The 55,706-nt window shown below is 66.9% G+C and carries 52 protein-coding genes (2 of these 52 running past the window's edge); 34 read left to right on the top strand and 18 right to left on the bottom strand.

Going from position 1 to position 55,706, the window contains the following annotated elements:
• Both ACZ5CM_RS04920 and ACZ5CM_RS04915 read right to left on the bottom strand, forming a co-directional pair.
• Nucleotides 1–317, bottom strand: partial view of a response regulator transcription factor gene (locus ACZ5CM_RS04920; protein WP_464641600.1) — the 5' portion only. Its footprint begins 64 nt before the window's first position; 317 of the gene's 381 nt are visible here — the first part of the coding sequence; its start codon is at nt 315–317; the stop codon falls past the left edge of the window.
• A gap of 83 nt (nt 318–400) precedes the next feature.
• Entirely contained in the window at nt 401–1,732 is a 1,332-nt protein-coding gene (locus tag ACZ5CM_RS04915; protein ID WP_464641599.1) for a short-chain fatty acyl-CoA regulator family protein, read from the bottom strand.
• A 231-nt stretch (nt 1,733–1,963) separates the two neighbouring features.
• On the opposite strand from ACZ5CM_RS04915, the gene ACZ5CM_RS04910 reads away from it, so the two are divergent.
• The 12 genes from ACZ5CM_RS04910 (at nt 1,964) to selD (ending at nt 15,679) form a co-directional block, all read left to right on the top strand.
• On the top strand, nt 1,964–3,313 hold the full coding sequence (locus tag ACZ5CM_RS04910) for a substrate-binding protein (protein WP_464641598.1): 1,350 nt from the start codon (nt 1,964–1,966) through the stop codon (nt 3,311–3,313).
• Between the two features lie 119 nt (nt 3,314–3,432).
• Entirely contained in the window at nt 3,433–4,464 is a 1,032-nt protein-coding gene (locus ACZ5CM_RS04905; RefSeq protein WP_464641597.1) for a branched-chain amino acid ABC transporter permease, read from the top strand.
• 4 nt (nt 4,465–4,468) lie between these two features.
• Nucleotides 4,469–5,674, top strand: a complete 1,206-nt coding sequence (locus ACZ5CM_RS04900; protein ID WP_464641596.1) for a branched-chain amino acid ABC transporter permease — start codon at nt 4,469–4,471, stop codon at nt 5,672–5,674.
• A gap of 15 nt (nt 5,675–5,689) precedes the next feature.
• Complete coding sequence (locus ACZ5CM_RS04895) at nt 5,690–6,445, top strand: ABC transporter ATP-binding protein (RefSeq protein ID WP_464641595.1); 756 nt, start codon at nt 5,690–5,692, stop codon at nt 6,443–6,445.
• Between the two features lie 12 nt (nt 6,446–6,457).
• Entirely contained in the window at nt 6,458–7,213 is a 756-nt protein-coding gene (locus ACZ5CM_RS04890) for an ABC transporter ATP-binding protein (RefSeq protein WP_464641594.1), read from the top strand.
• A gap of 237 nt (nt 7,214–7,450) precedes the next feature.
• Nucleotides 7,451–10,330: a monovalent cation/H+ antiporter subunit A gene (locus tag ACZ5CM_RS04885; protein WP_464641593.1), complete on the top strand. Its 2,880-nt coding sequence runs from the start codon at nt 7,451–7,453 to the stop codon at nt 10,328–10,330.
• A 1-nt stretch (nt 10,331) separates the two neighbouring features.
• Entirely contained in the window at nt 10,332–10,679 is a 348-nt protein-coding gene (locus tag ACZ5CM_RS04880) for a Na+/H+ antiporter subunit C (protein WP_464641592.1), read from the top strand.
• Complete coding sequence (locus tag ACZ5CM_RS04875) at nt 10,676–12,214, top strand: monovalent cation/H+ antiporter subunit D (RefSeq protein ID WP_464641591.1); 1,539 nt, start codon at nt 10,676–10,678, stop codon at nt 12,212–12,214. The genes ACZ5CM_RS04880 and ACZ5CM_RS04875 overlap by 4 nt, the downstream gene beginning before the upstream one ends.
• Before the next feature lie 3 nt (nt 12,215–12,217).
• The gene (locus ACZ5CM_RS04870) at nt 12,218–12,715 is read left to right on the top strand and encodes a Na+/H+ antiporter subunit E (protein WP_464641590.1); all 498 of its coding nucleotides are present in this window, start codon (nt 12,218–12,220) and stop codon (nt 12,713–12,715) included.
• Nucleotides 12,712–12,981: a K+/H+ antiporter subunit F gene (locus ACZ5CM_RS04865; protein ID WP_464641589.1), complete on the top strand. Its 270-nt coding sequence runs from the start codon at nt 12,712–12,714 to the stop codon at nt 12,979–12,981. The genes ACZ5CM_RS04870 and ACZ5CM_RS04865 overlap by 4 nt, the downstream gene beginning before the upstream one ends.
• A 4-nt stretch (nt 12,982–12,985) precedes the next feature.
• Nucleotides 12,986–13,414, top strand: a complete 429-nt coding sequence (locus ACZ5CM_RS04860; protein WP_464641588.1) for a Na+/H+ antiporter subunit G — start codon at nt 12,986–12,988, stop codon at nt 13,412–13,414.
• A gap of 102 nt (nt 13,415–13,516) precedes the next feature.
• Nucleotides 13,517–15,679 carry a selenide, water dikinase SelD gene (gene selD, locus ACZ5CM_RS04855; protein ID WP_464641587.1) on the top strand — a complete coding sequence of 721 codons (2,163 nt, stop codon included), beginning with the start codon at nt 13,517–13,519 and terminating at the stop codon, nt 15,677–15,679.
• A gap of 60 nt (nt 15,680–15,739) precedes the next feature.
• On the opposite strand, the gene ACZ5CM_RS04850 is transcribed toward selD, so the two are convergent.
• The 5 genes from ACZ5CM_RS04850 to ACZ5CM_RS04830 form a co-directional block, all read right to left on the bottom strand.
• Nucleotides 15,740–17,017, bottom strand: coding sequence for a DUF3422 family protein (locus ACZ5CM_RS04850; protein ID WP_464641586.1), 1,278 nt, complete (start codon nt 17,015–17,017; stop codon nt 15,740–15,742).
• A gap of 72 nt (nt 17,018–17,089) precedes the next feature.
• Nucleotides 17,090–18,283 carry an MFS transporter gene (locus tag ACZ5CM_RS04845; protein ID WP_464641585.1) on the bottom strand — a complete coding sequence of 398 codons (1,194 nt, stop codon included), beginning with the start codon at nt 18,281–18,283 and terminating at the stop codon, nt 17,090–17,092.
• A 108-nt stretch (nt 18,284–18,391) separates the two neighbouring features.
• Nucleotides 18,392–19,825 (bottom strand): NAD(P)(+) transhydrogenase (Re/Si-specific) subunit beta, encoded by a 1,434-nt coding sequence (locus ACZ5CM_RS04840; RefSeq protein ID WP_464641584.1) that lies wholly within the window; start codon nt 19,823–19,825, stop codon nt 18,392–18,394.
• Nucleotides 19,826–19,838: 13 nt separating this feature from the next.
• Complete coding sequence (locus ACZ5CM_RS04835) at nt 19,839–21,413, bottom strand: Re/Si-specific NAD(P)(+) transhydrogenase subunit alpha (RefSeq protein WP_464641583.1); 1,575 nt, start codon at nt 21,411–21,413, stop codon at nt 19,839–19,841.
• 177 nt (nt 21,414–21,590) lie between these two features.
• Nucleotides 21,591–22,043 carry a methyltransferase family protein gene (locus ACZ5CM_RS04830; protein WP_464641582.1) on the bottom strand — a complete coding sequence of 151 codons (453 nt, stop codon included), beginning with the start codon at nt 22,041–22,043 and terminating at the stop codon, nt 21,591–21,593.
• A 142-nt stretch (nt 22,044–22,185) separates the two neighbouring features.
• Here ACZ5CM_RS04830 and ACZ5CM_RS04825 point away from each other — a divergent pair, with 142 nt between their 5' ends.
• The 3 genes from ACZ5CM_RS04825 to ACZ5CM_RS04815 all read left to right on the top strand — a co-directional run bounded on the left by ACZ5CM_RS04825 (nt 22,186) and on the right by ACZ5CM_RS04815 (nt 26,610).
• The gene (locus ACZ5CM_RS04825) at nt 22,186–22,941 is read left to right on the top strand and encodes an SDR family NAD(P)-dependent oxidoreductase (RefSeq protein WP_464641581.1); all 756 of its coding nucleotides are present in this window, start codon (nt 22,186–22,188) and stop codon (nt 22,939–22,941) included.
• A gap of 90 nt (nt 22,942–23,031) precedes the next feature.
• A complete protein-coding gene (gene kynU / locus ACZ5CM_RS04820) occupies nt 23,032–24,237 on the top strand; it encodes a kynureninase (RefSeq protein ID WP_464641580.1) in 1,206 nt (401 codons plus the stop codon).
• Between the two features lie 222 nt (nt 24,238–24,459).
• On the top strand, nt 24,460–26,610 hold the full coding sequence (locus ACZ5CM_RS04815) for a malate synthase G (RefSeq protein WP_464641579.1): 2,151 nt from the start codon (nt 24,460–24,462) through the stop codon (nt 26,608–26,610).
• A gap of 36 nt (nt 26,611–26,646) precedes the next feature.
• Here ACZ5CM_RS04815 and ACZ5CM_RS04810 read toward each other — a convergent pair whose 3' ends face one another.
• From ACZ5CM_RS04810 to ACZ5CM_RS04800, 3 genes are read right to left on the bottom strand one after another with little or no spacing between them, the layout of a single operon-like run.
• Nucleotides 26,647–28,017: an MATE family efflux transporter gene (locus ACZ5CM_RS04810; RefSeq protein ID WP_464641578.1), complete on the bottom strand. Its 1,371-nt coding sequence runs from the start codon at nt 28,015–28,017 to the stop codon at nt 26,647–26,649.
• A complete protein-coding gene (locus ACZ5CM_RS04805) occupies nt 28,010–28,531 on the bottom strand; it encodes a PaaI family thioesterase (protein ID WP_464641577.1) in 522 nt (173 codons plus the stop codon). Before ACZ5CM_RS04805 ends, ACZ5CM_RS04810 begins: the two co-directional genes overlap by 8 nt.
• Nucleotides 28,528–28,950 (bottom strand): PaaI family thioesterase, encoded by a 423-nt coding sequence (locus tag ACZ5CM_RS04800; RefSeq protein ID WP_464641576.1) that lies wholly within the window; start codon nt 28,948–28,950, stop codon nt 28,528–28,530. The genes ACZ5CM_RS04805 and ACZ5CM_RS04800 overlap by 4 nt, the downstream gene beginning before the upstream one ends.
• 130 nt (nt 28,951–29,080) lie before the next feature.
• Between ACZ5CM_RS04800 and ACZ5CM_RS04795 the strand changes: the two genes are divergently transcribed.
• The 9 genes from ACZ5CM_RS04795 (at nt 29,081) to ACZ5CM_RS04755 (ending at nt 38,076) form a co-directional block, all read left to right on the top strand.
• Nucleotides 29,081–29,449 carry a MerR family transcriptional regulator gene (locus ACZ5CM_RS04795; RefSeq protein ID WP_464641575.1) on the top strand — a complete coding sequence of 123 codons (369 nt, stop codon included), beginning with the start codon at nt 29,081–29,083 and terminating at the stop codon, nt 29,447–29,449.
• A gap of 239 nt (nt 29,450–29,688) precedes the next feature.
• Nucleotides 29,689–30,090 carry a MerR family transcriptional regulator gene (locus ACZ5CM_RS04790; RefSeq protein ID WP_464642499.1) on the top strand — a complete coding sequence of 134 codons (402 nt, stop codon included), beginning with the start codon at nt 29,689–29,691 and terminating at the stop codon, nt 30,088–30,090.
• Nucleotides 30,091–30,141: 51 nt separating this feature from the next.
• The gene (locus tag ACZ5CM_RS04785) at nt 30,142–31,923 is read left to right on the top strand and encodes an acyl-CoA dehydrogenase C-terminal domain-containing protein (protein WP_464641574.1); all 1,782 of its coding nucleotides are present in this window, start codon (nt 30,142–30,144) and stop codon (nt 31,921–31,923) included.
• A gap of 48 nt (nt 31,924–31,971) precedes the next feature.
• Complete coding sequence (locus tag ACZ5CM_RS04780) at nt 31,972–32,184, top strand: hypothetical protein (RefSeq protein WP_464641573.1); 213 nt, start codon at nt 31,972–31,974, stop codon at nt 32,182–32,184.
• A gap of 20 nt (nt 32,185–32,204) precedes the next feature.
• The gene (locus tag ACZ5CM_RS04775) at nt 32,205–33,362 is read left to right on the top strand and encodes an acyl-CoA dehydrogenase family protein (protein WP_464641572.1); all 1,158 of its coding nucleotides are present in this window, start codon (nt 32,205–32,207) and stop codon (nt 33,360–33,362) included.
• A 168-nt stretch (nt 33,363–33,530) separates the two neighbouring features.
• Nucleotides 33,531–34,169 carry a glutathione S-transferase family protein gene (locus ACZ5CM_RS04770; RefSeq protein WP_464641571.1) on the top strand — a complete coding sequence of 213 codons (639 nt, stop codon included), beginning with the start codon at nt 33,531–33,533 and terminating at the stop codon, nt 34,167–34,169.
• Between the two features lie 10 nt (nt 34,170–34,179).
• Complete coding sequence (locus ACZ5CM_RS04765) at nt 34,180–35,391, top strand: acetyl-CoA C-acetyltransferase (RefSeq protein WP_464641570.1); 1,212 nt, start codon at nt 34,180–34,182, stop codon at nt 35,389–35,391.
• The gene (locus ACZ5CM_RS04760; RefSeq protein ID WP_464641569.1) at nt 35,391–35,882 is read left to right on the top strand and encodes a cupin domain-containing protein; all 492 of its coding nucleotides are present in this window, start codon (nt 35,391–35,393) and stop codon (nt 35,880–35,882) included. Before ACZ5CM_RS04765 ends, ACZ5CM_RS04760 begins: the two co-directional genes overlap by 1 nt.
• The gene (locus tag ACZ5CM_RS04755; protein ID WP_464641568.1) at nt 35,875–38,076 is read left to right on the top strand and encodes a 3-hydroxyacyl-CoA dehydrogenase NAD-binding domain-containing protein; all 2,202 of its coding nucleotides are present in this window, start codon (nt 35,875–35,877) and stop codon (nt 38,074–38,076) included. The genes ACZ5CM_RS04760 and ACZ5CM_RS04755 overlap by 8 nt, the downstream gene beginning before the upstream one ends.
• A gap of 105 nt (nt 38,077–38,181) precedes the next feature.
• Here ACZ5CM_RS04755 and ACZ5CM_RS04750 read toward each other — a convergent pair whose 3' ends face one another.
• Together ACZ5CM_RS04750 and ACZ5CM_RS04745 are read right to left on the bottom strand one after the other, a co-directional pair.
• Nucleotides 38,182–38,832: a sulfotransferase family protein gene (locus ACZ5CM_RS04750; RefSeq protein WP_464641567.1), complete on the bottom strand. Its 651-nt coding sequence runs from the start codon at nt 38,830–38,832 to the stop codon at nt 38,182–38,184.
• A 15-nt stretch (nt 38,833–38,847) separates the two neighbouring features.
• Entirely contained in the window at nt 38,848–39,756 is a 909-nt protein-coding gene (locus tag ACZ5CM_RS04745; RefSeq protein WP_464641566.1) for a DMT family transporter, read from the bottom strand.
• Between the two features lie 77 nt (nt 39,757–39,833).
• Here ACZ5CM_RS04745 and ACZ5CM_RS04740 point away from each other — a divergent pair, with 77 nt between their 5' ends.
• The 3 genes from ACZ5CM_RS04740 to ACZ5CM_RS04730 all read left to right on the top strand — a co-directional run bounded on the left by ACZ5CM_RS04740 (nt 39,834) and on the right by ACZ5CM_RS04730 (nt 42,886).
• A complete protein-coding gene (locus ACZ5CM_RS04740) occupies nt 39,834–41,459 on the top strand; it encodes a long-chain-fatty-acid--CoA ligase (RefSeq protein WP_464641565.1) in 1,626 nt (541 codons plus the stop codon).
• 114 nt (nt 41,460–41,573) lie between these two features.
• The gene (locus tag ACZ5CM_RS04735; protein ID WP_464641564.1) at nt 41,574–41,765 is read left to right on the top strand and encodes a YgaP family membrane protein; all 192 of its coding nucleotides are present in this window, start codon (nt 41,574–41,576) and stop codon (nt 41,763–41,765) included.
• 107 nt (nt 41,766–41,872) lie between these two features.
• Nucleotides 41,873–42,886 carry a hypothetical protein gene (locus ACZ5CM_RS04730; RefSeq protein ID WP_464641563.1) on the top strand — a complete coding sequence of 338 codons (1,014 nt, stop codon included), beginning with the start codon at nt 41,873–41,875 and terminating at the stop codon, nt 42,884–42,886.
• A gap of 51 nt (nt 42,887–42,937) precedes the next feature.
• On the opposite strand, the gene ACZ5CM_RS04725 is transcribed toward ACZ5CM_RS04730, so the two are convergent.
• Together ACZ5CM_RS04725 and upp are read right to left on the bottom strand one after the other, a co-directional pair.
• Nucleotides 42,938–44,221: an SPOR domain-containing protein gene (locus ACZ5CM_RS04725; RefSeq protein WP_464641562.1), complete on the bottom strand. Its 1,284-nt coding sequence runs from the start codon at nt 44,219–44,221 to the stop codon at nt 42,938–42,940.
• Between the two features lie 69 nt (nt 44,222–44,290).
• Nucleotides 44,291–44,923 carry a uracil phosphoribosyltransferase gene (gene upp, locus ACZ5CM_RS04720; RefSeq protein WP_464641561.1) on the bottom strand — a complete coding sequence of 211 codons (633 nt, stop codon included), beginning with the start codon at nt 44,921–44,923 and terminating at the stop codon, nt 44,291–44,293.
• A 207-nt stretch (nt 44,924–45,130) separates the two neighbouring features.
• On the opposite strand from upp, the gene ACZ5CM_RS04715 reads away from it, so the two are divergent.
• Entirely contained in the window at nt 45,131–45,583 is a 453-nt protein-coding gene (locus ACZ5CM_RS04715; protein WP_464641560.1) for an NUDIX hydrolase, read from the top strand.
• 25 nt (nt 45,584–45,608) lie between these two features.
• Here ACZ5CM_RS04715 and argF read toward each other — a convergent pair whose 3' ends face one another.
• Nucleotides 45,609–46,535, bottom strand: coding sequence for an ornithine carbamoyltransferase (argF, locus tag ACZ5CM_RS04710; protein WP_464641559.1), 927 nt, complete (start codon nt 46,533–46,535; stop codon nt 45,609–45,611).
• A 76-nt stretch (nt 46,536–46,611) separates the two neighbouring features.
• Nucleotides 46,612–47,787 (bottom strand): acetylornithine transaminase, encoded by a 1,176-nt coding sequence (locus tag ACZ5CM_RS04705; RefSeq protein WP_464641558.1) that lies wholly within the window; start codon nt 47,785–47,787, stop codon nt 46,612–46,614.
• Between the two features lie 356 nt (nt 47,788–48,143).
• Here ACZ5CM_RS04705 and ACZ5CM_RS04700 point away from each other — a divergent pair, with 356 nt between their 5' ends.
• Nucleotides 48,144–48,725, top strand: coding sequence for a GcrA family cell cycle regulator (locus ACZ5CM_RS04700; RefSeq protein WP_464641557.1), 582 nt, complete (start codon nt 48,144–48,146; stop codon nt 48,723–48,725).
• 192 nt (nt 48,726–48,917) lie between these two features.
• A complete protein-coding gene (gene yghU, locus ACZ5CM_RS04695; protein ID WP_464641556.1) occupies nt 48,918–49,832 on the top strand; it encodes a glutathione-dependent disulfide-bond oxidoreductase in 915 nt (304 codons plus the stop codon).
• Nucleotides 49,833–49,855: 23 nt separating this feature from the next.
• On the opposite strand, the gene ACZ5CM_RS04690 is transcribed toward yghU, so the two are convergent.
• On the bottom strand, nt 49,856–50,647 hold the full coding sequence (locus ACZ5CM_RS04690) for an SseB family protein (protein ID WP_464641555.1): 792 nt from the start codon (nt 50,645–50,647) through the stop codon (nt 49,856–49,858).
• Nucleotides 50,625–51,227, bottom strand: coding sequence for a uracil-DNA glycosylase family protein (locus ACZ5CM_RS04685; protein WP_464642497.1), 603 nt, complete (start codon nt 51,225–51,227; stop codon nt 50,625–50,627). The genes ACZ5CM_RS04690 and ACZ5CM_RS04685 overlap by 23 nt, the downstream gene beginning before the upstream one ends.
• 262 nt (nt 51,228–51,489) lie before the next feature.
• Between ACZ5CM_RS04685 and ACZ5CM_RS04680 the strand changes: the two genes are divergently transcribed.
• The 4 genes in view from ACZ5CM_RS04680 to ACZ5CM_RS04665 are tightly spaced (at most 29 nt apart) and all read left to right on the top strand, a layout consistent with a single transcriptional unit that may run on beyond the window.
• A complete protein-coding gene (locus tag ACZ5CM_RS04680; protein ID WP_464641554.1) occupies nt 51,490–52,149 on the top strand; it encodes an ABC transporter ATP-binding protein in 660 nt (219 codons plus the stop codon).
• Nucleotides 52,127–53,776 (top strand): KpsE/RkpR family capsule polysaccharide export protein, encoded by a 1,650-nt coding sequence (locus ACZ5CM_RS04675; protein WP_464641553.1) that lies wholly within the window; start codon nt 52,127–52,129, stop codon nt 53,774–53,776. The genes ACZ5CM_RS04680 and ACZ5CM_RS04675 overlap by 23 nt, the downstream gene beginning before the upstream one ends.
• 8 nt (nt 53,777–53,784) lie before the next feature.
• Nucleotides 53,785–54,618, top strand: coding sequence for a 3-deoxy-8-phosphooctulonate synthase (kdsA, locus tag ACZ5CM_RS04670; protein ID WP_464641552.1), 834 nt, complete (start codon nt 53,785–53,787; stop codon nt 54,616–54,618).
• A 29-nt stretch (nt 54,619–54,647) separates the two neighbouring features.
• Nucleotides 54,648–55,706, top strand: partial view of a phosphomannomutase/phosphoglucomutase gene (locus ACZ5CM_RS04665; protein WP_464642495.1) — the 5' portion only. The gene runs 438 nt beyond the window's last position; the window shows 1,059 of its 1,497 coding nt (coding positions 1–1,059); its start codon is at nt 54,648–54,650; its stop codon lies beyond the right edge, outside the window.

The raw sequence follows: 55,706 nt of genomic DNA, 5'->3' as shown, positions 1-55,706 counted from the left end.
GGCTTGGTCATGAAGCGGCTCACCCCCGCCTTTTCCGCCATTTCCCGGTCGCGGGCCTGGCCGCGCGCGGTCAGCATCAGCACCGGCAGATCCCGGCATTCGGGGCTGTGGCGCAGATCGCGGATGATCTCGATCCCGCTACGGCCCGGCAGCATCACGTCGAGGATCACCAGATCGGGGCGGGCCTTGCGGATCACCTCGACCGCATCGGCGCCGTTGGCATGGGCATCGACCCGCCAGCCGTCGCGCGTCAGCAGAAAGCGGATGGCCTCGGTGATGTTGGGCTCATCCTCTATCAGCAGAACGTGTCGATTCATTTTCCGGCATTCCTCCCCGCGTTGCACAAACCTTGTGCAGGTGCAACGCCTCTGGCGAATTTACTCACGACGGAACGCATGTGTCAAAACTCTTCGCTCAGGATCGAGGGCTCGCGCCGCGCCGGGCAGCCGTCGCGGGGACAGACCCGGCAGGAACTGCCCACCGGCTGAACCGTGGCCGCGCCGTTCCCGCCCGCGTTCCCGTCCATGTCCGCCGCGCCCTCGGCCGGCACGATCAGCATGGCCGAGCGATAGACCGGGTCGGCATCGAAATCGGGCTGGAACTGGGGCCACGAGACCGCGAAGCAGTCGAAATCGACCGTGATCCGCCCCAGTTGCGACACCCGTCGCCGAATCGGCGCCAGGGGGCGGTTGAGCGCGGTGAACAGCGGCCAGAGCGGGCATGATTCGCCGTGCCGCGGCATGGCGAAACCCGTCACTGGCTTGCGGAACAGGATGCTGCCCGACGCGTCGCAGATCACCAGCCCGGGATCGAAGGGCAGCGCGCCCTCGGGCATCATCGCCAGGCGCCGGAACACCGCCGGAAGATCGACCGAGAGATGCCGGGCAAGAGCGACGGGTTCGACCCCGTGCGCCTCGAGCGCGACCCGAAACCCCTCCAGCGGCATGGCCCGCGCATCCGCCTGGTAGATCCGCAGCGTGGCAAGGCACAACTGTCGCGCCGCATCCGAACTGAGCCCCTTCGCCCCCTGCACGATCGCCTGCGGATCGGCCTCGCCGGTTTCCAGTTCGGGCAGATGAAACCCCCGCGCCAGGAAGAAGGCCTCGACCTCCTCCTGGGGCACGCCGCGCCGTTCTACGGCGGCATCGCTGTCATCCAGATAGGCCACCAGCGCCTTGGAGCTTTCCGCCAGCCGCAGGCTGTCCTCGTTCAGGTTGCGGTGGAAACGCTCGCGCCATTCCGGTTCCAGCTCGCCGGTCTCGGCCAGGATCGAGGCGGTGGACCGGATCGAGGCGGCGGTGGAAAGAACCTCGTGCAGAGAGGCCGCCAGATGCGGATCGTGGGTCAGCCGGTCCGACAGCGCCTCGACCGTGCGCTCCAGCGAGGCGATGCGGCGGTGGCACGAGGCCAGCACCTCGGCCCAGCCGGGAAAGCGGCCGGCAAACTCCTCGACCCTGTCGATCTCGGCGGCGATGGCGCCGGCATCGGCGGCCGCCTCGCGCAGGGTCGAGATCAGCGCCGCCTCGGCCCCTTCGGTCAGCATCGACGGCTCCACCCCCAGCACCTGCGCGATGTCCACCAGCAGCTTGCCGCCGATTCTGCGCCGGTTGTGCTCGATCAGGTTGAGGTAGGAGGCGGATATGCCCACCTGCCGGGCCAGATCTGCCTGCTTCAGCCCGGCGATCGAGCGCCGCTCGCGGATGCGGCTGCCCGTCAACGTATCCCGCGCCATGCCGCGCTCCTGTTGATTCTTAACGGTTTTTCAACGTCTTGCTGCAACGCGACATAACAGATTTTACAATTCCGCCGCGTCACCTGTTGAATTATTTACAAAATTATCCTTTTCCGCAAGGGACTTATTGCGAAATTTTCGGTCTCAGACCCATAATGAATTTGCACAATCGTGCTTGCACCGCGCGGAAGAGGAACCGTGGGGTGCGCTTCACGCAATGGGAGGATTTTCATGTCCAAAAGCAATCTCACGCGCCGTGGCGTTCTGAAGACCGGCGCCGTCGCCGGTGCCGGCGTCGCGCTGCCCACCATCTTCACTTCGGCGGCCCGTGCTCAGAGCTTCACCAACGAACCCACCGGCTCCACCGTCACGCTGGGCTTCAACGTGCCCCAGACCGGCCCCTATGCCGACGAGGGCATGGACGAGCTGCGCGCCCAGCAGCTTGCGGTCGAGCACCTCAACGGTGAGGGCGATGGCGGCATGCTCAACACCTTCAGCTCCAAGGTGCTCGACGGCACCGGGATCCTGGGCAAGAAGGTCACCTTCGTCACCGGCGACACCCAGACCAAGTCCGACGCCGCCCGCGCCTCGGCCAAGGCGATGATCGAAAAGGACGGCGCCATCATGATCAATGGCGGGTCGTCCTCGGGCGTGGCCATCGCCGTGCAGGGCCTGTGCCAGGAGGCCGGGATCATCTTCATGGCCGGTCTGACCCATTCCAACGACACCACCGGCAAGGACAAGAAGGCCAACGGTTTCCGTCACTTCTTCAACGCCTACATGTCGGGTGCGGCGCTGGCGCCGGTGCTGGCCAAGGCCTATGGCAAGGATCGCCGCGCCTATCACCTGACCGCCGACTACACCTGGGGCTGGACGCAGGAAGAATCGATTGCCGCCGCCACCGAGGCGATCGGCTGGGAAACCGTGCAGAAGGTGCGCACGCCGGTCGGCGCGGGCGATTTCTCGTCCTACATCACGCCGGTGCTGAACTCGGGCGCTGACGTTCTGGTGCTGAACCACTACGGCCGCGACATGATCAACTCGATCAACCAGGCGGTGCAGTTCGGCCTGCGCGACAAGATGGTCAACGGCAAGCAGTTCGAGATCGTCGTGCCGCTCTACTCCGAGCTGATGGCCGAGGGCGCCGGCGAGGCGATCAAGGGCGTTTACGGTTCGATGAACTGGAACTGGCAGCTGACCGACGCCGGCACCAAGGCCTTCGTCAAGTCCTTTGGCGAGAAATATGGCCGTCCGCCGTCCAACTCGGCCCAGACCTGCTATGTCCAGACGATCCTTTACGCCGATGCGGTGCAGCGCGCGGGTTCGTTCAACCCCTGCGCCGTGGTCGAGGCGCTGGAAGGCTTCGAGTTCGACGGACTGGGCAACGGTCCGACGCTCTATCGCGCGGCCGACCACCAGTGCTTCAAGGACGTGCTGGTCATGAAGGGGAAAGAGAACCCGACCAACCAGTTCGACATCCTCGAAATCGTGGACGTCACGCCGCGGGCACAGGTCGAGTATGCCCCCGACCACCCGATGTTCGCCGGCGGCGACCTGGGCAAGTGCAACCCGGGCGCCTGATCGCGCGCCTCGTTCCGGCCGGCCGCGCACCCGCGCGGCCGGCTCTTTCACGCCACGCCGGGGAATGATCCCGGCAGGCCCTGACCAATTCCGAACCGGCCAACCCGAAGGTGGGGACCATGGATGCAATCCTTCTGCAAATTCTGAACGGGCTCGACAAGGGCTCGGCCTATGCGCTGATCGCGCTGGGACTGACACTGATCTTCGGCACGCTGGGCGTCGTCAACTTCGCCCATGGCGCACTGTTCATGATCGGTGCTTTCTGCGCCGTGACACTGAACCGGATCCTGAACCTGTCCTACGTGACCATCGACCCGACACAGAAGGATTTCCTGGGCAATCCGCTGAAGGTCAGCGTGCCCTATGTGAAGGGATGGTTCGGCGACGACTTCGGCGGCGCCATCATCGACTGGGCGGTACCGCTGTCGATCCTGTTCTCGATCCCGGTCATGCTGGCCGTCGGCTATGCGATGGAGCGCGGGCTGATCAAGCATTTCTACAAGCGCCCCCATGCCGATCAGATCCTTGTCACCTTCGGGCTGGCCATCGTGCTGCAGGAGGTGATCAAGTACTTCTTCGGCGCCAATCCGATCCCCACGCCGGCGCCCTCGGCCTTCAAGGGGTCGATGGATTTCGGCGTGATGCTGGGCTTTGATCCCAACGTCATCATCTACCCCGCCTGGCGCTTCGTCTATTTCCTGTTCTCGGTGCTCATCATCGGTGCGGTCTTCGCCTTCCTGCAGTTCACCACCTTCGGCATGGTGGTCCGCGCCGGCATGGCCGACCGCGAAACCGTGGGGCTGCTGGGCATCAACATCAACCGCCGTTTCACCATCATGTTCGCCATTGCCGCCGTCGTGGCCGGGCTGGCGGGGGTGATGTACACGCCCATCAACAGCCCCAACTACCACATGGGCATGGATTTTCTGGTCCTCAGCTTCGTGGTGGTGGTGGTCGGCGGCATGGGCTCGCTGCCCGGTGCCGTGCTGGCGGGCTTTCTGCTCGGCATTCTCGAAAGCTTCGCCTCGATGAACGAGATCAAGGCGATCGTTCCCGGTATCGACCAGATCATCATCTACCTGGTCGCCATCATCATTCTGCTGACCCGTCCGCGGGGCCTGATGGGCCGCAAGGGCGTGATGGAGGACTGACCCGATGTTCGGACTGAACAAGAAAGACACGTTCCTGATGCTGGTGGTGATGGCGCTGGTGCTGCTGGCCCCGTTCATCCTCAACCCCTTCCCCACCGACAGCGCCATGGCGCAGTTCAATGCCGGCTATCCGGACCTGATGCAGCGCTTCGTGATCTTCGGGATCTTCGCCATCGGCTTCAACATCCTGTTCGGGCTGACCGGCTACCTCTCTTTCGGGCATGCGGCCTTTCTGGGCGTGGGCTCCTACGCCGCAGTGTGGATGTTCAAGCTGCTCAGTTACAACGTGGTGCCGGCGATCATCCTGTCGGTGCTGGTGGCCGGGCTGTTCAGCGCGCTGATCGGCTTCATCAGCCTGCGCCGCTCGGGGATCTACTTCTCGATCCTGACGCTGGCCTTCGCCCAGATGAGCTACAACCTCGCCTATTCGGTGTTCACCCCCATCACCAATGGCGAAACCGGCCTGCAGGTCTACACTTCGGACCCGCAATATCTCAAGGGCGATGGCCCCGACGTGACCCATTTCTTCGGTCTCGAAATGGGATCCAGGTTCACGATGGAAATCGGCCCCTGGGCCTTCGACTTCTCGGCCGGTTACTATTTCAGCGCCATCATCATGCTGGTGTCGTTCTACCTGGCCATCCGCATCTTCCGGTCGCCCTTCGGGCTGATGCTGCGGGCAGTGAAGTGCAACCAGCAGCGGATGACCTATACCGGCCTCAACACCCGGCCCTACACGCTGGCCGCCTTCGTCATCTCGGGCATGTATGCCGGCCTGGCCGGTGGCCTGCTGGCGGCGATGGACCCGCTGGCCGGGGCCGAGCGGATGCAGTGGACGGCCAGTGGCGAGGTGGTCCTCATGACCATCCTCGGCGGCGCCGGCACGCTGATCGGCCCGGTGCTGGGGGCGGGCTTCATCAAGTATTTCGAGAACATCTTCTCGAAGATCAACGAGAACGTCCTCGAGGCGTGGTTCTCCTTCCTGCCCGAATCCCTGCGCGAGTTCGTGATCACCATCGTCAGCCCCTTCGTCGGCGAAGGCTGGTCGCTGACGCTGGGGCTGATGTTCATGCTGGTGGTCATCTTCCTGCCCGGCGGCCTTGTCGAGGGCGGCCAGCGCATTGCCGCCTGGATCCGCGGCCGCGGCAGAAAACCCGACGAGGGCGATGCCGGGCATCAGCCCAAACCCTCGCCGCATGCGGCCGAATGAGAAGGAGCGACTGACATGGGTATCCTCGAAGTCAAGAATGTCAGCAAGAACTTCGGCGGCCTCAAGGCGCTGAGCAACGTCAACCTCAGCGTTCAGGCCAACAGCGTTCACGCCATCATCGGCCCCAACGGCGCGGGCAAGTCCACGCTGCTGAACGTTCTGGTGGGCAAGCTGATCCCGGACACCGGCAGCGTCATGTTCGACGGCCAGTCGGTGCTGGGGCGGCAGCCCTACGAGATCAACCAGATGGGCATTTCGCGCGTCTTTCAGACGCCGGAGATCTTCGGCGAGCTCAGCGTGCTGGAAAACATGATGATCCCGATCCTCGCCCGCCGGGACGGCGCCTTCCGCCTGCGCGCGCTGGAGCGCATGTCGGGAGAGCGCGACATCATCGAGGCGGCCGAGCGCATGCTGGACGAGATGAACATGGCCGACAAGCGGCACATGAACTCGGCCTCGCTGTCGCGCGGCGACAAGCGGCGGCTGGAAATCGCCATGTGCCTGAGCCAGAATCCGCGGCTTCTGCTGCTGGACGAACCCACCGCCGGCATGGCGCGGGCCGATACCAACAACACCATCGACCTGCTCAAGCAGATCAAGGAAGAGCGTGACATCACCATCGCCATCATCGAACACGACATGCACGTGGTGTTCAGCCTGGCCGAGCGGATCACCGTGCTGGCCCAGGGCACGCCGCTGGTCGAGGACACCCCCGAGAAGATCAAGGGCCATCCCAAGGTACGCGAAGCCTACCTGGGCGAGTCGGCGTAAGGAGACAGGAAAATGAACGTCAAACCCGACTTTTCCAAGAACGCCAACATGGCCGAAACGGCCCCGGCCTTCCTCTCGGTCTGGGACATCCACGCCTATTACGGCGAAAGCTACATCGTCCAGGGGATCAGCTTCAACGTGCACGAGGGCGAGATCCTGGCCCTTCTGGGACGCAACGGGGCGGGCAAGACCTCGACCCTGCGCTCGATCGCGCGCATCGGCAGCCCGCTGGTGACCCATGGCGAAATCTGGCTGGACCACCAGCCGCTGCACCGGATGGAAAGCTGGCAGGCCTCGATGGCGGGGCTGGGTCTGGTGCCCGAGGACCGCCGCATCATCCCCGGTCTCACGGTCGAGGAAAACCTCAAGCTGGCCCAGATCGCCCCACCCATCGGCTGGGAGCTCGACCGTCTCTACGAGCTGTTCCCGCGGCTGGGCGAACGCCGCAACCAGGAGGGGGTGACGCTTTCGGGCGGCGAACAGCAGATGCTGTCGATTGCCCGGGCGCTGGCGCGCGACATCAAGGTGCTGTTGCTGGACGAACCCTACGAGGGGCTGGCCCCGGTGATCGTGGACGAGATCGAAAAGACGCTGATCCACATCAAGGAACAGGGCATGACCACGATCATCGTCGAACAGAACGCCGTGCGCGCGCTGGAGCTGGCCGACCGCGCGGTGATCCTCGACACCGGCAGCATCGTGTTCGACGGCACCGCGGCGGAGGTGCTGGGCGACGCCGAACTGCGGGCGGAATACCTGGCGATCTGAACAGAGTGGGATTCTCCCCGTCGCGCTGGCCGGACGGCCGGTGCCGACAACTGGGCCGGTCCGCTGCGACCGGCCCTTTCTTTTGCGCCCTTGCCCACCGGTCGCGGCCCTCGGGGCACGATGCGGGGGCATCTCACCCCTTGGGTCTGGACAAGCGGTCGGAAATCACCACATTGGCCCGAAAATCGCGAACCCACCGGCCGACCGACCGCCCCTGCACCAATCGGAGAACGACCCTTGTCCCTTTTCCTGATCGTGGCGCTTCCCTTTCTGGGCGCGATCTTCCCGGCACTGCTGATCCGCGCGGGTCGTCAGGCCGCCGCCATGTCCACCGCCGCCGTGTCGCTTCTGGCGCTGATCGGGCTGCTGATCCACGCCCCGGCGGTGATGCGGGGAGAGGTGATCCTCGCCCGGCTCGACTGGCTGCCCGGCCTCGGCCTGAATGTCAATTTCCGCCTCGACGGGCTGGGCCTGCTGTTCGCGGGGCTGATTCTGGGCATCGGCATCCTGATCATCATCTATGCCCGCCACTATCTGTCGCGCCGCGACCCGATGGGGCTGTTCTATGCCTATCTGCTGCTGTTCCAGGGCGCGATGGTGGGCATCGTGCTGTCGGACAACATCCTGCTGCTGCTGATCTTCTGGGAACTGACCTCGCTGTCGTCGTTCCTGCTGATCGGGTTCTGGCGGCACCTGCCCGAGGGGCGGCAGGGCGCGCGCATGTCGCTGGCGGTGACCGCCGGAGGCGGGCTGGCGATGATCGCCGGGCTGCTGATCCTGGGCGACATCGCCGGCAGTTACGACCTGACCGACATCCTGCAGAACCGCGAGGCGATCCAGGCCTCGCCCCTCTACCTGCCGGCACTGGTGCTGATCCTGCTGGGGGCCTTCACCAAGTCGGCGCAGTTTCCGTTCCACTTCTGGCTGCCGCACGCCATGGCTGCGCCGACGCCGGTCTCGGCCTATCTGCACTCGGCCACCATGGTGAAGGCGGGGCTGTTCCTGATGGCACGGCTGTGGCCGGTGCTGGCCGGCACCGACGCCTGGTTCTACCTGGTGGCCACGACCGGGCTGGTGACCATGCTGATCGGGGCGGTGATCGCGCTGTTCAAGGACGACCTCAAGGCGCTGCTGGCCTTCTCGACCGTCAGCCAGCTGGGGCTGATCACCATGCTGCTGGGCTTCGGCACCAAGATCGCGGCGATCATCGCCATCTTCCACATCATCAACCACGCCACCTTCAAGGCGGCGCTGTTCATGTCGGCCGGAATCGTCGATCACGCCACCCATACCCGCGACATCAAGCGCCTGGGAGGGCTGGCGCGGCTGATGCCGATCACCTTCACCATCGCCCTGATCGGAGGGCTGTCCATGGCCGGCGTTCCGCCCTTCAACGGCTTCATCTCGAAGGAAATGATGCTGGAGGAGGCCGCCCATACCGCGTGGTTCGGCATGGACAGTTTCGTGCCGGTGCTGGCGACCCTGGCGGCGATATTCTCGGCCGCCTATTCCTTCCGCTTCTTCGCCCACACCTTCCTGGGGCCGCGGCGCGGCGACGCCCCGGCGCAACCACACGACCCCGGCCCGGGGCTGTGGCTGCCGCCGACCGTCCTGACCACGCTGGTGGTGCTCATCGGCCTCTTCCCCATGGTCTTCGCGGCCCCGATCCTGGAGACCGCGGCCGGGGCCGTCGTGGGCGGCGGGCTGCCCGAATTCAAGCTCAAGCTGTGGGCCGGGATCTCGCCGGCACTGATCATGTCGGTGATCGCGCTGAGCGGCGGGCTGTTCCTGCTGGCCGGACACCGGGGCCTGGAGCGGACCTGGAATGCCGTTCCGCGCCCCGAGGCCAAGCGGATCTACGACGCCGCCATCTCGGCGCTGACGGCGGCCAGCCGGGTGGTGACCGACCGGTTGCATGACGGAGCCATGACCCGCTATGCCGCGATCCTGGTTGCCTTCACGCTTGGCCTGACCGGCTATGCCTGGCTGACCGGCGGGATCGGGCCGCAGACGCGGCCGATGATCCCGATCACCCCGATCCCGCTGGCCGCATGGATCGGCATCATCACCGCCACCGGCTGCATCGTCGCCTGCCACCGCAACCGCCTGCTGTCGCTGGTTCTGATCGGAGTTGTCGGGCTGGTGGTGTCGCTGGCCTTCAACTACCTGTCGGCGCCCGACCTTGCGCTGACGCAGATCTCGGTCGAGGTGGTGACCATCATCCTGATGCTGCTGGCGCTGAATTTCCTGCCCAAGGAGACCCCGCGCGAAAGCAGCCCCGCCCGGCGGATGCGCGACGGAACGCTTTCGGTGGCGGCCGGGCTGGGGGTCGGCGGGTTGGCCTATGCGCTGATGACGCGCGATTTCGCCTTTCCCACGATTTCGAAATACCACCTGGACAATTCCTACAGCCTTGCCGGCGGCAAGAACGTGGTCAACGTGATCCTGGTGGACTTCCGCGGCTATGACACCTTCGGCGAAATCACCGTTCTGGGCATCGCCGCCATCATCATCTACGCAATCACCCGCGCGGTGCTGGCCAGCCCGGTGCGCGCCTATCTTCTGAACCGCAAGCCCGACGCGCCGCAATCAGGGGACGCACACCCGCTGATCATGGTCGTCGTCACCCGCATGATGATGCCGGTGGCGCTGATGGTGGCGGTCTACATCTTCTTCCGCGGCCACAACCTGCCGGGCGGCGGCTTCATTGCCGGCCTGATCGCCGCCATCGCGGTCATCATGCAGTACATGGCCTCGGGCTTTTCCTGGGCCGTCGAGCGCCAGCGCTATCCCTATCACGCGATCATCGGCTCGGGGGTGCTCATCGCCGCGGTGACCGGCATGGGGGCGTGGTTCAACGGCAAGCCGTTCCTGACCAGCGATTTCGGCAAGTTCCTCTATCCACCGCTGGAGGAGTTCGAACTGGCCACCGCCGCGCTTTTCGACCTGGGCGTGTTCCTGGCGGTGGTCGGGGCAACGCTGCTGGCTCTCGACAGCCTGGCCCGGTTCGCCTGGCAGCCGGGAATGGAAAGCGAACACCCCATGGACATCAACCCGGCCCGCGAAGAAGAAGATGACGACGACGAGGCCGCACAGCCGATCAAGGAGGCCGTCTGAGATGGAAATGCTTGTCGCCTCGGCCGTTGGCGTGCTCACCGCCGCCGGGGTCTATCTGGTGCTGCGGCTGCGCACCTTTCCGGTGATCCTGGGGCTGTCGCTGCTGTCCTACGCGGTCAACGTGTTCATCTTCGCCTCGGGGCGGCTGATGCTGAACGCGCCGCCGATCCTGGACCCCTACAGCGAGGGCATGACCTATACCGACCCGCTGCCGCAGGCGCTGGTGCTGACCGCGATCGTGATTTCCTTCGGGATGACGGCGGTGACGGTGATGATCGCGCTGGGCGGGTTCCTGTCCGACCGGGATGATCGCATCGACATGCCCGAAGAGGCCGGAGAGGACGCATGAATCACCTCATCATCCTGCCCGTGATCCTGCCCGCCCTGCTGGGACCGTTCATCGTCATGGTGCTGCGCCATCACATCAGCCTGATGCGCATCTTTTCCATTGGCGGCACGGTGCTGCTGACTGCCATCTGTTTCGCGCTGCTGGCACAGGCCTCGACCGGCGTCGTGCAGGTCTATGAACTGGGCGACTGGATCGCACCCTTCGGAATCGTCCTGGTGCTGGACCGGCTGTCGGCGCTGATGATCACCCTGACCGCGGTTCTGGCACTGGTGGTGCTGCTGCATGTGGTGGGCACCGGAAAGGATGCGCGCGGGCAGCTGTTCCACGCGCTCTACCAGTTCCAGCTGATGGGGATCATGGGCGCATTCCTGACCGGCGACGCCTTCAACCTGTTCGTCTTCTTCGAGGTCCTGCTGATCGCCTCCTACGGGTTGATGATCCATGGCGGCGGCGGGCAGAGGTTCCGGGCCGGGCTGCAATACGTGGTCTACAACCTGCTGGGATCGACCATCTTCCTGTTCGCGCTGGCCACGATCTACGGGGTGACCGGCACGCTGAACATGGCCGACCTGGCCCAGAAGGTGGCCCAGATGCCGCCCGAGGACACCGCACTGCTGCGGGTGGGGGCGGTCCTGCTGCTGCTGGTCTTCGCGATCAAGTCAGCGGTGCTGCCGCTGCATTTCTGGCTGCCGGCCACCTATGCCAACGCCCCCTTCGCGGTGGCCGCGCTGTTTGCGATCATGACCAAGGTCGGCGTCTATTCCATCCTGCGCATGTTCACGCTGGTTTTCGGGCCCGACATTGCCGCCACCGCGGGCCTTGCCGGCGACTGGCTGCTGCCGGCGGCACTGGCCACGCTGGCGGTCGGGTCGGTGGGCATTCTCGGCGCCCGAGAAATCGGACGCCTCGCGGCCTTCGCAGCCATCGCTTCGGTCGGAACGCTGCTCACGGCCGTGGCGCTGTTCTCGCCACAGGCGGCGGCGGCGGCAGTCTATTACGCGGTCCACTCGACCCTGGCCGGGGCGCTGCTGTTCCTTGTTGCGGACCTGGTCAAGTCGCGCCGGGGCGGCGCCATCGACCTGGCCCCGCCCATGCCCCAGCGGGGGATGATCGCCGCGCTGTTCTTTCTTGCCGCCATCGCCGCCGCAGGAATGCCGCCGCTGTCAGGTTTCGTGGGCAAGCTGATGGTCCTGGACGCCACGAGGCAGCAGGATTACGCGGCCGCCATCTGGGGGGTGATCCTGGTCACCTCGCTGGTCACGATCGTGGGCCTTGCCCGCGCCGGCTCGATCCTGTTCTGGAAACCGCATGACCCGGCCTGCCAGTTCGCCGGGCCCGAGCCGCGCCGGGCACCGCAGGAGGATGCCGCGCGCGAGCGGGCAGCGGCCCTGCCGCTGGTGGCAACATCGACGCTGGCGGTCGGCATCGTCGCCCTGACCGTCTTTGCCGGTCCGGCGATGAACTATGCCACCGCCACCGCCGAACAGCTCTTCGATCCCTCGATCATGATCGACGCCGTGCTGAGGAGGCCTTGACCCATGCGTTTCCTGCAAAGGCTTTTCCCCCATCCGCTGCTGACCGGCCTGCTGACGCTGATCTGGCTGCTGCTGGTCAACCGCTGGTCGCTCAACTCGCTGCTGTTCGGCTTCTTCCTCGGCATCGTCATCCCGGTGGTCACGAACCCCTACTGGCCCAGCCGGCCAATGCTGAAGCGGCCGATGAAGATTGCCGAGTATCTCTTGATCGCGCTGTGGGACATCCTTGTGGCCAATGTGGTGGTCGCCCGGCTGGTTCTGTTCCGGCGGGCACAGGATCTGCAACCGCACTGGATCTCGATTCCGCTGGAACTGCGCCGCCCCGAGGCGATCACCGCGCTGGCCGCGACGATCACGCTGACCCCCGGGACGGTCTCGGCCGACCTGTCGGCAAAAGGACACTACCTTCTGGTCCACTGCCTGCACGCGCCCGACCCGGATTCGGTCGTGGAAGAGATCAAGTCGCGCTATGAACGCCGCCTGCTGGAGATTTTCGAATGATGATCTACGCCGCCTATTTCGCACTGGGCTGTTACGGTCTGGCCATGCTGATGAACCTGTGGAAGGTGGCCACCGCCGACCATATCGGCGACCGGATCCTGGCGCTGGATACCATGGTCATCAACGCGATCGCGCTGCTGGTTCTCTACGGGCTCGCCTATGGCACCGAGGTCTATTTCGAGGCCGTCCTCATCATCGCCATGCTGGGATTCGTCTCGACCGTGGCCTATGCGCGCTATCTGCTGCGCGGCAACATCATCGAGTGATCCCATGGCCAGCCTGTCCGAATTCCTGATCTCCGCCCTTCTCGTCATCAGCGGCATCTTCGGTTTCGTGGGCTCGTTCGGCCTGATCAAGCTGCGCGATTCCATGTCGCGCCTGCACGCGCCCACCAAGGCTACCACGGTCGGCGTGGGCGCGGTGCTGATCGCGTCGATGATCCATGCCGCGGCCTTCGAGGCCCACCCGTCATTCCACGAGCTGCTCATCACCCTGTTCCTGGTGCTGACCGCGCCGGTCACCGCCTTCTTCATCGCCAAGGTGCACATCCACCGCCACGAAACGCCGCAAAGCATGCCGCAGCCCGGAGAAGATCGGCTCTGGGCCACCCATGACACCGACGAGGGGGAGCAGGCCGACGACGACAAGGCGGACAAAGGGGGAAGCAACCGGAAAGGCGACGGGCCGGGCACGCCCTGACGCCCCTGCGGCGCAGCGCAGTCTTGCAGCCCGCGCCGCTTTGGTCCACCACGGAAGGCACACCCGCCCGCTCCAAAGGCCGCAATCGGTTCGGAACCCGGAATGCACGCCCCGCCCCTTCCTCTCACCCGCGATCTCGTCCTCGTAGGCGGCGGCCACAGCCATGCGCTGGTGCTGCGCAAATGGGGGATGCAGCCGCTTGCCGGGGTGCGGGTCACCGTCATCAACCCCGGCCCGACGGCCCCCTATTCGGGAATGCTGCCCGGATTCGTCGCCGGCCACTACGCGCGCGACGAGCTGGACATCGACCTGGTGAAGCTGGCCCGTTTCGCCGGCGCGCGGCTGATTCCGGGGACGGTGGAGGGGCTGGACCCGGTCAACCGGCTGGTGCATCTGCGCGGTCGGGCGCCGATCGCCTATGATGTAGCCTCGGTCAATGTGGGCATTACCTCGGCCATGCCCGATCTGCCGGGATTTGCCGAAAATGCCGTCCCGGCCAAGCCGCTGGGCCCCTTCGCGCAGCGTTGGGCGGCCTGGCGTGACGAAGGCGGGCCGGCCCGGGTGGTGGTCATCGGCGGCGGCGTGGCCGGGGCCGAGCTGGCCATGGCCATGGCCTTCGCCCTGCGCGAACGGGGCCGGGAATTTCAGCTTCACCTGATCGACAGCGCCCGGGCGCTTTCGGCCCTGGTGCCGCGCGCCGCGCGGCTGATCCGGGCGGAAATGGCACGGCTGGGCATCACTGTGGTCGAACATGCGCCGGTTGCGCGGGTTGCGCCCGATCACGTGGCCCTGGCCGACGGGCGCCGGATCGCGGCGGATTTCACCACCGGCGCCGCCGGGGCGCGCCCCTGGCCCTGGATCGCCGAGACCGGCCTTGCCCTGCACGAGGGCTTCATCGCCGTCGATGCCTTCCTGCGCAGCTCGGACCCGGCGGTGTTCGCCGCCGGCGACTGCGCCCACCTCACCCATGCCCCGCGCCCCAAGGCCGGGGTCTATGCAGTGCGCGAGGCGCCGGTGCTGTTCGACAATCTCCGCGCCGCGCTGTCGGGAGGGCGCCTGCGCCACTACCGGCCGCAGAAGGACTACCTCAAGCTGATCTCGCTGGGCGGGAAATCCGCGTTGGCGGAAAAATTCGGCACCGCGCTGCGTGGCGCGCCGATGTGGCGGTGGAAGGACCGGATCGACAGGCGCTTCATGGAAAAGTTCCGCGACCTGCCGCAGATGGCCGCCCCCAAGCTGCCCGCGTCCCATGCGCTGGGCCTGGCCGAGGCGCTGGGTGACAAGCCGCTTTGCGGGGGCTGCGGCGCCAAGGTGGGGCGGGCGGCGCTGCGCGGGGCTCTGAACACGGCGGGCTCGGCCGGGCGGGACGACATCACCCCCCTGCCCGGAGATGATGCGGCGCTGCTGCATACGGGCGGGGCACGGCAGGTGATCAGCACCGACCACCTGCGGGCACTGGTCGAGGATCCGGCGCTGATGGCGCGGATTGCCGCGGTGCATGCCCTGGGCGACATCTGGGCAATGGGCGCCGCGCCCCAGGCGGCCACGGTCAGCCTGATCCTGCCGCGCATGAATGCGGCCCTTCAGCAACGCACAACGGCCGAGATCATGGAGGCCGCCGGCGCGGTGATGCGCGCGGCGGGGGCGGAAATCGTCGGCGGCCATACCTCGCTGGGCCATGAGCTGACCATCGGGTTCACGGTGACGGGGCTGTGCGAGCGCGCTCCGATCACCCTGGCCGGAGGGCGCCCGGGCGATGCGCTGATCCTGACCAAGCCCCTGGGCAGCGGCGTACTGATGGCGGCGGAAATGGCCGGCAGGGCACGGGGCGAATGGGTCGTTGCGGCCTGGAAACAGATGACGCAGCCGCAGGATCGGGCCGCCCGGATCCTGCGCGGCGCCCATGCCATGACCGATGTCACCGGTTTCGGGCTGGCCGGGCATCTGCTGGGCATCTGCGAGGCCTCGGGCACCGGCGCCGAGCTGGATCTCGGCGCGATACCGCTCATGGACGGGGCTGAAGAGCTGGCGCGGGCTGGGATCCGGTCCTCGATCTTTGCCGACAACCGCGCGCTTGCCCCCGAACTGCCCGAGGGCGGCCGGGCGGATCTGCTTTTCGACCCGCAGACGGCCGGAGGCCTGCTGGCGGCGGTGAAGACCGAAGACGCGGATCGGCTGGTCGCGGCGCTGCGCGCATCCGGCCATGGCGCCGCAACGGTCATGGGCCGGCTGGTCGAAGGGCCTCCGCGCCTGTCTCTGACCTGACCCCGACCGCCCCTGACCCCGACCGCCCGCGCCGCCGGATCAGGAGCCAGCCGCCCGCGTTCACTCCAGCCGCTTGCGGATGCGCCGGACCGACCACCACACCAGCGCAAAGACCGGCAGCACCAGCGCCGCCGTCAGCATCCCCTTCGATATCCCCAGAGGCCCGGCCAGGGGGTAGAAGAGATAGCCCGCCAGCGACACGGCATAATAGCTGATGGCCACGGTGGACAGCCCCTCGACCGTGTGCTGCAGGCGCAGCTGCAGCGCCGCGCGCCGGTCCATCGAGGACAGGAGCGCCTGGTTCTGGGCGCTGCGCTCCACGTCCACCCGCGTGCGCAGCAGGTTTCCGGCCCGCATCGCCCGGTCCGCCAGCTTGCGCAACCGCGCCTCGGTGGCCTGAACCGTGCGCATGGCCGGGTCGTAGCGGCGGGTCATGAATTCGGCGAAGGTCTGGCGCCCGGCCAGGCGCTCTTCGCGCAGCAGTTCGATCCGTTCGCGCACGATGGCCTGATAGGCGGCGGTGGCCTCGAAGCGGAAGGATTCCTGCGCCGCCATCGCCTCCAGCTCGGCCGAGATTTCCAGCAGCCCGTTCAGCGTCTCCTCAGCCGAGGCGCTCTCGAGCGTCATCGCCGTGGTCAGCCGGGCCAGCGCCGCGCCCTGTTCGTCAAGCCGGTTCCACAGCCCCTTGGCGCGGGCAAAGCCCAGCATCGACATGGACTTGTAGGTTTCGATGTCGCACAGGCGCTGGACCACGCGACCCACCCGCCGCGGCCCGGTGTCGGGGTTGACGAAGACCGCCATGCGCACATGGCCCGCCGGGTCGATGCGGAAATCGCTGGCCACCACCGCCTGGTCGTCCAGAACCCGGGCGGCGGCGACGCTTTCGGCCACGAACCACTCGTCCAGCGTCGCGCGCAGCGCGTCCTCGTCCGGGCGCGGGCAGATGCGCATCATCAGCGAGGTCACCCGCGTGCCCGGCGCGGCCTTCAGCCAGTCGCTCGGGAAGACCTCGAAGTCCACCGGATCGAAGGGGCGGCTGCCGTTCCCGTCGCAGAAGGCCATGAAGGTGACGAATTCGCTGTGGCTTTCCCATTTCAGCGTGTGGCGCCCGATCCGCACCATGTGGTGGCTGGCCCCCGGTTGCGGGTGCGGCGCGCCATGGCGGTCGAGCAGCGCCTGGAGATGCGCAAGATCCGCCGCACGGCCGCCGGACGCGTCCTCGGGGCGCTTGATCGCCAGAAAGACCAGCGTGGCCGGTGCCTTCAGCGCCGGAAAGGGGCGGGCGTGCAGTTCGTTGGCAAGCTGATAGCGCAGCGGATGGTCTTCTATCGGCGGCATGGCGGCTCCCTCGTCATGGGGCCACTATACGGTCTGCGCCCCGGTTGAAAACCGGCCATCCGGTCGCCCCGGTCAGCGCCGCGCCGGGGCGCGCAGCATCGCCACCACTCCCAGGGCGGCAATGCCCGCGCCGGACAGGAAGGTGAGAGCCGGACCGCCAACGGCCCAAAGCGCCCCAGCCAGAAGGCTTGCGCCCAGCAGCGTCAGCCCGGAAACCAGGTTGAAGATGCCGAAGGCCGTGGCCCGCAGATCTTCGGGAGCGGTATCCGCGACCATTGCCTGCAACAGCCCCTGCGACAGCCCCAGGTGCAACCCCCACAGCGCAATGCCGGCAAAGACCGCCACGAGGCCACCCGCGAAGGCCAGCATCAGGTCGGCCGCGATCAGCGCGGCAAAACCCGCGGCAAGGATGCGGCGCGGCGGCATCCGGTCGCCCAGCGCCCCGGCCGGGTAGGAGCTGAGCGAGGACACCACGTGCACCGCCACCAGAACCAGCGGCGCCAGTGCTACCGCAAGGCCCAGCCCCTCGGCCCGGAGGATGACGAAGGCCTCGCTGAACCGGGCCAGGGTGAGCAGCCCGGCCACGCCCACGACCGCCCAGAAGGGCCCACCCATGCGCCGCAGCGTTGCCGGGTCCAGCGGCAGCCGCCGGCGCTCGGCCTGCCCCGCGCGGGGGGCAGGTTCATGGACGAAGAGAACCAGGACCGCCACCGCCGCCATCCCCGGAACCAGCGCCACCCAGAACACCGCGCGGATATTGCCGGCAAACAGCAGCATCAGTCCGATGGCGGCCAGCGGTCCCACGAAGGCCCCGACATTGTCCAGCGCCTGGCGCAAACCGTAGGCTGCTCCGCGCATTCCCGGCGCCACCAGGTCGGCCACCAGCGCATCGCGCGGCGCACCGCGAATTCCCTTGCCTGTCCGGTCGGCAATGCGCGCGCCTGCGACCCACAGCGCCGTCGGCGCAGAGGCGAAGACCGGCTTGGACAGGGTGGACAGGCCATAGCCGATCACGGCCAGCAGCTTGCGCCTGCCCAGCCGGTCGCTGATCACGCCCGAGAACAGCTTGACGATCGAGGCAGTGGCCTCCCCGATCCCCTCGATCAGGCCCACCGTTACCGTGCTCGCGCCCAGCGTGCCGACCAGAAAGACCGGCATCAGCCCGTGGATCATCTCGGAGGAAACGTCCATCAGAAGGCTGACTACACCGATGGCCCAGATCGCGCCGGGCAGGCGCCGGGCGGCAGATCTCGTGGGGTCGGGCATGGGGCACGTCCTTTCCGCGGCCGACGATCCGCTCTGCCAGGCAAAATGGCAAGAGAAAACCCGGCCCCTTTCGGGACCGGGTCTGCGGGATTTCGCATCCCTGCCGGATCAGTCGATCAACGGCAGCAGCTTGTCGAGACTCTCGCGGGCGTCGCCGTAGAACATGCGCGTGTTCTCCTTGTAGAACAGCGGGTTCTCGATCCCCGAATAGCCGGTGCCCTGGCCGCGCTTCATCACGAAGACCTGCTTGGCCTTCCACACCTCCAGCACCGGCATGCCGGCGATGGGGCTGTTGGGATCCTCCTGCGCGGCCGGGTTCACGATGTCGTTCGAGCCGATCACGATCACCACGTCGGTGTCGGGGAAGTCGTCGTTGATCTCCTCCATCTCCAGCACGATGTCATAGGGCACCTTGGCCTCGGCCAGCAGCACGTTCATGTGCCCCGGCAGGCGGCCCGCCACCGGGTGGATGCCGAAGCGCACGTTCTTGCCGGCATCGCGCAGCTTGCGGGTCAGTTCGGAAACCGCGTTCTGCGCCTGCGCCACCGCCATGCCGTAGCCGGGCACGATGATGATGCTGTCGGCATCGTTCAGCGCAGCGGCCACGCCGTCGGCGTCGATGGCGACCATTTCGCCCTCGACCTCCATCGCCGGGCCGGAGCTGCCGCCGAAGCCGCCCAGGATCACCGAGATGAAGGACCGGTTCATGGCCTTGCACATGATGTAGGACAGGATCGCACCGGAAGAGCCCACCAGCGCGCCGACCACGATCAGCAGATCGTTGCCCAGACTGAACCCGATCGCCGCCGCGGCCCAGCCCGAGTAGCTGTTGAGCATCGACACCACCACCGGCATGTCGGCCCCGCCGATGCCCATGATCAGGTGATAGCCGATGAACAGCGCCGCCAGGGTCATCACGATCACCGGCAGCAGGCTTCCGGTATTGAAGTACCAGATCAGGCAGACCAGCGAGAGCGCCGCCGCGGCCGCGTTCAGGGCGTGCCCGCCGGGCAGCTTGGTGGCGGCCGAGCTGACCTTGCCGGCCAGCTTGCCATAGGCCACCACCGAGCCGGTGAAGGTCACCGCCCCGATGAAGATGCCCAGGAACAGCTCGACCCGCAGGATGTTGTGTTCGACCGGAGACTTCTCGGCCAGAACGGCGGCAAAGCCGGCAAGCGCCTCGCGCGCCGCCTCGTCCATGGCCAGGACGCGGACCTGCTCGAAATGGGCGTTGAAGCCGACGAACACGGCGGCCAGGCCCACCAGCGAATGCATCGCCGCCACCAGCTGGGGCATTTCGGTCATCTGCACCCGCCGTGCCACGTACTGGCCGATGACGCCGCCGGCCAGGATCAGGATCAGAGACAGCCCCCACAGCCCGGCACCAGGGCCGATCAGGGTGGCCAGCACCGCCAGAGCCATGCCGACGATGCCGTACCAGACCGCGCGCTTGGCGCTTTCCTGGTTGCTCAGCCCGCCCAGCGCCAGGATGAACAGAACGGCGGCAACCACATAGACCGCAGTCGTGAAACCGTAACTCATTGCTGCCGCCTCCTCAGGATTTCTGGAACATGGCGAGCATGCGCCGGGTGACAAGGAAACCGCCGAAGATGTTGATCCCGGCCATGAATACCGACAGCGCGGCCAGCACGATCACCAGCCACGACCCGGACCCGATCTGCAGCAGCGCGCCCAGAATGATGATCGACGAAATCGCGTTGGTCACCGCCATCAGCGGCGTGTGCAGGGCATGGCTGACATTCCAGATCACCTGGAAGCCGACGAAGACGGCCAGCACGAAGACGGTGAAATGCTGCATGAAGCTGGCCGGCGCCACCGCACCCACCAGCATCAACAGCACCGCACCCACGGTCAGCAGCGTCACCTGCTGCCGCGTCTGGGCGCGAAACTCGGCGATCTCCTGCGCCCGCCGCTCTTCCGGCGTCAGTTCCTTGACTTCGGCCTTCTGCGGCTTTTTCGACGCGATCGCCTGCACCTTGGGCGGCGGCGGCGGGAAGGTGATCTCGCCCTGATAGGCCACGGTGGCGCCGCGGATCACGTCGTCTTCCATGTCGTGCACGATCTGGCCGTCCTTGTTCGGGGTCAGATCGGTCATCATGTGGCGGATGTTGGTGGCGTAAAGCGTCGAGGCCTGCGCCGCCATGCGCGAGGGGAAATCGGTATAGCCGATGATGATCACACCGTTGTCGGTGACCACCTTTTCGTCCTTGACCGTGCCTTCGACATTTCCGCCGCGCTCGGCCGCAAGGTCCACGATCACCGAGCCCGGCTTCATCGAGCGAACCATGTCCTCGGTCCACAGGACCGGGGCGGGGCGGTTCGGGATCAGGGCGGTGGTGATGACGATGTCCATGTCGGGCGCCATCTCGCGGAACTTGGCAAGCTGCGCCTCGCGGAACTCGGGGCTGGAGGGCTTGGCATAGCCGCCGGTCTCGGCCCCGTCCTGATCATCCTCGAAATCGAGATAGACGAACTCGGCCCCCATCGATTCGACCTGTTCGGCCACCTCGGGGCGCACGTCGAAGGCATAGACCACCGCGCCCAGCGACACGGCGGTTCCGATCGCGGCCAGCCCGGCCACACCCGCCCCCACCACCAGCACCTTGGCCGGCGGCACCTTGCCGGCGGCGGTGATCTGGCCGGTGAAGAAGCGGCCGAAATTGTTGCCCGCCTCGATCACCGCGCGGTAGCCGGCGATATTGGCCATGGACGAGAGCGCATCCATCTTCTGGGCCCGGCTGATCCGTGGCACCATCTCCATCGCGATGACGTTGGCGCCCTTTTCCTTCGCGATCTCCAGCCCCTTTTCGTTCCCTGCGGGATCGAAGAAGGAAATCAGCGTCTTGCCCTTGTTCAGGCGCTTGAGCTCGGTCTCGGTGGGCGGGCGCACCTTGGCGATGATGTCGGCCTCTTTCCACAGTGCGGCGGCGGTCTTGATGACGGTCACGCCGGCCTCTTCATAGGCCGCGTCCGAAAACCCCGCCTTCGCCCCGGCGCCCTTCTCAATCAGGCATTCATAGCCCAGCTTCTGCAGCTGGCGCGCCGAATCCGGGGTCATCGCGACCCGGTTCTCGCCTTTGCGAACTTCCTTAGGTGTCCCTATCTTCACCCGTCGGTCCCCCTTCTCGTTCAACCCGGGTGCAAACCTGACAGGTTTGCCGGGTTTTTAGCTACCCTTCCCCCCGCAAATCCGCAAGCATCAGGAAACATGATTGCTCCATTTGTCGCATTTGCGATGGATTTATTCGCGACACCCGGACCAGATCCGACACCGCCGGCGCCGGCCTCAGATCCAGCGCCGCACCTTTCTTTCGTAGCGGGCGAATTCGGCCTTGAAGGCGCGCCTCATGCGGTTTTCCTCGGGGATGATGAAGCGACGCTCGATCACCCAGACGAAGATCGGGATCAGCACCAGCGCCAGCACCGCGTCGAACCACAGGATCAGCCCGGCCAGAATCATTACGTCGCCCAGGTAGATGGGGTTGCGGGTGCGACTGTAGATACCGCTCTGGATCAGGGCCGTGGGCGTGTTGTGGGGAATGACCGTGGTGCGGTGGCGGCGGAACTCGACAAAGGCCAGCACCATCAGCAACACCCCGCCCCCCACCAGCATCCCGGCCAGCAGGTCCACCACCCACAGCCTGCCGAAATCCAGGCCGGCGGGAAAATACTGCACCTGCGCCCAGGCCAGCGCGATGAACGCCGCAAGCCAGACCGGCGGCAAATCGATCCATTTCATGATGTCCATCCTGCCCTCTGCCTGTCGGTTCCGGCACAGATTGCGCCGGAAGCCGGGCCAAGTAAAGAAGTGACCCGACGGCGCATCTTGCCAGGCCAGCTCGATCCCTTACCCTGCACGCGGACAGAGGGAGGAGTCGCACATGACATCGCTGCAGGGCAAACACGCGCTGGTGACCGGGGGCGGAACGGGGATCGGGCTGGCCATCGCCCGGGCGCTGGCGGACGAGGGCGCCCGGGTCACCATCACCGGCCGGCGGCGCGAGGTGCTCGACGAAGTCTCGGGCGCGGGGCTGCACGGCATGGTCATGGACGTGCGCGACGAGGCCGGCGTGGACGACACCATCGCCCGCGCCATCGAGGCCCGCGGCCCGATCCAGATCTGCGTCGCCAATGCCGGCATCGCCGAGGGGCGCGCCCTGCACAAGACCTCGCTGGAGTTCTGGCGCAACATGATGGCGACCAACCTGGACGGGGCGTTCCTGACCATCCGCGCCTGCCTGCCGGGGATGCTGAGCACCGACTGGGGGCGGGTCATCACCGTGGCCTCGATCGCCGGGCTGCGCGGGCTGAAGGGGGCGGCCTGCTATTCGGCGACGAAACACGGGCTGGTCGGCCTGACCCGGTCGCTGGCCGAGGATTTCCTCGGCACGCCCTACACCTTCAACGCGCTCTGCCCCGGCTACGTGGACACCCCCATCGTGGCCCGCAACACCGAAAGCATCGCCGCCCGCGCCGGCATCAGCCCGAAGGACGCTCTGGCGCTGATGGTCGAGGCCAACCGTCACAAGCGGCTGATCGCCCCCGAGGAAGTGGCCGCCGCCGCGCTGTGGCTGGTGCGACCGGGATCGGAAAGCATCAACGGCCAGTGCATCGAGATCGCCGGCGGGCAGGTCTGAACAGCGCGCAGGACTGGACAGCCCGGGGCCGGCCGCGCTATCCCGCGAAAATGCTTCAAGCCTGAAATGTTTTTCGCGAGACCCACCGCCATGACAGACTTCTCCGCCACCCGCGCCATGTTCGACCTGCCCGACGGGGTGATCTATCTCGACGGCAATTCCTTGGGCCCGCTGCCGCGCGCCGCCCGCGAGCGGGTGGACCGGATGATGGCCGGGGAATGGGGCGGGATGCTGATCACCGGCTGGAACCGCGGCTGGAACGGCGAGGGCTGGATGGCCATGCCCACACGCCTTGGCGACCGGATCGGCCGGCTGATCGGGGCGGAGCCGGGCCACACGGTGGTCGGCGACACGCTTTCGATCAAGGTCTACCAGGCGCTGGCGGCGGCGCTCGAGATGCGCCCCGACCGCAAGGTCGTGCTTTCCGACAGCGGCAACTTCCCCACTGACCTCTACATGGCCGAGGGGCTGCTGCGGTCGCTCGACCGCGGGCACGAGCTGCGCGTGGTGGCCCCCGACGCGGTCGAGGCCGCCCTGACCGACGAGGTGGCGGTGCTGATGCTGACCGAGGTGGACTACCGCACCGGGCGGCGCCACGACATGCCGGCGCTGACGGCGCGCGCCAATGATGCGGGCGCGCTGGCGATCTGGGATCTGGCCCATTCCGCCGGGGCCTTTCCGGTTGACGTGGCCGCGGGCGGGGCCGATTTCGCGGTCGGCTGCAGCTACAAGTATCTCAACGGCGGCCCCGGCGCGCCCGCCTTCATCTATGTCGCGCCCCGTCACGCGGATTCCGCCCGCCCGGCCCTGTCGGGCTGGCTGGGCCACGAGGCCCCCTTCGCCTTCGACCTCGACTACCGCCCAGGCGCCGGGGTGGAGCGGATGCGCGTAGGCACGCCCCCGGTGATCCAGATGACCGCGCTAGATGCCGCGCTGGACGTCTGGGATGGCGTGAGCCTCGACGATATCCGCTCAAGATCGCTCGAACTCTCCGACCTCTTCATCGCCGAGGTCGAAGCCGCCTGCCCCGGCCTGACGCTTGCCACCCCCCGCTCCCATGACCGGCGCGGCAGCCAGGTCTCGTTCCGCTTCGAACACGGCTATGCCGCCATGCAGGCCCTGATTGCCCGCGGAGTGATCGGCGATTTCCGCGCCCCGGACATCATGCGCTTCGGCATCACGCCGCTCTATATCGATGACTCCGACCTGCGCGCGGCCGCCGCCATCCTCGCCGACATCATCGAAAACCGCCTCTGGGACCACCCCGACTACCGGCACCGCCAGAAAGTCACCTGACCCGGCCCTTTTTCTGGCCCGCAAATATCCCGGGGGTGAACTGGCCCGCCAGGGCCAGGAGGGGGCAGAGCCCCCTCCTCCCCGTATCTTCAGATCCCGCCAGATGCGTCCCTTGTCGTTCTGGTCATGTTTCCTGACCACCGAGTTGCCTGCCACCCGGTTTCGTTCTATCAGAACCGCAACGGTATGCAGCGGCACACATTTGACGGGGAGCGAAGGCACATGACCGACAGGACGTTGCGGCACGGCTTGCAGGTTGCAGGCGTTTTCGCCGATTTCATCGAGACCCGGGCCCTTCCCGGAACCGGCGTGACGGCCGAAACCTTCTGGGCCGGGCTGGCCCGGATGGTGCGCGAGCTGACCCCGAAGAACCGCGCGCTGCTGCAAAGACGCGCCGAGCTCCAGTCCCGCATCGACGCTTGGCACCGCGACCACCGCGACCGGCCGCAAGATCCCGTCGCCCACGAGGCGTTCCTGCGCGAGATCGGCTATCTGGTGCCGGAGGGGCCGGATTTCGAGATCGAAACGCAGGGCATCGACCCCGAGATCGCCCACGTGGCCGGGCCTCAGCTGGTGGTGCCGATCACCAATGCGCGCTTTGCGCTGAACGCGGCGAATGCGCGCTGGGGCTCGCTTTACGACGCGCTTTACGGCACCGACGCGCTGGGCGAGCTGCCCCCGCCGGGCGGCTACGATCCGGCACGCGGGGCACGGGTGGTGGCCCGGGCCAGGGCGCATCTGGACAAGACGGTGCCGCTTGCCGGGGCGTCCTGGGCCGATGTCACCGGGATTGGCCGCGACGAATCCGGGCTGGTGCTGCATACCGCGACCGGAGCCGCGCGGCTCACCAATCCGGCGCAGTTCGCCGGGCTGAAGGAAGACGGCTCGGAATACCTGTTCACCCGCCACGGGCTGCACATCCGCTTGGTCATCGACCGCGACCACCCGGTGGGGCGCGACGACCCGGCCGGCATCGCCGACGTGATCCTCGAATCGGCGGTCTCCACCATCATGGATTGCGAGGATTCGGTGGCCTGCGTCGATGCCGAGGACAAGGTGCTGGCCTATGGCAACTGGCTGGGCCTGATGCGGGGGGATCTGAAGGCGCGGGTGGACAAGGGCGGGCGCAGCTTTGACCGGGTGCTGGCCGGGGATCTGGAGTTTGTCACACCTGCCGGCGCGCCGCTGCGGCTCAAGGGGCGGTCGCTGATGCTGGTGCGCAATGTGGGGCACCTGATGACCAACCCCGCGGTGCTGGATGCGAACGGCAACGAGGTGTTCGAGGGGCTTCTGGACGCGCTGTGCACCACGCTGATCGCCCTGCACGACCTGCGCGGGGCGCGGCGCAATTCGGCCGCCGGTTCGGTCTATGTGGTCAAGCCCAAGATGCACGGCCCCGAGGAGGTCGCCTTCGCCGTGGAGACCTTCGACATGGTCGAGGACATCCTCGGCCTGCCGCGCAATACGGTCAAGCTGGGCATCATGGACGAGGAGCGGCGCACCTCGGTCAATCTCAAGGAATGCATCCGCGCGGCGAAGGCCCGGGTCTGCTTCATCAATACCGGCTTCCTCGACCGCACCGGAGACGAGATCCACACCGGCATGGAGGCCGGTCCGATGCTGCCCAAGGGCGAGATGAAGACCCAGCCCTGGATCCTGTCCTACGAGGACCGCAACGTGGATATCGGGCTGGCCTGCGGCTTTCAGGGGCGGGCGCAGATCGGCAAGGGCATGTGGGCGATGCCGGACATGATGGCGGCGATGCTGGAGCAGAAGATCGCCCACCCGCAGGCGGGGGCGAACTGCGCCTGGGTGCCCTCGCCCACTGCCGCGACGCTGCATGCGACCCACTACCACCTGGTGGACGTGAAGGCCCGGCAGGCCGAAATCCGCGCCGGCGGGCCGCGCGGCAGCCTGCAGGATCTTCTGACCGTCCCGGTGCTGGGCGGCCGCAACCTGAGCGAAGACGAGATCACCCGCGAGATCGAGAACAACGCCCAGGGAATCCTGGGCTATGTGGTGCGCTGGATCGACCAGGGGGTGGGCTGTTCGAAGGTGCCCGACATCAACGATGTCGGGCTGATGGAGGACCGCGCCACCTGCCGCATCTCCAGCCAGGCCATGGCCAACTGGCTGCATCACGGGGTGGTGTCCGAGGATCGCGTGATGGAAGCAATGCGCAAGATGGCCCGGGTCGTGGATCGCCAGAACGCCTCGGACCCGGCCTACCGGCCGATGGCCCCCGGCTTCGACGGCATCGCCTTCCGCGCCGCCTGCGATCTGGTGTTCAGGGGGCGGGAGCAGCCCTCGGGCTATACCGAGCCGATCCTGCACGCCCGGCGGCTGGAACGAAAGGCACAAGCCGGGGCGTGACGGCCCTGCCCCCTGCCCCGGCCCGCGCGGGTGCCGTCAGCGGCCCGCAGCCGCCTCAGCGCCGCGATCCGTTTCCCGGCCCGTATCCCGGTCCGCGGCGCGGGCCTCCAGCGCCGGATAGCGCAGCCCCAGCGTGACACCGCGGGCGACGAAGGACAGCAGCAGCGCCAGCCACAGCCCGTGATTGCCCAGCGCCGGCACCAGCGCCGCCAGCGCCGCGGCATAGATGGCAAAGCTGAGGATCATCATGTTGCGCATGTCGCGGGTGGCGGTGGCGCCGATGAAGATGCCGTCCAGCATCCACGCCGCCCAGCCCAGCAGGGGCGAGGCCACCATGTACGGCAGAAAGACCCGCCCCTGGGCGCGGACCGCCCCGGATTTCGCCATCAGGTCGATGATGGCGCCGCCCGCCACCGCAAAGAGGACCGCCAGCAGCACCGCCGTCACCAGCCCCCACAACCCGGTCATGGCCGCCGCCCGGCGCAGATCGGCCCGCCGGCGCGCGCCCAGCGCCCGGCCCACCATCGCCTCGGCGGCAAAGGCGAATCCGTCCATGCCATAGGCGGTGATGGCCAGAAACTGCATCAGGACCTGATTGGCCGCCAGCGTCACGTCGCCGAACCCGGCGCCGAAGAACATGAACGACACGAACATCGCCTGCAACAGCAGCGACCGGATCAGGATGTCGGTATTGACCGCCGCCATGTGGCTGAGCCGCGCGCGGTCGAAGATCAGCGCGGCGCGGCGCCAGTCCCGGCCGCGAAGGGCATCGCGGCACAGCCACAGGCCCAGCGCCAGCCCCGACCATTCGGCCAGGAAGGTCGCCAGCGCCACCCCCTCGACCCCCCAGCCCAGCACCGGCACGAACAGCAGGTCCAGCCCGATGTTGAGCCCGTTCGTCCACAGCTGCACCGCCAGCACCGCGCGGCTGCGCTCATGCGCGATCAGCCAGCCGGTGATCCCGTAGATGGCGATCGCCGCCGGCGCCGACCAGATGCGGATGCCCAGATAGCCGCGGGCCAGCGATTCCACCTCGGCGCTGGCCGGAGCCAGGGCGAAGGCGGCGGCAAAGATCGGCAGCTGCATGGCAATCAGAACCGCCCCCGCCGCGCCGCCGATCATCAGCGCCCGGATCAACAGCGCCGCCACCTCGGCCCTGTCGCCCGCGCCCAGCGCCTGCCCGGCAAGGCCCACCGTGCCCATGCGCAGGAATCCGAACATCCAGTAAACCGAGGTCAGGATGATTGCCCCCAGCCCCACCGCCCCGATCGGCGCGGGCTGACCGATCTGGCCGACCACGCCGGTATCCACCGCCCCCAGAAGCGGCACCGTCGCATTCGACAGCACGATCGGAAGGGCGATCTTCAGAACCCGGCGGTGGGTGATGGCGGCGGAAGTTTCAGTCACCGGACCCGGAGATCGGCGGCGGCATCAGGAAATGTCCGGTGGCCTGCGCGAAATGCTTGTTGTGGTGATCCTGCCATGCCTCGACATGGACCGAGGCATAGCGCCGGCCCGAGCGGGAGACGCGGGCGCGCGCATAGGCATCGCGCGGCAGGCCCGAGCGCAGGTAGTCCACGGTGAAATCGATGGTCCTGGGCAGGCGCGGCAGATCCCCCCTGGCCAGCGCCTCGGCGTCGATCTCGCCCGATTCGATATGCGGGAACAGATGTGTCCAGCTGAGCGTGATGATGGCCGTGACTTCGAGAAAGGCGGCGGTCACGCCGCCGTGGATCGCGGGCAGGAACGGGTTGCCGATCAGGTCGTCGGAATAGTTCAGGACGGCGGTCAGCTCGTCGCCGCGGCGGTCGAATTCGATGCCGAGAAACCGGATATAGGGCACCCCATGCACCAGCGCCGCCAGCGCCGCGTCGCGGCGTTGCTTGACCACCTGCATGGGCTCGGGGCGTTTGCGGGTCAAAAGCGTTTCTCCACGGTAAAGGCGCCGGCGGCGGTGGCGACCGGGCGGTCCGTGTCGTCATCGGTGGCGGTGGCGCGCACGAAGGCCACGTTGCGGGTGACGTGATAGCAGGTGGCCGTGGTGCGGATTGCCTGGCCCGGCGTGGCCGCCCGCATGTAGTCGATGCGCAGGTCGATGGTCGCGGTTCCCCCCGGCGCCGAGGGGTGGCTCATCACCGCCGCGCCGCAGCAGGTATCCATCAGCGCCGACACCGCGCCGCCATGGATCACCCCGGTTTTCGGATCGCCGATCAGCTTTTCGTCCCAGGGCATGGAAATCACCGCCGTGCCGTCTCCGATCTCGACCAGTTCCATGCCCAGCGCCCGCGCATGCGGGATTGCCTCGATGAATTGCCGTGCCAGTTTTGACTTGTCCACCACCGGGTCAGCTCCTGCCCAACCGCGTTTTCGCCTGATGCCCTCCTTATGGGCCCGGTCGCGGGGCGAGGGCAAGCCCGCCGGTTGCGCTCGGGGTTGTCCCGCCCTAGTTTGCCCGCGAGGAGAAGCTGGTATGTCCGACACGCGACTTTCGTTCAAGGAAATGTGCGCCGAGTTCGACGTGACCCCGCGCACGCTGCGATACTACGAGTATATCGAGCTGCTCCAGCCCGATCGCGAGGGCCGGTCGCGTTTCTATGGCCCGCGCGAGAGGGCGCGGATGAAGCTGATCCTGCGCGGGCGGAAATTCGGGTTCCAGCTTGAAGAAATCCGCCAGTGGCTGCTGATCTACGAAAACGAGGGCAACGAGGCGCAGATGAAGGCCTTTGTCGAGATGGCGGATCGACAGATGAAGGAACTCGAATCCCAGCGTCGGCAGATCGACGAGGCCCTGGAAGAGCTCAAGGCCCTGCGCGAAGTTGCGGCAAGGGGCGCGAAATAGGCCGCCGCGCACCCCGCAACGGAAGAATCGCCACCTGCTTTTCCGGCCGGGCGCCCCGTCGGCACGGGGCCGATGCCGGGGCAAGTTTGTTGCGCACAGAGAAGTTGACGTGAAGTGATCTTACGTCACCTTTTTCGTGACGTGACGTCTGACTTACGTCAACGTGGGGCCGATGTTGTAAAACCCGCCTGAGCGAAACACCTGTCGCCCATCCGGCACAGGTGAGATGAGATGCAATGATGACCGATGAACTGATGACCATCCGCGAAATGTGCGATGCGTTCGGTGTGACCCCGCGCACGCTGCGGTTCTATGAATCCAAGGAACTTCTGTTTCCCATCCGCGAAGGGCAGAAGCGGCTGTTCACCCGGCGCGACCGCGCCCGGCTGAAACTGATCCTGAAGGGCAAGCGCTTCGGCTTCAGCCTGGAAGAGATTCGCCAGCTGCTGGATCTGTATCACGTGGGCGACAGGCAGAAGACCCAACTCGAACGCACCTGCATGGTTGCCCGCGAGCGTCTGGACGAGCTTGAACGCCGGCGCGACGAGCTGAACGGCGCCATCGCGGAACTGCAGGACCAGATCCGCCTGGTCGAACAGATGCTCGCCTCGCTCGAACAGCCCAGGCGCGCCGCCGAATAGGACGGCCGCCCGTCGCGGCCCGAAAAACGAAACGTCACGGAGATCAGGAAGATGCCCAGCTACACCGCCCCCACCAAGGACACGCAATTCGTCCTGCATGACGTTCTGAAAGTGTCCGAGGCCGGCATCCCCGGCTATGACGAACTCGAGCCCGAATTCACCGGCGCCATCCTGGAAGAAGCCGGCCGGATCAGCTCCGAGGTGCTGGCGCCGCTCAACATGGTGGGCGACACCGAGGGTTGCGTGCTGGAAGAGGGCGTAGTGCGCACGCCGACAGGCTTCCGTGACGCCTTCGAGAAGATGAAGGAAGGCGGCTGGCCCGGCATCGACCTGCCCGAGGAATATGGCGGCCAGAACATGCCCTACGTGATCGCCACCGCCGTGGGCGAGATGTTCTCGGCCGCCAACCATTCCTTCACCATGTATCAGGGGCTGACCCACGGCGCCGCCTCGACCATCCTCGCCCACGGCACCGAGGAGCAGAAGAAGACCTGGGTGCCGAAGATGGTCTCCTGCGAGTGGACCGGCACCATGAACCTGACCGAACCGCACTGCGGCACCGATCTGGGTCTGATGCGCACCAAGGCCGAACCGCAGGAGGACGGCTCCTACCGCATCACCGGCACCAAGATCTTCATCTCGGCGGGCGAGCACGACATGGCCGAGAACATCGTCCACCTGGTGCTGGCGAAGATCCCCGGCGGGCCGGAGGGCATCAAGGGCGTGTCGCTGTTCATCGTGCCCAAGTTCCTGGTCAACGCCGATGGCAGCCTCGGGCCGCGCAACGGCGTCTCCTGCGGCAAGCTGGAAGAGAAGATGGGCATCCACGGCAACGCCACCTGCGTGATGAACTATGACGGCGCCACCGGCTGGCTGCTGGGCGAGAAGCACAAGGGCATGCGGGCCATGTTCACCATGATGAACGAGGCCCGCATCGGCGTCGGCATGCAGGGGCTGAGCCAGGCCGAGGTCGCCTACCAGAACGCGCTGGCCTATGCGAAGGAGCGCCTTCAGGGCCGCGCGGTGACCGGGCCGAAGAACCCCGACGGCCCGGCCGACCCGATCATCGTGCACCCGGACGTGCGGCGGATGCTGATGAACCAGAAGGCCTTTACCGAAGGGGCGCGGGCCTTCATCCTGTGGGGCTCGACCCTGATCGACCGGCACATCCGCATGGGCGACGAGGACGCGCACGGGCTGATCTCGCTGCTGACCCCGGTCATCAAGGGCTTTCTCACCGACGAGGGCTACGACATGACCGTGCAGGCCCAGCAGGTCTTTGGCGGGCATGGCTATATCGAGGAAACCGGGATGAGCCAGTTCACCCGCGATTCCCGCATCGCCATGATCTACGAGGGCGCCAACGGCGTCCAGGCGCTGGATCTGGTGGGGCGCAAGCTGGGCTCGGACGGCGGCAAGCACGTGATGGCCTTCTTCGATCTGGTCAAGTCCTTCATCAAGGAGAATGCCGGGCAGGACGAGGCCTTCGACCGAGACTTTCTCGACCCGCTCAAGGCCGCGTCCAAGGACCTTCAGGCGGCGGGGATGTATTTCATGGCCGAGGGCATGAAGAACCCCGACAACGCGCTGGCCGGATCCCATGACTTCATGCACCTGTTCGGCCATGTCTGCCTCGGCCTGATGTGGGCACGGATGGGCAAGGCGGCGCGCGAGGCTCTGGCCGCCGGCACCCCGGACCCGGCCTTCCACGAGGCCAAGCTGGCCACCGGGCGCTACTACATGGCCCGCCGGCTGCCCGCGACCGCCCTGCACCTGGCCCGCATCCAGAGCGGCGCCGGCACGGTGATGGCGCTTGATGCCGATCAGTTCTGACCTGCGGGCGGGCGGATTCCCCGCCCGCTTTCAACCCCGAGAGGTGACATGCCGAAACGTTTCCGCCTGACCCGCCGCTTTCCCGTCGCCATGACCGAGGACGGCTATCGCCGGCTGAAACGCTTTGCCGCCGAGGCCGGGCTGGACGAGGGCGAGGCCCTGTCCTTCCTGTTCGAGAATTTCGACAGCGTCACCGATCGTGAAAACCTGACCCACCGGCTGCGGCTGTTCAACTCCGAGCTGGAAGACCGCAAGCGCTGAGCACAGGGGGAGGAGGCACCATGTCCCAACTGTTTCCACGCAAGGCCGGCTGGATGACCGACGAGCATCGGATGCTGGCCGAGATGACTGCCCAGTTCATAGCCGAGCAATGGGCGCCGCATTTCGAACGCTGGCGCAAGCAGGGCCAGATGGACCGCGAGATCTGGACCCAGGCGGGGGAGCTGGGCCTTCTCTGCCCTTCGATCCCCGAGGAATACGGCGGGGCGGGGGGTGATTTCGGCCACGAAGCGGTGATCATGATGGAAGCCCCCCGCGCCAATATCGCCAGCTGGGGCAACCCGATCCATTCGGGCATCGCCGCCCATTACATCCTGGCCTACGGCACCGAGGAGCAGAAAAGGCGCTGGCTGCCGAAAATGGCGACGGGCGAGATGGTGGCGGCGCTGGCCATGACCGAACCCTCCACCGGCTCGGACGTGCAGGCGATACGGACCCGCGCGATCCGCGAAGGCAACGGCTACCGCCTGAGCGGGCAAAAGACCTTCATCTCCAACGGCCAGCACGCCGACCTGATCATCGTGGCCGCCAAGACCGACCCGACACAGGGCGCGAAGGGCATCACGCTGGTGGTGGTCGAAACCGAAGGCGCCGAGGGCTTCACCCGCGGGCGGAACCTGGAAAAGATCGGCCTGCACGCGGCCGACACGTCAGAACTGTTCTTCGACAATGTGGAAATCCCCCCCGAAAACATCCTTGGCGGGGTCGAAGGCCGGGGCTTCTATCAGATGATGGAGCAGCTTCCCCAAGAGCGGCTGATCATCGCCTGCGGCGCCGTCGGCGCGATGGAAGGCGCGGTGGAGCGCACCGTCGCATATTGCAAGGAACGCGAAGCCTTCGGCGGGCCGCTCACCCAGTTCCAGAACACCCGCTTCAAGCTGGCCGAATGCATCACCAGAACAAAGGTGGCGCGGGCCTTCCTGGACGAGTGCATCATCGAACACCTGCGCGGCGTGCTCACCGTGGAAAAGGCGGCAATGGCGAAATACTGGACCACCGACACCCAGTGCGCGGTGATCGACGACTGCGTGCAGCTGCATGGCGGCTACGGCTACATGCAGGAATATGCGGTCGCCGAAATGTGGGCCGACGCAAGGGTCCAGCGCATCTATGGCGGGACCAATGAAATCATGAAGGAACTGATTGCGAGGTCGCTTTGAAAATGCAGCCGACAGCGCCCGTGGATAGGGCGGGAGCCTCCGGCGGGAGTATTTGGAGCAAGAGGAAGGATGGGCACATGATCCGGCTCTTCCTCTTGCCGGAAATACTCCACGGGGGTGCGGGGGTGTGAAACCCCCGCCGCGACATCGGTCAAAGGGAGGCATGCCATGACCATTCAACTCTACTGCTTCGGAGAAAGCGGCAATTCCTACAAGGCGGCGCTGGCGCTGGAGCTGGCCGGCCTCGACTGGGAGCCGATCTTCGTCGATTTCTTTGGCGGCGAGACGCGCACGCCCGAATATCGCGCCAATATCAACGAGCTGGGCGAGGCGCCGGTGCTCGTGGATGGCGATTTCCGGCTCAGCCAGTCGGGCGCGATCCAGACCTGGATCTCCGACAGGACCGGCAGATTCGGCGGCCGGACCACCGAGGAACGCTACGAGGTCCTGCGCTGGGTGCTGTGGGACAATCACAAACTCAGCTCGATGGCCGGCATGACCCGGTTCCTGATGAACTTCCTGCCCGAAGAGAAGCGCCCCGAACCGGTAATCCGCTTCAACCAGGGGCGGCTGAAATCGGCCTATCGCATCCTGAACGACCATCTGGAGGGCCGCGATTGGATCGTCGGCGACGGCATCACCAATGCCGACCTGTCCTGCTGCGGCTACCTCTACTATCCCGAACCGTTCGGCTTTGACCGTGCCGAATGGCCCAATATCGATGCCTGGCTGACCCGGCTTTCCGAGCAGCCCGGCTGGAAACACCCCTATGACCTGATGCCCGGCAACCCGTCGGACCGAATCTGAGGAGAGCATCATGACCGAAGCCTATATCTATGACGCCGTGCGCACGCCCCGCGGCAAGGGGCGCAAGGATGGCAGCCTGCACGAGGTGACCGCGCTGCGGCTGAGCGCGCTGACGCTCAACGCGGTGAAGGAACGCAACGATCTTGACGGCCATGCGGTCGAGGACGTGATCTGGGGCAATGTGACCCAGGTCGGCGAGCAGGGCGGCTGTCTTGCCCGCTCGGCGGTGCTGGCCTCGGATCTGGACGAGTCGATCCCGGGGCTGTCGATCAACCGCTTCTGCGCGTCCGGCATGGAGGCGGTGAACCTGGCCGCCAACCAGGTGCGGGGCGGCGCCGGCGAGGCCTATATCGCCGGCGGGGTCGAGATGATGGGCCGCGTGCCGATGGGCTCGGACGGGGCGGCGGTGGCCGTGGACCCGACGCTGGCGATGGAAAAGTATTTCGTCCCGCAGGGCATCTCCGCCGACATCATCGCCACCGAATACGGGTTCTCGCGCGATGATGTGGACGCGCTGGCGGTGGAGTCCCAGCGCCGGGCGAAAAAGGCATGGGATGAAAATCGCTTTGCCAGATCCATCATCACCGTGCGCGATCAGAACGGTCTGCCGATCCTCGATCACGACGAATTCATGCGCCCCGAGACCGACATGCAGACCCTCGGGGCGCTCAAGCCCTCCTTCCAGCAGATGGGCGAGGTCATGCCCGGCTTCGACGCCGTGGCTCTGCTGAAATACCCGCATCTGGAGCGGATCGAGCATGTCCACCATGCCGGCAACTCCTCGGGCATCGTGGACGGGGCCGCTGCCGTGCTGGTCGGCAACCGGGAATTCGGCGAGAAATACGGGCTCAAACCCCGTGCCCGCATCCGCGCCACCGCCAAGATCGGCACCGACCCGACCATCATGCTGACCGGTCCGGTTCCGGTGACAGAGAAGATCCTGCGCGAAAACGGCCTTCAGATCGGCGACATCGATCTGTTCGAGGTCAACGAGGCCTTCGCCGCGGTGGTGCTGCGCTTCTGTCAGGCCTTCGACGTGGACATGGACCGGGTCAACGTCAATGGCGGCGCCATCGCCATGGGCCACCCGCTGGGCGCCACCGGGGCGATCATCATCGGCACCCTGCTGGACGAGCTGGAGCGCCAGGACAAGGAGCTGGGCCTGGCCACGCTGTGCATCGCATCCGGCATGGGTGCGGCCACGGTGATCGAGAGGGTGTGATGGCGAAGCTCGATCTCTCGCGGATCCCCTGGCGGACGGGCTCGGCCTATCCCGGGCGGCTGGCCGAGGCGGTCTCGGGGCGCAGCTCGCAAAGGCTGGGCGATGCCGGGGGGCTGACCCAGTTCGGCGTCAATCTGGTTCGCCTCGCCCCCGGCGCGGCCTCGTCCCTGCGCCACTGGCACATGGAGCAGGACGAGTTCGTGATGGTCACGGAAGGGGTCTGCACCCTGATCGACGACGACGGCGAACACGAGATGCGCCCCGGCGACTGCGCCGCCTTCCCGAAGGGCGTGGCCAATGGCCACCACCTGGTCAACCGCAGCGCGGCGCCGGCGGCCTTTCTGGTGATCGGCACCCGCACCCCGACCGAGACCGCCTTTTACAGCGACATCGACATGATGGTGACCATCGATTCCGATGGCACCCGCTTTACCCGCAAGGATGGCAGCCCGCTGACGGCTGACCAGATCGGAGAACAGAACAATGGCTGACTTCACGCTGACCACCGATGCCGAGGGCATCGCCACCATCACCTGGGACGTTCCCGGCAAGTCCATGAACGTCATGACCTTTCAGGGGCTCGAAGAGCTTGGCAACTGCGTCGACGCGGCGCTGGCCGACGATGCGGTGAAGGGCATCGTCATCACCAGCGGAAAGGAGGGCTCCTTCGCCGGGGGGATGGACCTCAACGTGCTGGGCAGCCTGCGCGAGCGCGCCGGCGATGACCCCGCACGCGGCCTGTTCGAGGGGGTGATGGACATGCACCGCCTGCTGCGCAAGATCGAGCTGGCCGGCATGGACCCCAAGACGAAGAAGGGCGGCAAGCCGATCGCCGCCGCCCTGCCCGGCACCGCCGCCGGCATTGGGCTGGAGCTGCCGCTGGCCTGCCACCGCATCTTTGCCGCCGACAACCCCAAGGCCCGCATCGGCCTGCCCGAAATCATGGTCGGCATCTTCCCCGGCGCCGGCGGCACCACGCGGCTGGTGCGCAAGCTGGGCGCCATGGCCGCCGCGCCCTTCCTGCTGGAGGGCAAGATGGTCAGCCCCGACAAGGCGAAGGCCGCCGGGCTGATCGACGAGGTGGTGGCCGACCCGGTGGCCGCCGCCCGCGAATGGGTGCTGAACGCGAAGGATGCCGATCTGGTCAAGCCGTGGGATGCCAAGGGCTACAAGATGCCCGGCGGCGCCCCCTATCACCCGGCGGGCTTCATGACCTTCGTGGGCGCCAACGCCATGGTCAACGGCAAGACCAGGGGTGCCTATCCGGCGCCGAAGGCGCTGCTCAGCGCGGTCTACGAGGGGGCGCTGGTCGATTTCGACACCGCGCTCCGGATCGAGGCGCGCTGGTTCACCAGCATCATGCTCAATCCCTCCTCGGGGGCGATGATCCGCTCGCTCTTCCTCAACAAGGAAGCGCTTGAGAAGGGCGCCGTGCGCCCGGCCGGCATCCCCGATCAGCGGGTCAGCAAGCTGGGCGTTCTGGGCGCCGGCATGATGGGGGCGGGCATCGCCCTGGTCAGCGCGCTGGCCGGCATCGAGGTGGTGCTGATCGACCGCGACCAGGAAAGCGCCGACCGCGGCAAGGCCTATTCGGAAACCTACATGGACAAGGGGATCAAGCGCGGCAAGGCCACCCCCGAGAAGAAGGAGAAGGTGCTCTCCCTCATCACGCCGACCCCGGATCTTGAGAAGCTGGAAGGGTGCGACCTGATCATCGAGGCGGTGTTCGAAGACCCCAAGGTCAAGGCCGAGATGACGCAGAAGGTGGAAAGGATCATCCCCGAGGACTGCATCTTCGCCACCAACACCTCGACCCTGCCGATCACCGAGCTTGCCGAGGCCAGCCAGCGCCCCGACCAGTTCATCGGCATCCACTTCTTCAGCCCGGTGGAAAAGATGCTGCTGGTCGAGATCATCAAGGGCCAAAAGACCGGCGAGCGGGCGGTGGCCAAGGCGCTGGACTATGTGCGCCAGATCCGCAAGACCCCGATCGTGGTCAACGATGCGCGGTTCTTCTACGCCAACCGCTGCATCATCCCCTATCTCAACGAGGGCATGCGCCTCGTGACCGAAGGGGTGGCGCTGCCGCTGATCGACCACGCGGCCGAGCAGCTGGGCTTCCCCGTCGGGCCGCTGCAGCTGGTGGACGAGACCTCGATCGACCTTGCCGCCCGCATTGCGCGTGCCACGAAGGCGGCGATGGGCGCGGCCTATCCCGAAAGCCCGGCCGACGAGCTGGTGTTCTGGATGGAAGAGCAGGGCCGGCTGGGCCGCAAGGCGAAAGCCGGGTTCTTCGACTATGACGAAAAGGGCAAGCGGCAGGGCTACTGGAAGGGCATGGCCGAGAAATACCCCCTCGCCGATCCCCAGCCCGCGCTGTCCGAGGTCCAGGACCGGCTGATGTTCGCCCAGGTGCTGGAGGCCGTGCGGGCCCTGGAAGAGGGCGTGCTGGAGGACATCCGCGAGGGCGATGTGGGCGCCATTCTCGGCTGGGGCTTTGCGCCGTGGTCGGGCGGGCCGTTCTCGTGGCTCGACATCAAGGGCGCGGCCTGGGCGGCGCAGCGCTGCGACCAGCTGGCCGAAAAATACGGCGCGCGCTTCGCCTGCCCCGTGCTGCTGCGCGAGATGGCCGAAAAGGACGAAAGCTTCTACGACCGCTTCGCCCCGGAAAACAAGGCCGCCTGAGCGGCCCCGGGCAGAGCGGACGCAATATGCTCCGGGTGAAAGGGCGCGCCCCGCCGGCGCGCCCTTTTTCGTCCCTTTGCCTCGCGCCGAATCCGCCCCCTGCCCTCAGCCCTCGAAGCGATAGCCGAAGCGGGCGATGTCCTCGGCGCAGTCCTCGGCAACCATCTGCGCCGTGGCTGCATCGAAATAGCCGCGCCAGTCGCGCCGGCGCCGCGACGGATTGACCCGCGGCAGATCGAAGCGAAATCCCAGATGCGCGAACAGCGGCGCGGCGTCCTCGGCGAAATGCTCCAGCCGGATGAAGGCCGCGCATTGCTCGCGCCCGTCCGAGCGGCGCATCCAGGCCGATGCCGGCCAGCGACGGAAGGCGCCCCGGATCAGGGGATGGGCGATGAAGGCGGCGAAGTCCAGCTCGCGGGCCAGTGCCACCGCCGGGTGGTCGAAGCCCTGATCCCGCGCCCAGTGGTAGTAGCTCACCGCCCGGTCCCAGGGGTTGCGCACCAGGGTGAAGGCGAACAGGCGGTCCAGCACCGCATCCGGCACCAGCCCCTCGATATCGGCCAGCGTCGAATGCTTCCACAGCCGCCCCTGCGCCGGCGCGCCCCGCAGCCGGCGGCGGCGCCGGCGCGCCTTGGGGGTGTCGCCGGCCATGATGTCGTCCTTCATCGCCCGCGCCTCCAGCGCCAGCGCCAGCGCCGTGCCGCCGGTCTTGGGGGCGTGGATGAAGACGTAGCGGCGGCCGGGCGAAAGGATCATGCGCCGCAGGCTAGCCTATCGCGCGCGGATGGCAATGATGGCCCCCGCTCCGGCGATCAGCACGATCCCCACCATCTGCCAGGCCGTCACCGGCTGACCGAAGGCCGCCCAGGCAAAGACGGGGCCGAACAGCATGACCGAGTATTCGAAGACGCCCACATGCGAGGGCTCTCCCATCTGGTAGGCCCGGATGATGAGGAATACTGCCGAAACCGCACCCAGAACCTGTACCACCACCCAAGGTGCGGCCTGCCACATGGGCCATACCCAGCCGCGGGTGACGAAGCCCTCTGCGCCTGGAGGCGACGCGACGGGGAATAGCTCAAGCGCCACCACGCCCAGCGCCCCGAAGGCGCCGAGTGCCAGCCACATGCCCATCAGCAGGGCCAGGGCGCTTTCGCCCGCACAAAGCGTGCGTGTGGATATCGCCCCCAGCGCATAGAAGAACCCCGCCGCCACCGGGATCAGCACCGCAAGGTCGAAATCTGCCGGGTCCGGCTGCAGGACGAACAGGATGCCGGCAAAGCCGATCCCCACCGCCATGATCCGCCACGGCCCGACCGGTTGGCGCATGAACAGGGTGGTGATCAGAAGGATGAAGATGGGCGAGGTGAACAGCCCTGCCAGCGCCTGCGCGATGGGCATGATCGCCAGCGCGCTGAAATAGAACATCATCGACAGTGCGACGAACAGGCTGCGCGCGGCCACCGCCCACCACCTTCGCGGCCGCAACCCGCCCAGCCCCGTCAACGACAGCGCCGCCACCAGGGGCAGTGCCAGAACTGCCCTGGTGAAATGGAACTGCCACAGGCCGATCTGCTCCGCGATGCGCGGAATCAGGTTGTCGATGACGCCGATGATCGCCATGGCGCAGACCATGAGGACGGCCGCCTTCAGCGTTGTTCTGTCGGTCCCGGAATTCATGCCCTTCCCATTGCTGCATCATCGGCGCAATATCTGCTTCCGTCGCGACATGCACGATGATTCAGGGGAGGAAATCAATGGGCTGGATGGCCGACGAAACCGGGCTTGAGAAATGCGCGGCAAATCATGTGCCGCTGACGCCACTGTCGTTCCTGAAACGGGCCGCCTGCGTTTTCCCGAAGGATCCGGCGGTCGTCTATGGCGACCACCGCAAGAGTTACGCGGAATATCACGAACGCTGCACCCGGCTGGCCTCGGCCCTGGCCGGGATGGGCGTGAAACCGGGCGAGGTGGTGGCCACCATCCTGCCCAACGTGCCTGCCCAGGCCGAAGCCCATTTCGGCGTGCCCGCCTGCGGAGCGGTGCTCAACACCATCAACATCCGCCTCGACCGCGACACGGTGTCCTACATCTTCACCCATGGCGGGGCGAAGGTGGTGCTGGTCGACACCCAGTTCCTGGAGCTGGCCGAGACCGCCATCGCCGACATGGAGGGCGAAGGCCCGCGCATCATCGAGGTGCCGGACCCGGCCGCCGGTTTTCCCGCCAGCGGCAAGTATCCCTGCTACGAGGACATCCTTGCCGACGCCGACCCCGGTTTCGACTGGATCATGCCGCAGGACGAATGGGAGAGTCTCGCGCTGAACTACACCTCGGGCACCACCGGGCGGCCCAAGGGCGTGGTCTATCACCACCGCGGCGCCTATCTTCTGTGCTTCGGCACGGTGGTGTCCTGGCGGCTGACGCTCAGGCCGGTCTATCTGACCATCGTGCCGCTGTTTCACTGCAACGGCTGGAACCACACCTGGATGATGCCTCTGCTCGGCGGCACGCTGGTGTGCTGCCGCGACATCACCGCGAAGAACATCTATGACGCCATCGCCGACGAGGGCGTGACCCATTTCGGCGGCGCGCCGATCGTGCTCAACATGATCGTCAACGCCCGCGACGAGGAACGCCGCCCCTTCGATCACGTGGTCGAGGTGTTCACCGCCGGCGCCCCGCCCGCCGCCGCCACGCTGCAGGCGCTGGAGCCGCTGGGCTTCAACGTCACCCAGGTCTACGGCCTGACCGAGACCTTCGGCCATGTCACCGAATGCCTCTGGCGCGAGGAATGGGACGCGCTGCCCGACGATGAACGTTATGCCATCAAGGCCCGCACCGGCATCCTGATGCCGATGATGGAGCACATCACGGTCATGGACGAAAACATGAATGAGGTGCCCTGGGACGGCAAGACCACCGGCGAGATCATGATTCGCGGCAACGCGGTGATGAAGGGCTACCTGAAGAACCCCGAAGCCACCGCCGAGGCCTTCGCGGGCGGCTATTTCCATTCCGGCGACGTGGCCTTCATGCACGAGGACGGCTACATCAAGATCACCGACCGAGCCAAGGACGTCATCATCTCGGGGGGCGAGAACATCAGCTCGGTCGAGGTCGAGGGCGTGCTGATGAAGCACCCCGCCGTGCTGCTGTGCGCGGTGGTGGCCAAACCGGACGAGAAATGGGGCGAGGTGCCCTGCGCCTTCGTCGAGTTGAAGGAAGGCGCCGAGGTGGACGAGGCCGAGCTGATCGCCTTCTCGCGCAAGACCCTGGCCGGGTTCAAGGCGCCCAAAAGGATCGTGTTCCGGGAATTGCCCAAGACCTCGACCGGCAAGATCCAGAAGTTCCAGTTGCGCGAGATCGCCAAGGCCCTGTAACGCAGGGTCATTTCCGGCATTCTTGCGCCGGCCCTTGTCACCGCCAATCATATTCCTATATTCGAATGTGATTGGCGGCGAATCCCCTCCCGCCCGGAACAAGAGGATGATCAAATGACGGTGAACAAGGCAGTCACGGCTTTTGCCGGATTCATGGTTCTGTTGTCGGTGGTTCTGACCCAGTTCGTGTCGCCCTATTTCGTGTGGCTGACGGTGTTCGTGGGCGCGAATCTTCTGCAATCGGCCTTTACGGGCATCTGCCCGGCGGCCAGCTTCTTCCGCATGATGGGCCTGAAATCGGCCTGACCCGAAGAAAACGCGCGAACCTTCCCGACCGGCGGCAATTCGCTTTGCCGCCGGTCTTTGCTGCGTGGTAGGGTTGCCCGAAAGAGGCCAGAGCAACCCCGGACAACATGACAGCGCTGAAGAAATACCAACGGCTCGAAGCCTCCGGCCTGTGGCGTCCCTCTCCCGACGACCAGCGCCGCGAGGTGATCGTTTCCATCGGCGATGCCACCCTGACGATTTCCGACCTCAACGACCGCGCGCTCGCCCACTGGTCGCTGGCGGCCATCGAACGGCTGAACCCCGGCGCGCGGCCTGCGATCTTTCACCCCGACGGCGACCCGGGCGAAACCCTGGAACTTGCCGCCGACGAGGCCGAGATGATCGACGCGATCGAACGGCTGCGCCGTGCCATCGCCCGCGCGCGGCCGCAGCAGGGCCGCCTGCGGCGTTCGATCATGCTGACCACCATGGCCATTCTGGTCGGGCTGGCGGTGTTCTGGCTGCCCGATGCGCTGCGCCGACAGGCGGTCGGGCTGGTGCCCCCGGCCACCCGCCAGGAAATCGGAACCGCGCTGCTGCAGCGCATCCAGCGCGTGGCGGGCCGCCCCTGCCAGTTGCCCGAGGCAACCGGCCCGCTGCAACGCCTCGCCCGGCGCACGGGGGTCGCGCAGCTGGTGGTTCTGCGCGAGGGAATCGCCGAAACCCTGCTGCTGCCCGGGGGCGTGATTCTGATCAACCGGTCGCTGATCGAAGGTTACGAGGATCCCGCGGTCGTGGCGGGATTCATCCTGGCCGAACGCGCCCGCGCCAGCCACGTGGACCCTCTGCGCGCGCTGCTCGACAAGGCGGGGCTGATCGAGACGGTCCGGCTGCTGACCACCGGCGCGCTCACCCGCGCGGCGCTGGACCGCTATGCCGAAACCATCCTGGCCCGCCCCCGCCCCGGCGTTCCCGAAGGGCCTCTGCTGGCACTGTTCGCGGCCAGCGAGATCCCTTCGACGCCCTATGCGCAGGCGCGCGGGCAGCAGGGCGAACCGGCGCCGGCACTACTGATCGATGCCGACCCCATGGCCGGGCGCTCCTTCGCTCCGGTCCTGCCCGACAGCGACTGGGTCAGGCTGCAGAACATCTGTCTGTGACGGGCATTGCCGCAACCGGACGCCCCCCCGCCCGCGCATCGTGGCCGGGGCTCAGCGTCCGGTGTCCCGGTCAGGCACCCGTGGCGCCCCGGCGCCGCCGCTCCCGGGCAGGGCCGTGCCCGGTGCGGCGCGACTGGTGACGCGGATGTAATAGGGGGCGGTGGCCTCGGCCGGCGATGCAAGGGTTCCGGCCGGCACCCGCACCACCCGGGCCGGGGCGGGTGCCGGAACCAGCCGCCGCGGCACGGTCCGCGTCCAGATCATGTCGGTCTGAGCATCCCCCGCGGCCGAGCGCACGCCCCGTTTCGGATTATAGCGGTCATCCTTGCGCGACACCGCGCGAAAACCGCGCGGCACCACCGCCCGGTTGCGGATCACGCTGGGCCTGAGGGTGCGCTCCGCCCGGCGCGGGTTCAGGCGTCCGTCCTTCCACACGGGTTTGTAGCCACGCGGAATCGAGACATTGGTGGTGTTTCGGCGCTGCTCGTAGATGTGGCGCGGGATGATGACGGTATCGGGCGGCAACGAGGCCACGTCCACCGCCGCCCTTCCCCGGGCAGAGCCACGTGCCGAGCCGGTCACATAAGTCACAGGCGGTTCGGATTGCGGGCCGCAGCGCACGCCGGTCCTGTTGATGAACTGCTGGCTGAAGGCCGATGCATTCGGGCAGGTCGGCACCTGCGCCTTGCGTGGCGCGACGACAGGGGCGGGCTTCACCCCCGTCTTCGCCGTTGCCGTAGAAGCGGGCGGCACGCCTGCCACGGGACGGGCCGTGGTCGTGCGCCGTGCCGATGGCGCCGCCACGACGACCCTTGTCGCCGTCCCGGTGGCGACAGCCGACCCGGTGGGAGCCGGCCGCGCAGACGCGGCACGGACGGTGCGCGCGGTCCCCTTGGCCGCCACGGGAGCCTTCTTCTTCGGGCCGGTTGCCGCCGGTGCCGCCTTGCGCGCGGGGGCAGAGGCCACGGCGGTCACGGGCCTGGTCCGCGCCTTTGTCGGCGCAGGCGCTGCCGGTTTCGCGGGCGGGGCGATGGTGATTACCGTGGGCGCAGGTCCGGTCCGCGCCGGCTGCGCGGTCGTACCAGCCACGGCGGTCGGCTTGTAGCCGCACAGCTGCTTGCGCGCGCGCGTCACCCGCGGCACCCATGTTACGCGGCCATCGACACCGGCGCGCACATAGATGCAGCCGCGGCTGTCCACATATTGCTTGCCCTTGAAACTCGCCGGCGGGAACTCGGTCGGCGGCTGCGCATCGCGCAGCGTCTGGGCATTGGGGGTCGAGACCGCAAACGACCCCAAGATGACGGCGATCGCCGCAAGTCTGGTCGGTTTCATTACATCCCCCCACAACATCTGGTGGGAAGGATGCCGGAAATCCGGGTCCGAGTAAAGCCGGCAGTTGGCTTATCTGGTGCCGAACATGCGGTCTCCGGCATCGCCCAGACCGGGCAGGATATAGCCCTTTTCGTTCAGCTGGCGATCGATGGCGGCGGTCACGATGGGCACGTCCGGGTGGGCCTGCTGCATCTTCGCAACCCCCTCGGGCGCGGCCAGCAGGCACAGGAAGCGGATGTTCTTCGCCCCCGCCTTCTTGAGCAGATCGACCGCCGCCGCCGAGGAATTGCCGGTGGCCAGCATCGGATCGACGACGATCACCAGCCGCTCGTCCAGCGCATCGGGCACCTTGAAGTAGTATTGCACCGGCTGCAGCGTCGCCTCGTCCCGGTAGAGGCCGACAAATCCCACCCGCGCCTGGGGCACCAGTTGCAGCACCCCGTCGAGCATCCCGTTTCCGGCCCGCAGGATCGACACCAGCGCCAGCGTGCGCCCGGCAAGGGTCGGCGCCTGCATCCGCTCCAGCGGGGTTTCGATCTCGCGCGTGGTCATGGGCATTTCGCGGGTGATCTCGTAGGCCAGAAGCATCGTGATTTCGCGCAGGAGCTGGCGGAAATCGGCGCTGGTCGTCGCCTTTTCGCGCATCAATGTCAGCTTGTGCTGGACCAGCGGGTGTTCGACGACGGTGACGGTCCCGGACATGGCGGCTCTCTCTCCATTCTCTCGCGGCTGGGGCCCGTTGTGGAACAGTCGCGACGCGGCTGCAAGCCCAACCTGCGCATCCGCCCTGCCGCCGGCGGCCGGTGGATTGGCATTTGCCGCGCCTGCCCCTATGTTGCGGGAAAGAGACAGGACCGTTCGGCCAACGAACGGGTGGCAGGCAGGCACGAAAGTTCCGCAATGAATGACATGATATCGAAGAGACGGTCCGGGGCCGGAGCCTCGGACAGCAGCAGGCGCAAGCCGCGGCAGGTGGCGGCGCTGTGCCGACGGCGCGACAAGGGTGGCCGTTGCCGAATCCTTCTGATCACCAGCCGGGAGACCCGGCGCTGGATTCTGCCGAAGGGCTGGCCGATTCCGGGCCGCAGCGACGGCGAGGCGGCGCTGACCGAGGCCTGGGAAGAGGCCGGCGTGCGCGGGAACCTGGAAAGCCCGCGGCCGGTCGGGCGGTTCAGCTATGAAAAGCGCATGAAGGACGGCACGTCGCGCACCGTCGAAACCGAGGTCTTCGCGGTGCGGGTGTCGGAGCTGGCCGAGGACTACCCGGAGGCCGGCCAGCGCCGGCGCAAATGGGTCAGCCCCGAGAAAGCCGCGCAGATGGTCGAGGAGGCACCGTTGAGGGCATTGCTCGCCGGCCTCTGACGCGGCCGCCTTGTTGCGGCAGCGCTCAGACCTCCAGGCACCAGCGCATGATCGCCTTCTGCGCATGCAGGCGGTTTTCGGCCTCGTCGAAGATCACCGAATGGGGCCCGTCCATGACTGCGCTGGTGGCCTCTTCCTCGCGGTGGGCGGGCAGGCAGTGCATGAACAGCGCGTCCGGGCGCGCGTGGCGCATCAGCTCTTCGTTCACCTGGAACGGGCGCAGCATGTTGTGGCGGCGTTCGCGGGTGGACTGGGCATCATGCATGGACACCCAGGTATCGGTGACCACCAGATCGGCACCTTCCACCGCACGCACGGGGTCGCGCTCGATCACCACCTTGCTGCCCTTTTCACGGGCGAAGCGGATGAATTCCTCCTCGGGGTCGAACTGCGGCGGCCCGGTGAAGGTGAAGTCGAAACCGAACTGGCCCGCCGCGTGCAGGAACGAGGCGCAGACATTGTTGCCGTCACCCGACCAGACCACCTTTTTCCCCGCGATCGGACCGCGGTGTTCCTCGTAGGTGAGGATGTCGGCCATGATCTGGCAGGGGTGGGTGCGGTCGGTCAGCCCGTTGATGACCGGCACGTCCGAATACTCGGCCATCTCCAGCAGCACGCTTTCGTCGAAGGTGCGGATCATGATGAGGTCGACGTAGCGCGAGAGCACCCGGGCGGTATCGGCGATGGTTTCTCCGTGCCCCAGCTGCATGTCCGAGCCCGACAGCACCATGGTCTGCCCGCCCATCTGGCGCACGCCCACGTCGAAGGAGACGCGGGTTCGGGTCGAGGGCTTTTCGAAGATCAGCGCCACCATGCGCCCGGCCAGCGGCTGGTCGTCGTCCGGGGCGCCCTTCGGGCGGCCTTGGCGGGCACGCTTCATGGCCGCGGCCTGATCGAGGATGGCCCGCAGCGACTGGGGATCGGTCTTGTGGATATCGAGAAAGTGGTTCATGTCGGTATCGCTTCTTGATGTTCGGGAGGCGGGGGCCAGCCCCCGCACCCCCGGAGTATTTGGGGCAAGAGGAAGGTCAGGAGCTTTCAAGCTGGGCGGCGGCGTGGTCGAGGCGGTCGATGCCTTCGGCGATCTCGTCCTCGGTAATGGTCAGCGGCGGCAGCAGGCGCACCACGTTGTCGCCGGCCGGCACGGTGAGCACCAAGTTGTCGTGGCCTGCGGCCACCACGTCGGCCGCAGGCAGGCGGCATTTCAGCCCCAGCATCAGGCCGCTGCCGCGCACGGTCTCGAAGATGTCGGGGTGGGCTGCCACCAGCGCTTCGAGTTTCTGCTGCATCAGCCCCGCCTTGCGGCCGACCTCGGCCAGGAAATCCGGGTTGGCGACGTGGTCCATCACCGCGCAGCCCACGGCGCAGGCCAGCGGGTTGCCGCCATAGGTGGAGCCGTGGCTGCCGGCGGTCATGGCCGCGGCGGCCCGTTCGGTGGCCAGCACCGCACCCAGCGGGAAGCCGCCGCCGATGCCCTTGGCGACCATCATGATGTCGGGTTCGATCCCGGCCCATTCATGGGCGAAGAGGCGTCCGGTGCGGCCCATGCCGCATTGCACCTCGTCGAGGATCAGCAGCATGTCGTGTTCGTCGCAGATCTCGCGCAGGGCCCGCAGATCGGCGTCGGGCAGCGGGCGGATGCCGCCTTCGCCCTGGATCGGCTCGACGATGATGGCGCCGGTGGTTTCGGAGACGGCCGCGCGCAGGGCGTCGAGGTCGCCCCAGGGGACATGGACGAAGCCCGGCAGGAGGGGGGCAAAGCCGGCAGTGAGCTTCTCTCCCCCGGCGGCGGCGATGCCGGCGGAGGAGCGGCCGTGGAAGGCGCCCTCGAAGGCGATGATGCCGGTGCGCGCGGGCCGGCCGCGGTCGTGCCAGTAGCGGCGTGCCATCTTGATGGCGAGTTCGCAGCTTTCGGTGCCGGAATTGGTGAAGAACACCGTGTCGGCGAAGCTGTGTTCCACCAGCATATCGGCCAGCGCCTGCTGTTGCGGGATCCGGTAGAGGTTGGAGACGTGCCAGAGCTTTTGCGCCTGTTCGTTCAGCGCCTCGACCAGTGCCGGGTGGGCGTGGCCCAGCACGTTCACCGCGATGCCGGCACCGAGGTCGAGGAAACGTCGCCCGTCCGCCTCGGTCAGCCAGGCGCCTTCGCCGGAGACGAAGGACAGAGGCGCGCGGTTGTAAGTGGGCAGGACGGACGGGATCATGGGGTCATCCTCTTTGCAACATGGGACCCGTGAGTGCATCACGGGCGCGGTTTCGTCAACGATCGGGGGAAAGGGGCGCCAGCACTGTGGCGCAATTGATCACGGGACGCGCCAGTCAGGCGCGGCGTCGGCGTTCGATGATGCGGGGCCGTGTGATCATGCGGGGGCGTCTACTGCAACCGCGCCGGAATGAAAAGCGGGAATTTCCGGGCTTGGTCATGAATGCGCGCGCCGGGCGGGGCGGGCAGTGGATACGGCCTTGTATCTCGGGGCGCGAAGACTAAAATATATGGGTGCTACGGAATTCCGAGGCGGTCGCTTTGCGGTGACCGCTTTTCAGCTTTGAAAGGGTGCTCATGTCCTGGACAGACGAGCGTGTCGAACTGCTCAAGAAAATGTGGAGCGAAGGCCAGTCGGCCAGCCAGATCGCCAAGGAGTTGGGCGGTGTCACCCGCAATGCGGTAATCGGCAAGGTGCATCGCCTGGGCCTGTCGAACCGCAATGCCGGGGCGGCGGGCAAATCCGAGGTCAAGGCGAAACCCGCCGCGTCCAGGCCCGAGGCCAAGGCCAAGCCCGAACTGAAGACCGAACCGGCCCGCCCGGCCCCCGAAGCCGAGGCCAGGCCCGACCCCGAGGCCAAGCCGGCCACGCCTGCGCGCAAGCAGATCATCCCCGCAGGCCAGCCGCTGCCGCCGCAGCCTTCCGCGAACGAGATCAGCCCCGAGGCGCTGGCCAAGGTCAACGAGGTCGAGAAGAAGGCGCGCAAGCTCAGCCTGATGGAGTTGACCGAACGCACCTGCAAATGGCCGGTGGGCGATCCCGCGACCGAGGATTTCTGGTTCTGCGGCCTGCCGGTGCAACCGGGCAAGCCCTATTGCGAGGCCCATGTGGGCGTGGCCTTTCAGCCCATGAGCGCGCGCCGCGACCGGCGGCGCTGAGCGCTCCGCCCGTTGCCGCCGCCTGCATCCGGGCAGAACCCGCCACGGCCGGGGTGGAATTCGGGGCGGAATTCGGGGCGGGATTGTCGTTTGCCTTTCCCGCGCAACCGGGTTTGGATGCCGCCAATGCGACGGGCGCGATGGGGCGGGAAACACGCCCCCGGAGCCCATTGTCAAGGACCGGAGACCGACATGACCGACAAGCCCGAGACCCCCGAGGCCCCAGAACCCCTCGAGACCGACGAATACACTCCGCCCGAAGTCTGGACGTGGGGGCGCGAGAGCGGCGGCCGTTTCGCCAATATCAACCGCCCCGTGGCCGGAGCGACCCACGAACGGGAGTTGCCCGTGGGTCGGCATCCGTTCCAGCTCTATTCTCTGGGCACGCCGAACGGGGTCAAGGTCACGATCATGTTCGAGGAGCTTCTGGCCGCAGGCCACAAGGAGGCCGAATATGACGCGTGGCTCATCAACATCGGCGAGGGCGACCAGTTTTCCAGCGGCTTCGTCAAAATCAACCCGAACTCTAAAATCCCGGCGCTGGTGGACCGCAGCGGCGAGAAGCCGGTCCGGGTGTTCGAATCCGGTGCGATCCTGCTGTACCTGGCCGAGAAGTTCGGCGCCTTCCTGCCGTCCGATCCCGGCAAGCGGCCGGAAATGCTGTCATGGCTGTTCTGGCAGATGGGCAGCGCCCCCTTCCTTGGTGGCGGCTTTGGCCATTTCTACGCCTATGCGCCGAAGAAATGGAAATACCCCATCGACCGTTACGCGATGGAGGTGAAGCGCCAGCTTGACGTGCTCGACCGGCACCTCGCCGAAAACCGGTTCATCGTGGGCGACGAATACACCATCGCCGACATCGCCATCTGGCCGTGGTACGGGCAGCTGGTGCTGGGCCGGCTTTACGATGCCGCCCGGTTCCTTGACGTCGAATCCTACCGCAACGTGGTCCGTTGGGCGAAAGAGATCGACGCCCGCCCCGCCGTGCTGCGCGGGCGGATGGTCAACCGCACCTTCGGCAAGCCCGAGCTGCAGTTGCGCGAACGCCACGACGCCTCGGATTTCGAGACGAAGACCCAGGACAAGCTGGGCGAGGCCGGCAACTGACGGGACGGCGCCGGGCAGGCAGCCTATCGCAGAATCGGCGGCTTGTCCGGGTCGGAGCCGGGGGCTGCGGGCGCCTCCGTCTGCGGGCGGGGCGGCTGCGGCAGGTCAAAGCCGCGTCCCACCGCAGCCAGCCGCTCGACTATGGCGTCGTCCGAGGAAAAGAACCCCACATCCAGCACGCCCGTCTCCAGCCCCGAAAAGGCCAGCGCCTCGCCTGCCGCCTTGGCCAGCGCCGGGCTGGCCTTGGCCACCGCATCGACGAAGACCAGAAGATGCCCGCGCCCGCCATCGCGGTAGGTCACCCCCACCAGCCAGGCGGCTTTCGCCAGGCCGCCGGCACCGGCCAGCTTGTCCTCGAGCGCGGAAAACAGCGCCTCGGGCAAGCCCTCGGGCGGGGCGAGCGCGGCGATCCGCGCCTCGATTTCAGCCGGTGCGGTTTCCAGCAGCTCGGCCAGCCAGGCCATGCCCTCGGCCGGGATCAGCACCGCCGAGGGCGCCACGTCCAGGTTCAGCCCCAGCCCGATCCCCTGCCCGGCCAGCATCTGCGCCAGCACCCGCCCCGAGAGCGCCGCATAGGGCGCCGGACGGCCCGCGAACCGGGCAAGGCGTTCGACGGTGTCGAAGGCCAGGACGAAACGCCCCTCGTCAAGGTCGAACAGCTCGGGGGAAAGGGTTTCCCCCTGCGCCTCTTCGGTCAGCATCAGGAACAGTTCGCTGTCGGCCACCCGCTCGAAGAAGCGCAGCCGGGCGGTGTCGTCGTCGGGGTCGGCCTGCATCAAGGCATGGGCATCGTCAATCGGTGTCGTCTCGGTCATCCAGAACCTCCCGGACCCGGGCGCGCAGGACCGGCAGCAGGTCGGCCTCGAACCACGGATTTCTCTTCAGCCATGCCGTATTGCGCCAGGACGGGTGTGGCAAGGGAAACAGCCGCGGCGCATGGTCCCGCCAGCCCGCAACCACGCGGGTGACGGGGGCCTTCGTGCCCAGGTGCCAGCGCTGCGCATACCCGCCGACCAGGATGGTCAGCCGCAGCTCCGGCAGCGCCGCCATGACGCGGCGGTGCCATGTGCGCGCGCAGAGCGGCGGGGGCGGCAGATCCGCGCCGCGCCCGTCCTGACCCGGAAAGCAGAAGGCCATGGGCACGATCGCCACCCGCTCGCGGTCGTAGAAGGTCGCCTCGTCCATCCCCAGCCAGTCGCGCAGGCGCACGCCCGACGGGTCGGTGAAGGGGCGCCCCGAGGCATGCACCCGCGTCCCCGGCGCCTGACCGGCGATCAGGATGCGGGCCTGCGCGCGGAACCACACCACCGGGCGCGGCGCATGTGCCGTCGCCGTGGCCGCGAAACGATCGGCGCACAAGCGGCAGCGGCGGATCTCATCGGCAATCGTTTCCATTTTGTCGTCAGTCAATGAATATACCCCAGGCCCGTCGCCAGAACGGAAACAAATATCGAGTCTTGACCCCGACCGCCCACTCTGCACACGCTCACGCGACAAACCCGCTGAAACATTGGCATTTTGTTTCACATTCCGACATAATGTAGCCCAATTCGACTGTTACAAGACCGACGTTCCCGAAACGGGGCGCGCCGGATGCCCCGGCCGCCCGGGGTGGCAAGAACCGCGACAAACGCGACGAGCAGGGCCGAAACGAGCGATGTTGGAATTTGCGAATGTCAGCAAGTCCTTCTGGACCGGCACCCGGCGCAAGGTCATCCTCGACAATGTATCCTTCCGAATCGAGCTGGGCAATTCGCTGGGCATCCTCGCGGCCAACGGCACCGGCAAGACCACACTCATCAACATGATGGCGGGGCTGGAAAAGCCGGACGAGGGCGAGATCCGCCGCATGTGCCGGGTGTCCTTTCCACTGGGCTTCATGGGTGGCGTGGTCAGTCGCCTCTCGGCCATGGAAAATGCCCGCTACATCGCGCGCCTCTATGGGCTCGATCCCGACTATGTCGAAGCGTTCTGCCGCTGGCTGTGCGGCCTCGACGAATATTTCGACCAGCCCATCGGCACCTATTCCTCGGGCATGAAGGCGCGGTTCACCTTCTCGCTCATGCTCGCGCTCGACTTCGACATCTACCTGATCGACGAAGGCATGCCCAGTTCCACGGATGTGGAATTCAACCGCAAGGCCGGCGCCATCCTGCAGGAACGCCTGCGCACCACCACCATCGTCATCGTATCGCACAAGCCCGCGGTGCTGGAGAAATTCGCCCGTTCGGCGGCCGTGCTGAAAAACGGCCAGCTGTTCATGTTCGACACCTTGGAAGAAGCGAAACAGCTCTATGACTACCAAGCCCAAGGCTAAGAAATTCCGCATCCGCCGCAGCCCGGCGCAGGCCCACCCCGCGCCCGAAACAGCGGCCGGAACGGCCGCGCAGAGGCAGCCGGCCGCGCCCGCCGATGCCCGACCCACGGAGGAGCCTGCGGCACATCCCCGGGCGGCGACCGCCATGCAGGGACAGGTGGCCTCAGCCCGCGAGATGAGCGCGGACGAAGAGATCGACGCCATCCGCCGGGAGGGCCTGACCGGGCGACAGCTGCGCATGGCCCGGCGCGTGGCGCAGAAGCACGGAATCGCGGCGACCTCCGACTTCGACGCCGTACGGCTGCTGCGCAAGGCCGGAATCGACCCGTTCAAGGGGTCGAACATGCTGGAACTGGTGGTGCCGGGAAACCGGTCGAACGCCCCGCAGGAAGGCGCGGAACAGGGGCGCATCCAGCTGCCGCAGACCGTGCCCGCGGGCGGAACCAACCTGCCATCGACCGAACTGAGCCCGATCGAGCAGCGGATGCGCGAGATCGGCGAGATCCAGCGCGACATCGCCCGCCGGCGCCGGCGCAAGCTGATCATGCTGGCCACCCGGCTGGCCTTTTTCGTGCTGCTGCCCACCATCATCGTCGGCTGGTATTTCATCAATGTCGCCACGCCGATGTATTCGACCAAGTCCGAATTCCTGATCCTGAAAGCCGACAATGCGGGCGGCGGCGGGCTTGGCAGCCTGCTCAGCGGCACCCAGTTCGCCACCTCGCAGGATTCCATTGCCGTGCAGTCCTACCTGCAATCCAAGGACGCCATGCTGCGGCTGGATCGCGACGTGGGCTTCAAGTCGCATTTCAGCCAGGAATGGATCGACCCGATCCAGCGGCTGGCACCCGACGCCACCAACGAGGCCGCCTACAAGATCTACCGCAAGAACGTGAAGATCGGCTATGACCCGACCGAAGGCGTGATCCGCATGGAGGTGACCGCCGCCGACCCGGAAGTGGCGGCCGAGTTCTCGCGCAAGCTCATCTCCTATGCGGAGGAGCGCGTGAACGTGCTGTCGGAAAAGAAGCGGGCCGACCAGATGAAGGATGCCATGGCCGCCTTCGAGGCCGCGCAGGAGGCCCGCCGCAAGGCGCAGGAGGCGCTGGTGCAGCTGCAGCAGAAGGGCGCGCTTCTGGACCCGGAGGGGATGATTGCCTCGCTGCGCAGCCAGATCAACAATGTCGAGATCCAGCTGCAGGACAAGCAGCTGCAGCTCGAGGCGCTTCTGGACAACCCGCGCCCGAACCGGGCCAAGGTCGATGGCGTGAAGGGCGATATCCGGCGGCTGGAGGCGCTGCTGGCCCGGCTCAACCGCAAGATGGTCGATGCCTCGCAGGGGGAAAACTCGCTGGCCGAGCTCAGCGTGCGCATCCAGATGGCGCAGGCCGATCTGGCCACCCGCGACCTGATGCTGCAATCGGCGCTGCAGCAGGTCGAGCAGACCCGGTCCGAGGCCAACCGGCAGGTGCGCTATCTGACCACCTCGGTCCAGCCGGTGGCCAGCCAGGAGCCCAGCTATCCGCGCAAGTTCGAGAATACGGTTCTGGCATTCCTGATCTTTTCGGGTATCTACCTGCTGATCTCGCTGACCGCGTCGATCCTTCGCGAACAGGTCACATCGTAAAGGGCGCCATGAAACATGTCGAAACCGCCGGTGTCCGCATCGGCAATGACCAGCCGCTGACCGTGATCGCCGGCCCCTGCCAGCTCGAAAGCGCCGCGCACGCGCAGATGATCGCCGGCCGGATGAAGGAAATCTGCGATGCGGCCGGGGCGCAATATGTGTTCAAGGCCTCCTATGACAAGGCCAACCGCACCAGCCTGTCGGGCCGGCGCGGGCCGGGGCTGGAGGCGGGGCTGAAGATCCTCTCGGACATCCGCGCGGGGATGGGTCTGCCGGTCCTGACCGACGTGCATGCGCCCGACCAGTGCGCCGCCGCGGCCGAGGCCGTGGACATCCTGCAGATCCCCGCCTTCCTGTGCCGGCAGACCGATCTTCTGCTGGCCGCGGGGCGCACCGGCGCGGCGGTCAACGTCAAGAAGGGGCAGTTCCTGGCGCCGTGGGACATGGTCCATGTGGTTGCCAAGATCGAAAGCACCGGCAACCGGCGCATCCTGCTGACCGAACGCGGGGTCAGCTTCGGCTACAACACGCTGGTGGCGGACATGCGGTCGTTGCCGCAGATGGCGCAGACCGGCTATCCGGTGGTGATGGACGCCACCCATTCGGTGCAGCAGCCCGGCGGGCGGGGCGGCGCCTCGGGCGGGCAGCGCGAATTTGCCCCCGTCATGGCCCGTGCGGCGGTCGCGGTGGGGGTCGCGGCGGTGTTCATCGAAACCCATGAAGACCCCGACAGGGCGCCCTCGGACGGGCCGAACATGATCCCGCTTGACCGGATGGGCGCGCTGATCGACACGTTGATGGATTTCGACAGGCTCGCCAAGGCCGACCCGATTGAACTGTGACCTGCAAGCAACGGATTTCAGACATGAATATGAAGAAGCCTGCCCCCGAGGTGAAGCCGAACACCTGGGAGTTCCTGCGCGACCCGATGATCGCGCCCACGGGGTTTCGCGAATATGACGCGCGCTGGAAATATCCCGATGAGATCAACCTGCCGGGCATGACCGCGCTGGGGCTGGGGCTGGGCACCCAGATGCGGCGGCGCGGGATCGAGCCGGTGATCGCGGTGGGCAACGACTATCGCGACTATTCGCTGGCGATCAAGAACGCGCTGATCCTCGGCCTGATGCAGGCCGGCATCCGGGTGCGCGACATCGGCCCGGCACTCTCGCCCATGGCCTATTTCGCCCAGTTCCACCTTGACGCTCCGGCGGTGGCCATGGTCACCGCCAGCCACAACCCCAATGGCTGGACCGGGGTGAAGATGGGCTTCGAGCGCCCCCTCACCCACGGCCCCGACGAGATGGCCGAGCTGCGCGACATCGTGCTGTCAGGCGATTTCGAGCCCGCGCCGGGGGGGGCCTACGAATTCGTCGAGGGCGTGCGCGAGGCCTATCTTGACGATCTGGTGGGCGATTTCCGCATGACCCGCCCGCTCAAGGTGGTCTGCGCCACCGGCAACGGCACTGCCGGCGCCTTCGCGCCCGAGCTGTTCGCCCGCATGGGCGTCGAGGTGGTCCCCAGCCACAACGAGCTGGACTACACCTTCCCCAACTACAACCCCAACCCCGAGGCCATGGAGATGCTGCACGACATGGCCCGGACGGTCCGGGAGACGGGCGCCGACCTTGCGCTGGGCTTCGACGGGGATGGGGACCGCTGCGGGGTTGTGGATGACGAGGGCGAGGAGATCTTCGCCGACAAGGTGGGGGTGATCCTGGCCCGCGATCTCGTCCGGCTGCATCCCGGGGCAACCTTCGTCGCGGATGTGAAGTCGACCGGGCTGTTCGCCTCGGACCCCGAGCTGCTGCGCCACGGGGCCAGGGCCGATTACTGGAAGACCGGCCACAGCCACATGAAGCGCCGGGTGAAGGAGATCGGCGCACTGGCCGGGTTCGAGAAATCCGGCCACTACTTCCTGGCCGAGCCG

It is taken from the genome of Piezobacter thermophilus (genome assembly GCF_055386745.1).
Note: the sequence above shows the minus strand (reverse complement) of the source record. Positions and strands in the feature narration are given on the sequence as shown.

What these genes read in the sequence shown, in the direction of transcription:
- ACZ5CM_RS04725 (WP_464641562.1), bottom strand. Translation starts at nt 44,221, where the DNA reads ATGAAACCGACCAGACTTGCGGCGATCGCCGTCATCTTGGGGTCGTTT.
- ACZ5CM_RS04880 (WP_464641592.1), top strand. Translation starts at nt 10,332, where the DNA reads ATGGAAATGCTTGTCGCCTCGGCCGTTGGCGTGCTCACCGCCGCCGGG.
- ACZ5CM_RS04870 (WP_464641590.1), top strand. Translation starts at nt 12,218, where the DNA reads ATGCGTTTCCTGCAAAGGCTTTTCCCCCATCCGCTGCTGACCGGCCTG.
- ACZ5CM_RS04860 (WP_464641588.1), top strand. Translation starts at nt 12,986, where the DNA reads ATGGCCAGCCTGTCCGAATTCCTGATCTCCGCCCTTCTCGTCATCAGC.
- ACZ5CM_RS04910 (WP_464641598.1), top strand. Translation starts at nt 1,964, where the DNA reads ATGTCCAAAAGCAATCTCACGCGCCGTGGCGTTCTGAAGACCGGCGCC.
- upp (WP_464641561.1), bottom strand. Translation starts at nt 44,923, where the DNA reads ATGTCCGGGACCGTCACCGTCGTCGAACACCCGCTGGTCCAGCACAAG.
- ACZ5CM_RS04680 (WP_464641554.1), top strand. Translation starts at nt 51,490, where the DNA reads ATGTTGGAATTTGCGAATGTCAGCAAGTCCTTCTGGACCGGCACCCGG.
- ACZ5CM_RS04760 (WP_464641569.1), top strand. Translation starts at nt 35,391, where the DNA reads ATGGCGAAGCTCGATCTCTCGCGGATCCCCTGGCGGACGGGCTCGGCC.
- ACZ5CM_RS04745 (WP_464641566.1), bottom strand. Translation starts at nt 39,756, where the DNA reads ATGAATTCCGGGACCGACAGAACAACGCTGAAGGCGGCCGTCCTCATG.
- ACZ5CM_RS04765 (WP_464641570.1), top strand. Translation starts at nt 34,180, where the DNA reads ATGACCGAAGCCTATATCTATGACGCCGTGCGCACGCCCCGCGGCAAG.
- ACZ5CM_RS04755 (WP_464641568.1), top strand. Translation starts at nt 35,875, where the DNA reads ATGGCTGACTTCACGCTGACCACCGATGCCGAGGGCATCGCCACCATC.
- ACZ5CM_RS04890 (WP_464641594.1), top strand. Translation starts at nt 6,458, where the DNA reads ATGAACGTCAAACCCGACTTTTCCAAGAACGCCAACATGGCCGAAACG.
- ACZ5CM_RS04785 (WP_464641574.1), top strand. Translation starts at nt 30,142, where the DNA reads ATGCCCAGCTACACCGCCCCCACCAAGGACACGCAATTCGTCCTGCAT.
- ACZ5CM_RS04845 (WP_464641585.1), bottom strand. Translation starts at nt 18,283, where the DNA reads ATGCCCGACCCCACGAGATCTGCCGCCCGGCGCCTGCCCGGCGCGATC.
- kynU (WP_464641580.1), top strand. Translation starts at nt 23,032, where the DNA reads ATGACAGACTTCTCCGCCACCCGCGCCATGTTCGACCTGCCCGACGGG.
- ACZ5CM_RS04850 (WP_464641586.1), bottom strand. Translation starts at nt 17,017, where the DNA reads ATGCCGCCGATAGAAGACCATCCGCTGCGCTATCAGCTTGCCAACGAA.
- ACZ5CM_RS04750 (WP_464641567.1), bottom strand. Translation starts at nt 38,832, where the DNA reads ATGATCCTTTCGCCCGGCCGCCGCTACGTCTTCATCCACGCCCCCAAG.
- ACZ5CM_RS04735 (WP_464641564.1), top strand. Translation starts at nt 41,574, where the DNA reads ATGACGGTGAACAAGGCAGTCACGGCTTTTGCCGGATTCATGGTTCTG.
- ACZ5CM_RS04915 (WP_464641599.1), bottom strand. Translation starts at nt 1,732, where the DNA reads ATGGCGCGGGATACGTTGACGGGCAGCCGCATCCGCGAGCGGCGCTCG.
- ACZ5CM_RS04740 (WP_464641565.1), top strand. Translation starts at nt 39,834, where the DNA reads ATGGGCTGGATGGCCGACGAAACCGGGCTTGAGAAATGCGCGGCAAAT.
- ACZ5CM_RS04675 (WP_464641553.1), top strand. Translation starts at nt 52,127, where the DNA reads ATGACTACCAAGCCCAAGGCTAAGAAATTCCGCATCCGCCGCAGCCCG.
- ACZ5CM_RS04700 (WP_464641557.1), top strand. Translation starts at nt 48,144, where the DNA reads ATGTCCTGGACAGACGAGCGTGTCGAACTGCTCAAGAAAATGTGGAGC.
- ACZ5CM_RS04905 (WP_464641597.1), top strand. Translation starts at nt 3,433, where the DNA reads ATGGATGCAATCCTTCTGCAAATTCTGAACGGGCTCGACAAGGGCTCG.
- ACZ5CM_RS04865 (WP_464641589.1), top strand. Translation starts at nt 12,712, where the DNA reads ATGATGATCTACGCCGCCTATTTCGCACTGGGCTGTTACGGTCTGGCC.
- ACZ5CM_RS04825 (WP_464641581.1), top strand. Translation starts at nt 22,186, where the DNA reads ATGACATCGCTGCAGGGCAAACACGCGCTGGTGACCGGGGGCGGAACG.
- ACZ5CM_RS04775 (WP_464641572.1), top strand. Translation starts at nt 32,205, where the DNA reads ATGTCCCAACTGTTTCCACGCAAGGCCGGCTGGATGACCGACGAGCAT.
- ACZ5CM_RS04795 (WP_464641575.1), top strand. Translation starts at nt 29,081, where the DNA reads ATGTCCGACACGCGACTTTCGTTCAAGGAAATGTGCGCCGAGTTCGAC.
- ACZ5CM_RS04815 (WP_464641579.1), top strand. Translation starts at nt 24,460, where the DNA reads ATGACCGACAGGACGTTGCGGCACGGCTTGCAGGTTGCAGGCGTTTTC.
- ACZ5CM_RS04830 (WP_464641582.1), bottom strand. Translation starts at nt 22,043, where the DNA reads ATGAAATGGATCGATTTGCCGCCGGTCTGGCTTGCGGCGTTCATCGCG.
- ACZ5CM_RS04705 (WP_464641558.1), bottom strand. Translation starts at nt 47,787, where the DNA reads ATGATCCCGTCCGTCCTGCCCACTTACAACCGCGCGCCTCTGTCCTTC.
- ACZ5CM_RS04730 (WP_464641563.1), top strand. Translation starts at nt 41,873, where the DNA reads ATGACAGCGCTGAAGAAATACCAACGGCTCGAAGCCTCCGGCCTGTGG.
- ACZ5CM_RS04875 (WP_464641591.1), top strand. Translation starts at nt 10,676, where the DNA reads ATGAATCACCTCATCATCCTGCCCGTGATCCTGCCCGCCCTGCTGGGA.
- selD (WP_464641587.1), top strand. Translation starts at nt 13,517, where the DNA reads ATGCACGCCCCGCCCCTTCCTCTCACCCGCGATCTCGTCCTCGTAGGC.
- ACZ5CM_RS04780 (WP_464641573.1), top strand. Translation starts at nt 31,972, where the DNA reads ATGCCGAAACGTTTCCGCCTGACCCGCCGCTTTCCCGTCGCCATGACC.
- ACZ5CM_RS04790 (WP_464642499.1), top strand. Translation starts at nt 29,689, where the DNA reads ATGACCGATGAACTGATGACCATCCGCGAAATGTGCGATGCGTTCGGT.
- ACZ5CM_RS04900 (WP_464641596.1), top strand. Translation starts at nt 4,469, where the DNA reads ATGTTCGGACTGAACAAGAAAGACACGTTCCTGATGCTGGTGGTGATG.
- ACZ5CM_RS04840 (WP_464641584.1), bottom strand. Translation starts at nt 19,825, where the DNA reads ATGAGTTACGGTTTCACGACTGCGGTCTATGTGGTTGCCGCCGTTCTG.
- ACZ5CM_RS04685 (WP_464642497.1), bottom strand. Translation starts at nt 51,227, where the DNA reads ATGGAAACGATTGCCGATGAGATCCGCCGCTGCCGCTTGTGCGCCGAT.
- ACZ5CM_RS04770 (WP_464641571.1), top strand. Translation starts at nt 33,531, where the DNA reads ATGACCATTCAACTCTACTGCTTCGGAGAAAGCGGCAATTCCTACAAG.
- ACZ5CM_RS04895 (WP_464641595.1), top strand. Translation starts at nt 5,690, where the DNA reads ATGGGTATCCTCGAAGTCAAGAATGTCAGCAAGAACTTCGGCGGCCTC.
- argF (WP_464641559.1), bottom strand. Translation starts at nt 46,535, where the DNA reads ATGAACCACTTTCTCGATATCCACAAGACCGATCCCCAGTCGCTGCGG.
- yghU (WP_464641556.1), top strand. Translation starts at nt 48,918, where the DNA reads ATGACCGACAAGCCCGAGACCCCCGAGGCCCCAGAACCCCTCGAGACC.
- kdsA (WP_464641552.1), top strand. Translation starts at nt 53,785, where the DNA reads ATGAAACATGTCGAAACCGCCGGTGTCCGCATCGGCAATGACCAGCCG.
- ACZ5CM_RS04715 (WP_464641560.1), top strand. Translation starts at nt 45,131, where the DNA reads ATGATATCGAAGAGACGGTCCGGGGCCGGAGCCTCGGACAGCAGCAGG.
- ACZ5CM_RS04690 (WP_464641555.1), bottom strand. Translation starts at nt 50,647, where the DNA reads ATGACCGAGACGACACCGATTGACGATGCCCATGCCTTGATGCAGGCC.